The sequence below is a fragment of the Glaciecola sp. XM2 genome (assembly GCF_018595715.1).
Classification (GTDB): Bacteria; Pseudomonadota; Gammaproteobacteria; order Enterobacterales; family Alteromonadaceae; genus Glaciecola.
The window spans coordinates 807,401-865,071 of sequence record NZ_JAHEOJ010000020.1 but is presented as its reverse complement, the minus strand read 5'-3'; the positions used below and the strand labels follow the sequence as shown (position 1 = coordinate 865,071).

Sequence of the window (57,671 nt, the reverse complement as noted above, 5' to 3'; positions counted from 1 at the left end):
TCGCTTATAGTCTTCCCATGTCATGGTCTTTGCCTGAGCATACCCATAGGCACTGCTCACGCGTCCCCATGGGATCATGCCAAAAAATATATAGTCGCGTGGTGGCAAAGCATCGTGGCGAAATGAGCTTTCTTGATACATCATTGCCATGGGCACATGCAAAGGCACACCCCAAGTATCACGCATATCAGACGCAGCATCGAACCAATCTCTCTTTTCTTCAAATATGTGGCATATATTTTCGCGGCTCGAAGGTGGGGTAGTACTGCACGCGCTTAAAAGCGCCAATAAAGACGCACTTATTGAAAGCATGATTGTATTTTTAATGATTTGTTTGAACTTATTCACGCTCGACTACTCATACCTTTGCAATATGTGTTTTTTCCTAAAATGTGTGTTAGCCCAAGGAATCCCCTTGGGCTTTTTTATGCTAGCTTTTCGCCGCTTTAAAATACCCTTCAATGAATTTATCAAATGATAAAACATCGGCCGCTTCTATCTCTGCTTGAGCTTCAAGAGAACTAACAGCCTGGGCTTCAAAATCACTTTTTTGCACATTCCTATAATCCAAACCCGCAATAAACTGTTTGTATTCTTTCGCCAATTCCATGCCTAATATACTGTTATCTATCTGATTATCTAACAAGGTATCTAACCATTTACCAGACGGCGTTGTCTCGCTTTGGTGCACTTTTGCTAATTCGTTCACAATAGCCGTGGAGTATCGTTTAGTCTCTTGCGCAGCATCTAACACGTCGGCGACCATGGCAAGGTCTTTGAACATGTTACTGGCCCAATCTTGAAGCGCAACCGGCGCTCCCTCATTGAGCAAATGTAAACCTGGCTCACGCCCTTTGAGTACAACATCCACAAAGTTCTGTTGACTCTCTTGGTGAAGTTCATCGCTGTAATCAGCCGATGGCATCAGCAAGCAGTACAACAAAAAGACATCCAAAAAGTCCATTTGTTCAGCTTGAATGCCTACTGGAGAAAAGGGGTTAACATCAAGTGAACGAATTTCTAAATAGCTCACGCCACGATCTTCTAGTGCATCGGTTGGCTTCTCAAGTGAGCGGGCTACCTGCTTAGGACGAATTGGCGAGTAAAGTTCGTTTTCTATTTGTAATACATTTTTATTCAGCTGTTGCCACTGACCACCCTCACCGGCGGGAATACTCTCATACTGCTTAGTAGGAAGATTAATCGCTCGGCGCAAGGTACTAACGTAACTGCTTAAATCGTTATAGCAAATACGCAAGTCAGACTGCGCAGAACTGGTGTACCCTAAGTCACTCATCCGCAAAGACGTACCGTATGGTAAATAAAGTGTGCCTTTACCGACTTTCTGAAAAGGGTGTTTTACTTCTCTATGGCTAATAAAGGAACTGCACAAGGCAGGCGACGCACCAAATAAATATGGGATAACCCACGCAAGTCGCTTAAAGTTTCTGACCAAAGAAAAATATTGGCTCGAAATAGTATGCTTATCTGCTTGCTGGCCTTGATGCTCACACCACAATTGCCAGAACCTGTCTGGTAACGAGAAATTAAAATGCACACCACTGATAACTTGCATCATGCTGCCATAGCGATTATGCAGACCTCTGCGATACACCTCTTTCATCTTTGCCACGTTAGAACTTCCGTAACGGGCAATGGGTATTTCGGTGCTAGCATCAATAAAGCACGGCATACTCATGGGCCACAAGTACTCTTCACCTATGTTTTCATAGGTAAATTTGTGGATGTCGATGAGCTGTTCAATCGTTGTACTCGCACGCTGTTCTGGCGGCGTGATAAACTCAAGTAACGACTCGGAAAAATCCGTGGTTATCCAGTCATGTGTGAGCGATGAGCCCAAGGCCTTAGGATGTGCTCCCATAGCCAAAGAACCATTGCCATTTACGCGCAGAGTCTCACGCTCTACGCCCCTGCGAATATCCATCAACGTGGCTTTTACTGCAGCGGTGTCAACAAATGATAAGCGCTTCTCAAATTGTGTGTTAAATATGCTCAAAAGAAGTATCCATGAGTCCGTTTATTAAGTCTAAATACGACGCTTTATTAACGTGGGACATCAAACAGTACAATGTCACGATTTAATTCTGCCAATTGGGTTTGCAGCGATTTTGCATCACCCACCACCACGATATGCATGGTGCTTGTGTCTAACCATTTGCTTGCTAACTGGTTGAGTTCATCGGTAGTGATGTTTTGTATAATCTCTTGCTGTTTTTTACCGTAGTCTTTTTCCAAGTCTAATGATAGTAATCTGATCAAAAAACCCGCTTTTTGTCTTGGCGTTTCGTAATTTAGCGCGTCTGACTGTGAATACGCATTTTGCAAAAATGCCAATTCATCGGCGCTCATACCGTTAGCTTTGTATGATTCAATTTCGCTTAAAAACTCGTCAATACTCGCTTTAGTATGCTCAGCGGTAACATCGGCGCCAGCGACAAAATATCCGAGATTCTTGCCGCCAACAAAGCGACTGCTCGCGCCATATGTATACCCTTTATCTTCTCTAAGGTTCAAATTGATTCTGCTGTTAAACATGCCGCCTAGCGGAAAGTTTGCCAAATTGAGCTTAAAGTGCTCATCAAATGCGTCAAAGGTAGGTGCCGGTTTGAAGATAGAGACCACTGACTGAACGCTACCTGGGTTATCTACCAAGAATATTTTACCTTTTTCGATTGCCTCTCCAGATGAAAACTCAGGTATATCATAAGGGCTCGCGTGCCACTCACTCATGAACCCAGCGTTTTGCATCGTTTGGGCCTGCGTAGCATCGCCAACCATCACCAAGGTTGCATGGTCTGGACGATAATACTGCTCATAAAATGCTTTCACGTCTTGTAAGGTTATCGACTCAATACTTGCCAAGGTGCCAGCGTCGGGCAGTCCCACGCGTGAGTCAGTGCCATACAATACCGCATCTCTGGCTCTAGCGGCCAAAACCGATGGATTTTTCAACTGCTGCTGCATCGACTGCAATAGCTGCTGCTTTACGCGGTTGAAGTCGGCCTCATTAAATGCGGGACGAAACAATCGTTCCTGCAATAATGCCATGGTGCTTTCTACGTTTTTGACTAAGGTGCTGACGCTTACATTCGTATAACGCCCAGAGGCAGACACACTAATCGAACTGCCGATAACCCCTAGTGCATTTGCGAAATCTTCTGCTGAGTAATTTTCAGTACTTTCATTCATCATAAGTGCAGTGAATGCAGCAAGCCCCGGCTGTTGCAGAGAATCAAGCAGTACGCCCCCCTCCATGCTTAGCACAAATGACAAGGTGGGTGTTTCACTAGTTTGTATGCCTACCACCTGCAAACCATTTTCTAACTCACTTTCCCAGAAGTCGGGCAGTATTACTGGCTTATTTACACCTGCCAGTGGCGCTTTGCTTCGGTCAAAGGTATCAGTAATCTTAGGACTGTCGATGCTGGTTTCTACCGTCTTCAAATCTGTAATATTGCGCTGTGGAAGCGTAAAGTTTTGTTCAGCCACGGCCAAATTCGTTGCCCCTTGCGGTACAACACTCAATACCACTGCGGGTTTATCTTTTATGTATTGCTCGTACACACGCATAACGTCTTGTTTAGTTACGCTGTTGTATCTAGCAACCTCAGCGGAAACACGATCGGGCGTTTGCTCAAAGGTTTCACCACTTGCTAGTGTTCTGACCTTGCCTGATACACTCTGTAAGGCAAATATTGTAGACGTTTCAATACTACTTTTAACTCGCTGTAAGTCATCGTCTTGCACGCCGCGAGTTTCAAACTCCAAAAGCGACTCTGCAATAATGTCACTTAATTGCTTTAGGTCTGATACGTTTTGCGGGTTAGCCAAAGAGAGCATTTGAAACTCACACGCTAATTCTCGACACGGGTGCCCAACGCCAGCCTGCACCGCAAGACCATTTTTCACCATGTTTTTATAAAGCAATGACGTTCGCCCACCGCCAAGAATATTTGCCAAGACATCTAAAGCAGGCTCATCTTCATGCCCGGCGTAAACCGTCGGGAGCGTAATCTGCAGAAGAGGTAAATGCACTTTATCTTCTAGTGTGATGTAACGTGTTTGTTCTAACACGGCGGGTTGTTTCTTAGCGTCTACAACTTCAGGTCCTCGCGGGATAGGGCCAAAGTACTTCTCAATCCATTTTTTAGTCTGCGCAATGTCAATATCACCGCCAATGGTCAATACTGCATTGTTTGGGCCATACCAACGGGTAAAGAATGCTTTTAGGTCATCAAGTCCAACGCGTTCTAGATCCTCAACGTATCCAATGGTAGACCATGAGTAGGGGTGTCCTTTTGGATACAAGGCCTCACCTGTGCGCTCAAAACGCAATCCATAGGGCTGGTTGTCGACACGCTGGGCACGCTCGTTTTTCACCGTATCACGTTGATTCTCAAATTTAGCTTGGGTAACAGCAGGCAGTAAAAATCCCATTCTGTCAGCTTCTAACCATAGCACTTTTTCTAATTGATTCGCGGGCACGGTTTGAAAGTAATTCGTGATATCAGAGTTTGTGCTACCGTTGAGATTGCCGCCCGCTTCAGTGATAATTTTAAAGTGCTCTTCGTCAGCAACATGCTGCGAGCCTTGAAACATCATATGCTCAAAGAAATGCGCAAAACCTGATTTCCCATACTCTTCTCGTGCTGAGCCAACATGATACGTCACGTTAAGGTTAACCAGTGGGTCTGAGTTGTCTGGATGCAGCACCACCGTCAGACCGTTATCTAAGGTATATTTGTAATGCTCAATGCTATCGCCTTGAAGATGAAAGGATGACTCTGTATTTACGGGGGTTGAGCTCGGTGTGCACGCAATAGTCACAGCACCCGCAAGCGCAAGCACAGCAACTTGTAACAACTTTGACATGTAAAACAACTCGTAGTAGTAAAGAAACGTTATAAGCAATAATAATAGCAGATTTCTAAAAGGCTAATTCTTTCTTTGTTGTAACTAGATATTTGTATTAGTATTTATTGGGGATTATCGCACTAAGAGCCTTGCCTATGCCTGATAAAGCACCGTTAATTGATATCGAATTTGCGCTCAAACAATTGAGTGGCAATGTTCAACTTTTGCACAGAATGCTAAATAAATTTGCCGCTGAATATGAGCCGGCTCCCAAGCAGGTTGAGCAAATGCTGGAGCAAAGCGATTATAAATCGGCAAAAAGACTCATTCATACGGCGAAAGGCATTACAGGCAACCTCGGATTGTTAGCCCTTTATGAGTGCTGCAGGAGCTTTGACTTAGAGATTAAAAACCTGTCGATTCAAGCTGACACCGTGCATAAATTTACACAGTTGGTACGCCAAACCTGCGATGAGATTTACGCACTTTCTTTTGATGATCCTCAGCTCAATGCTGATGGTAACGTAAAACAAAACAATAACGCGCAACAGCAGCTGGTGGGCATGATTGAACGTGAAGAGTTTATTGATGACAACATATTGCGATCACTTACCGCTCAGTTACCATTAACCGAATCGCAAAAAGCGACACTCATTACGATGGTTGAAGAAATGCGCTTTCAAGACGCCCTTGAACTTATTGCTATAAAAGCCAACTAAAGGCAATAAATGACCAACCTCGTTATTACAACGCTATATGAACACGAGGATTTTGTTGTCATCAATAAGCCCATCGATGTTGCGATGCACGATGCACAAAATGGCATTATCAGCGTATATTCAAAACAACGCCCTCAGTGCAAATGGTTTTTAGTTCATCGTCTTGACACCCAAACCAGCGGTTGCTTGATTCTAGCAAAATCGTCTGATAGCGCAGCGACCATCGCCAGATTGTTTGCCAAACGCAGTATTGAAAAATATTACCTCGCACTCTCAAACAAAACCCCAAAAAAGAAACAAGGATTGATCAGGGGCGATATGAAAAAAGCGCGCTCCGGAAGCTACATGCTAACGAAGACTTCACAAAACCCGGCCATCACGCAGTTTTTTTCAAAATCAGTCGGAAATGGCATTCGTGGGTTTATATGCAAACCGCACTCGGGCAAAACCCATCAGATAAGAGTGGCCTTAAAGTCGATAGGAGCCTCTATTTTAGGTGATATGCGCTATGGTGCTAGCCCTAGCGACCGCATGTATTTGCACAGCTACGGCTTATGCTTTTCATACAAAGGTGAAAGCCTTAACATATTTTGCCTACCCGATATTGGGGAGTATTTTAGCGAAGCGATTTGGCCTGAACAATGGCTCAAACCCAATGCATTGTCATGGCCAAAATTAAAGCTTCAAACGGTGCAGGAGTGACGAGACGATGAGCACTTTTGGTATTATCGGCAATGGCGCGATTGGTACAGGCTTGGCTAAATTAATCGCCGATGCTAGCACCGAAAACGCTCATGATATTACACAATTCGTAAGACGGCCATGCAACCTGCCAGTGACGATTGTAGAGAGTGAAACTGATAATGCAGCGCGCAAAACTACTTGGATGTTTAAGCAGGCTGCGTTAGACCACCAGCAAAGCTTAGATTCGCTCGATTTACTGATCTTGCCTTTAAAGTATTACCAACTGCGTGAGGTACTGAAAAGTCTCGACGGTCGACTCTGTGAGTCATTGCCCATCTTGTTATTACAAAATGGCTTAGGCGGCCATCAACAACTGCTTGAGCACTTTACACACAATCCACTTTTCGTTGGTGCGACTACCGATGCGGTGCAAAAAGTTGCTGAGCGCCATTTTCATATTCACGCTCGAGGCGATTTGGTGATCGGCGGTATATCGGGTCAATCTATTTTGCCTGCGATTCAAAGCCTTTTAGATGCCCACCCTAACAGCCGTTGGGATAGCAATATTATGCAGTACTTGTATCAAAAATTAGCCGTCAATGCCGTGATTAATCCACTGACCGCAATTTATAGATGCGCTAATGGAGACATCCTTGACTACCCTCAAGAAATTGCAGCATTGAAACAAGAGATTCGAGCCGTGTATCAGGCTAATGAAATCGAGGTTGATATGCACATGGTAGACCGCTATATAGACCACGTAATTGACCTAACCAAACACAACTACTCATCAATGTATCAAGATGTATTGCACGAACGTCCAACTGAAGTGGACGGCATTTTAGGTACGCTGCAAACAAAAGCGGCACACAAAGGTATTTGTGTGCCGACAATCACGCGTCTATACGAGGCGATTAAAGCTATCGAGAAGGACTACTCCTGAACGATAGGACGCATATGCGGAAACAAAATCACGTCTTTGATGGTTGGGCTATCTGAAAACAGCATTACTAACCGGTCAATACCAATGCCCTCGCCTGCCGTAGGCGCCAAGCCATATTCAAGGGCGGTAATGTAGTCTTCGTCAAAATGCATCGCTTCGTCATCTCCCGCGTCTTTTTCTTGTACTTGCTTTTGGAAACGCGCGGCTTGGTCTTCAGAATCGTTTAGCTCTGAGAAGCCATTGGCAAGTTCACGTCCACCCACAAAAAACTCAAAGCGGTCTGTGACAAATGGGTTTTTATCGTTGCGTCTCGCAAGGGGAGATACTTCCCAAGGATAGGCGGTGATAAAGGTTGGCTGATCGAGTTTCTCTTCGGCCGTTGCCTCAAAAATCTCGCACAAATACTTACCCGCGCCCCAAATACCATCCACCTCTGGCTCTTTGATATGCAGCGCTTTGGCCATAGCTTTAAGTTCATCAAGGTGATTTTCAGGATCGTTGATTGCCTCGGCATTCGCCTCTGGCCAATATTTTAAGATAGCATCCCCCATGGTCAAACGAGCGAATGGCTTACCGAAATCATAAATGGTTTCGCTGATGACTTCGCCATCTGCATTTTTCTGCGTGTTTTTCACGTCGGTCGTGCCTAACACATTCAGCGCGAGCTCTCGCAGCATGTCTTCTGTAAGATTCATCAAGTCGTTGTAATCTGCATAGGCTTGATAAAACTCTAGCATCGTAAACTCAGGGTTATGACGCGTTGATAAACCTTCATTTCTAAAGTTACGGTTAATTTCAAACACGCGCTCTAACCCACCTACCACTAGGCGCTTAAGATAAAGCTCGGGGGCAATTCGCAAATACATATCAATATCAAGTGCGTTATGGTGCGTCACAAACGGTTTGGCTGTAGCGCCACCGGGTATCACCTGCAACATCGGCGTCTCCACTTCAATAAAGCGACGCTCAGTAAGGTATTGACGAATACCGTTAACAATCTGACTGCGGATTTGGAAGGTCTTACGCGTTGCAGGATTGGTAATCAAATCAACATAACGCTGACGATATTTGGTTTCTTGGTCGGCAAGTCCATGGAACTTCTCAGGTAGCGGGCGAAGTGACTTAGTAAGCAACTGGTATTGCTCCATGTTCACATATAAATCACCCTTACCGGATTTATGCAACTGACCACTCACACCAATAATATCGCCGATATCCAGGCTGCCATAAGTCGCCTTGAGGTCTTTTTGTACGCCTTTATCTGCATAAGCCTGAATGCGCCCTGTCATGTCTTGGAGCAATAAAAATGGCCCGCGCTTTGCCATGACTCGACCGGCAATGGTGATACGATTATTCTGCTCGACAAGGCTATCTTTATCAAATTCGCCAAAGGCGTCTTGCACATCTTGCGCATAGTGTTCACGGCGGAATTGATTCGGAAAACCATTTGAATCACATTGCGCTCGAATATCAGCTAATTTGGCGCGTCGCTCTGCAATCAATTTGTTTTCGTCTTGCACTTGCTCTGTCATGAATGTTCCTAAAGTTGGTCGTGTTAGCTATACACGTTTATGTTACAGGCCAGATTTTAAGCTGGCTATGATAAATTTGTTTAAATCACCGTCTAACACAGCCTGTGTGTTACGGGTCTCAACGCCTGTGCGCAAGTCTTTGATGCGCGAGTCATCTAGCACATATGAACGGATTTGACTGCCCCAGCCAATGTCAGACTTGTTTTCTTCCATCACCTGTTTTTCAGCGTTTTGCTTTTGAATTTCTAGCTCATAAAGCTTGGCCTTCAACTGCTTCATCGCTTGGTCTTTGTTCTTATGCTGAGAGCGGTCATTTTGGCACTGCACTACCGTATTGGTGGGCAAATGCGTAATACGTACCGCTGAGTCGGTTCGGTTAACGTGCTGTCCGCCCGCCCCTGACGCGCGATAAGTATCAATACGTAAGTCAGAAGGATTGATATCCACTTCAATGTCGTCGTTAACCTCTGGGTAAGCAAATGCAGAGGCAAAGGATGTATGGCGACGGCTGCCTGAATCAAACGGTGACTTGCGGACCAGTCGATGCACACCGGTTTCAGTGCGTAACCAACCAAAGGCATATTCGCCCGTAAACTTAATCGTGGCGCTTTTAATGCCCGCAACGTCGCCTTCTGATACTTCGAGCAACTCGGTTTTAAAGCCTTGCGCTTCACCCCATCGCAAGTACATACGCAATAGCATATTTGCCCAGTCTTGGGCTTCTGTGCCGCCTGAGCCTGATTGAATATCGATATAGCCATCGTTAATATCGTTAGGACCGCTAAACATGCGTCTAAATTCGAGCTTCTCTAATGAGGCAATCAGTTGTGCGAGCTCTTCTTGGGCTTCATTTAACGTGTCTTCGTCCTCAGCTTCAACTGCCAATTCCACAAGACCTTCAACATCTTCAACGCCCTGCTCTAGCGTTTGGATAGTATCAACGATTTGTTCAAGCCCAACTTTCTCTTTGCCCAGTTGTTGAGCATTTTCAGGGTTGTTCCAGACTTCGGAGCTCTCTAGCTCTCGGCTAACTTCTTCTAGACGCTCGACCTTAAGGTCGTAGTCAAAGATACCCCCGAAGCGATGTGGTTCGCTCACGGATATCAGACAAGGCGGTGTGGATAGGATTTACTTCAAACATAAAACAATACATTCTTATTTTTGTAGTTATCGCAATGACTTTGTTACGCTTAACTAGGGTTGTATTCAATAGTGCGCAGAGTTTACATAATATTGCGCGTTTTTGACAGTATCCAAGCGCTTTACAGACGATAATCGCATAAAAAAGGCTCTTAAAATAAGAGCCTGAGAATGACGTAATACATCGTTATGCTGTCATCGCAACCAATTGTTTTGCAATGCCGTGTAGCTTAGCGATGGTTTTCTCATCTGAAATTTCATGTTGGTCGTTGACTAGATTACCTACATGACTAATGGAAAGCTGATCGCCAAGTACATTAATACCGATATTGCTTAATAATAAACGCACCGGCACAAGCACGCGAATACCGCCTAAACCGCCTGGGGATGCTGCAATCAATGCCGCAGACTTGCCTTTAAAAGCCTCAAGGGGCTTTTCACCATCTTCTTTGCGAGATGCCCAATCAATGACGTTTTTAAATAGCGCGCTATAGCCACTGTTATATTCTGGGCTGGCAATCAAAAACGCGTCGTGACTTTTCAATAACTCTTTAAACGCTTTTGCCTTCTCCGGCATGCCTTGTTCGGCCTCCAAGTCTTCCGTGAAAATAGGAATATCTGCAAACTCAGACATATCGACAATGGTTACCTCAGCGCCGGCGTCAATTGCGCCTTGCGCCGCAGCTTTTAGTGCAGCAAAGTTGTAAGAGTGTTTACGACCTGAACCTGAAAACGCTAGAATTTTACTCATGAATTATCCTTTTTATTGGTATCTGCAATGTGTACGAATGTGCTCGTCTAGATGTTCACTAATTATCAAAGCGACTCACACATCATCGAATCAACCTTAATTGCACCTACATCTTTTCTAAGGTGTCGATTCCCAGCATTTCTAAGCCAAGCTTAAGTGTTTTTGCGCTCATCGCAGCAAGGGTTAAACGGCTTTGCTTCACATCGTCAGATACACCGTCTTTCAATATAGGACTTGCCTCATAAAACTTCATAAACACACTTGCGAGCTCATACAAGTAGGCGCATAACAAATGCGGCGTTGCCTCTTGTGCGACCGCTTGTAGGGTATCTTCAAACTGCAAGAGTTTGACCGCCAAAGCTTGCTCACTTGCATTGTCGATAACCACATTGGCGTGATGTTTATCCATAGCAATGTCGGCTTTGCGGAAAATACTACGGATACGCGTGTAAGCATACTGCAAATAGGGAGAGGTATTGCCTTCAAAGCTAAGCATCGTATCCCAATCAAAAATATAATCAGTAGTACGGTTTTTGCTTAAATCAGCATATTTGACTGCGCCAATACCAATGGTTTTAGCCACATCGGCTTCTACAACTTCATCTGCATTTCGTTGTTTTAATAGTGCTGTTGCGCGCTCAACGGCTTCATCGAGCAAATCGGCTAGTTTAATCGTCTCGCCACTGCGGGTTTTAAACGGTTTGCCGTCTTTACCTAACATCATGCCAAACGGGCAATGCTGATAATGATGAGCCTCATTCATATAACCGGCTTTACGAGCTACTAGCTCGGTTTGCTTAAAATGTAAAGCCTGTCGGGCATCTGTGAAAATCATCGTTCTGTCGGCTGCCAGGGTGTGGCAACGATAGCGTATTGCCGCAAGGTCGGTGGTTGAATACAAAAATCCCCCCCCTGACTTTTGAATAATATACACCGCAGGATTGCCTTCTTTGTCGGCCAGTTCAGGCAAAAACACCAGTGTAGCGCCTTGATCAATGACCGCAATCTTGCGCGCAAGCAAATCCTTCACCAGCACCGGTAAATCAGGGTTGTATTTGCTCTCTCCCATCACATCAGTGCGGCTTAAGCTTACATTCAGCTTCTCATACACCTCTTCACTGTGTGATATGGACACATCAATAAACTGCTCCCAAAGCGCCAGACACTCTGCATCCCCACTTTGTAACTTCACGACGTATTCACGAGCTCTGTCTGCAAAGCCATCTTCGTTGTCAAAACGCACTTTTGCGGCGCGATAAAAATCTTCTAAATCAGATAGTGCGGTACTAGCAACGCTTTTGCCATCGAGTTGGTCGCTTAAATGCGCCAACAACATACCAAACTGCGTTCCCCAATCACCCATGTGATTTTGACGCACCACATCGTGCCCTAAAAACTCAAGGACTTTAGCCATTGCATCACCTATGATGGTGCTGCGTAAGTGTCCAACATGCATTTCTTTGGCAAGGTTAGGTGAAGAGTAATCAATCACCACCTTTTGAGACGGCGCTTTATCAATGCCTAAACGTGCGTCCTGCGCCATCGCATCAACTTGTTTGCCTATCCAGCTTTGTGATAGGTAGATGTTGATAAAGCCAGGTCCTGCAATCTCACAAAGCTTGGCAACATCATCTAGTTGCGCTTGCGCTAAAATGTCTTGGGCAATATCACGCGGTTTTTTCTTTAGTTGTTTGGCTAAGGCCATCGCGCCGTTAAATTGATATTCACCAAACTCAGGGCGTGTGCTTTTGCTAACAGGAACAGGCGCATTCTCAACACCAAGTTTTTGCATGGCCTGACGAAAACGTTCTACTAAAATAGCTTGGATTAACATGCAAAATACTCTTATTGTTCGCGCGTGGCCGCAAAGGTGATATCTGGATAACGCTCTTGTGAAAGCGATAAATTTACGCGCGTTGGCGCAATGTAGGTGAGATTTTCAGAGCCATCTAAGGCGAGGTTCGCTTCTGCTTTACGCCTAAACTCATCCACCTTGCGCTCATCGCCATAAACCCAGCGCGCGGTGGCCACATTGATATGCTCGTATATGGCATCGACGTTATACTCTGCCTTTAATCGAGCGACGACTACGTCAAACTGCAGCACACCTACCGCACCCACAATCAGATCGTTGTTGATAAGCGGTCGAAACACCTGAACCGCACCTTCTTCTGAAAGTTGGATAAGGCCTTTTAATAACTGCTTTTGTTTCAGCGGGTCTCTTAGGCGGATACGCTTAAAGAGTTCTGGCGCAAAGTTAGGAATACCGGTAAATCTATAGTCCTCTCCGCTGGTGAAGGTATCGCCAATGCGCATCGAACCATGATTGTGCAACCCGATAATATCGCCTGCATAGGCCTCTTCTAGCAGCGCTCTGTCGCCAGCTAAGAACGTTAGCGCATCAGAAATTCGTACATCTTTACCGATGCGAGCATGGCGCATCTTCATGCCCTTCTCGTATTTGCCTGAAACAATGCGGCAAAATGCAATGCGATCTCGATGTTTAGGATCCATATTTGCCTGAATTTTAAATACAAATCCAGAAAACTTGGCTTGCTCGGCGTTTACTAGTTCTTCTTTGTCTGTCAAGCGACCTTGTGGCTTAGGTGCCCACTGCACCAACCCGTCCAACATATGATCAACGCCAAAGTTGCCTAACGCGGTGCCAAAATATACAGGCGTTAGCTCGCCTTTAAGAAATGCTTCTAAATCAAACTCGTGAGATGCACCCTTTACCAACTCGAGCATTTCGCGCAGCTCTTCGGCATAACTACCTATCGCTGCATCAAGCTCTGGGTTATCAATGCCTTGAATAACACGTTTTTCTTGGATGGTGTGCCCTTGACCACTTTTATATAAAATGGTTTGGTCTAGCAGCAAGTGATAAACGCCTTTAAACTCTTTGCCCATACCAATCGGCCATGTGATCGGCGCGCATTTAATATTTAGTACGTCTTCCACTTCGTCTAGTAAGTCGATAGGGTCGCGCGTATCGCGGTCTAACTTGTTCATAAAGGTGATGATTGGCGTATCTCGCAGGCGCGTCACTTCCATCAGCTTGATGGTGCGATCTTCTACCCCTTTCGCTGCGTCTATGACCATCAAACATGAATCTACGGCGGTTAGCGTGCGATACGTGTCTTCGGAAAAGTCTTCGTGCCCTGGCGTATCAAGTAGGTTCACCAAATGGTCATGATATGGAAACTGCATCACTGAGGTAGTTACCGAGATCCCACGCTCTTTCTCCATTTCCATCCAGTCAGACTTAGCGTGTTGACCCGATTTTTTGCCTTTAACCGTACCGGCAACCTGTAGCGCATTACCAAACAACAATACTTTTTCAGTAATGGTGGTCTTTCCCGCATCGGGGTGAGAAATAATCGCAAACGTTCTACGCTTATTAATTTCATCTACTAGTTTGGCATTGGCCATGCTAAGTCACTTCCTACAACGACCTAAACGTCGTTTATTGTTCAATTTTATAGAGCCAATACAAGCACGCATTGGCAAAGGTATATGCTGGGGGCGCGATTGTAGCAAAAAGCGTCCCCGTGGTTAAATTCTTTTGTCAGTCTCCACAATTTTATAGAAATAAGGTAAATTGCAAATATCAGACAATTCTCGGATCCCCCTTATGATGATCAATATGGATTTTACCAAGCCACTGGTGATAAACACGCATCAGCAAGATTGGCAACAAAGTCCAGCGCAAGGCGTTTGGAGAAAACCGCTCGAGCGCGAGGCAAAAGAGTCAGGCCACACAACGAGCATTGTAAAATATGCCGCAGGTGCGTCTTTTTCAACCCATCACCATCCCTACGGAGAAGAGATACTGGTTCTTGACGGCGTATTTTCCGATGAGCACGGCGACTATCCCGCTGGCAGCTACATTCGCAACCCGCCTGGGAGCTCTCATGCACCCTTTAGCAAACCGGGGTGCGTGCTACTCGTTAAGCTAAACCAGTTTGATCCCCACGATTTGGTCAGCCTACGCGTAAATACCAACACCACGCCTTGGTCACAAGGACAAGGAAACCTGATGGTGATGCCGCTACATCAGCATGCCCATGAACATGTGGCGTTGGTTAAATGGCCTGCAAATGAGGTATTCAAGCCCCATCAACACTTTGGTGGCGAGGAGATTTTTGTTATTTCAGGAACATTTGAAGATGAAAAAGGCAAATACCCAGCGGGGACTTGGATGCGCTCACCACACCTTTCATCACATCATCCGCGCGTCTCGGAGCCTACCGTCATTTGGGTAAAAACGGGTCACCTGCCGCCGAGCCACTGATACAGCATGGCGGATTCGTGGCTCCCATCGGAGTTTTTATAGTACTTTTTACGTTCACCGGTAAAACTAAAGCCAAAATTGCGGTAAAGGCGCTGAGCGCTCAGATTGCTCTGACGTACTTCTAAATAAACGGTATCGATATTGGCACGAGTCAGGCGTGCTAACACTTCTTTGAGCATCATCGAGCCAATCCCTTGCTCGCGAAAGGCCTCGCTCACGCAAATATCCTCAATCTCTGCCTCACCAGGGCGTTGACTAACAATGACGTAACCCACTACCTGCCCATCTATAACTGCGGCAAGTGAAAAAGGAGTGATGATGGACTGCGTAAAAAGCTCAAAAGACCATGGCACAGTTCTATGCGAACAGAAAAGTTGGTACGCTTCCTCTAGATATTCTGGTTTAGGGTCGGCAATTTGAATGTCGTCAAGACTGGTCTGTTGCATTAACTTGTATATTTCGCCAAATTTCTCGTTTGAGAGAGGCATCATCCTGGTTGATAGTTAAAGGCAGTATTAGCTTTTTGCTAATTGCATCATACTGAATCGGTTGCGAGTCAGAAAACTCGACATCGCTACGTTGTAACGCTAAAAATGATAATAGGCTATCAAACCATGGCTTTTGTGCAAGAGCCGGTAGTTCGTCTTGCGCGTGATATACATGGTAAACATCGATTCCCATGGCCTGCAACAAGGCCTGCTGCTGCCTAGCGATGCTCATATGAATTACCTTTTGAAAAAGTGGCAGGGGTGGAGGGATTCGAACCCCCAACCATCGGTTTTGGAGACCGCTGTTCTACCAATTGGAACTACACCCCTAAAATCTCGTGCATTATAGCGAGCAAAGCGAATAAATAAAGTATTTATTTTTCCTTTAGCTTGGATTTTTCAAGTTGAGCCTTACAGGCTTGCCACCATAATTGATGCATAAAGATCACAATGGGTTGCAGGGCCTTTACACGCTGCAACACCTCTTCGCGATGAATATCACCGAGTTCGATATACCGGCGAATGAGCCCTTGAGCGGTATCATGAGGTAACTGATTGCTTAAAATACAGGCAATTAAGTCAAAGAAACGACACCCTTTAGCAGCATACTCCCAATCCAAATATAGATGCTGTTTAGGAACAATGTGCTGCAAGTGTAAATCGTTGTGGCATAGCACAAAATCCAGTTGATAGCGCTCAACATACTTTTGCCAGTTCTCTATGTGTTGCTGCGCCTGTTTTTTCCATGAACGCTGCGGGTCGGCAATAGACTTTAAATACTTATTAAAATGTTTGGGTATATCGAGTATGTCAAGGTCAATGTCGCGGCTGTGAATATGATGCAAACTATTGGCAAGCAGTTCAATTGACGGCTCGGTATCGTTCGCATTGAACGCTAATGGCTGATACTCAATCCATTGTTCAATATATGTTTTTTTAGTTTGGGACAAGTGTAGAGGTTTAGGAGCCAAGTTCATGGCAGCTAATTGCATCTGCAAATCAAATAGTGCTTCTCTTTTTGTAGGTAACCATTTGTTCCCTATAAACTGTTTTACCAAATAACGACGGTCATCAATTTTCAGACAATAATTATGGTTGAGCGCCCCTTCGTGAATTTGCTCCAAGCGCACTTGAGCGCCAGCGCCCATTTGCTTCACACAATAATCTAAAAGGCGGTGAAACTGCATTATTTTAAACCCACTGTCTGCGCTGAATTGTCGATTACCTCAGATGTTTGCATCGAGATAGACCAATTTAGATACCCTCTAACGGCAATCACGATATACAGGGCCATTAGCACAACGGTTAGATAGAGCTGAGTTTCAAGCAAAAGATAAATCGTAAGCGCGTTGATCACGCTCCAATAAACCCATGATTGCAAATATTTTTTAACAGTTAAATACGTTGCCAACAGCGAAAACAAGGTGGTTCCTGCATCCAAATACAAAAGCTCATATGCTAGCCATTGCTGGGCAATAAGCACTGTGAGCAATAGCATAAACGCGCCGCCAATGACGATCAATAGATGCAGCTTTAGTGGCATATTCAAAGCACTAAAACCCGATGCATTAGTCTTTTTCCAATGCATAAAGCCGACCACGGCCATCACCACATAATAGGCGTTTAGCAGCATCTGAAAAACCAGTGAGACGTCCCAATATACATAGACAAATAAGGTGGTTGAAATAAGTGCAGCCGGCCAACACCAAATCGACTCTTCTGCCGCCAGCCACACATAAGCAATGGAAAATAAAACAGCGAACACTTCAGCCATGCTTTGCTGCTGCCACTGTTGCGCCAGTATCTCTACAACACCTTCCATTGATTGTCCTTCTTAGATTTGAAAACGTATCACATGAATACCCACTGCTTTAGGTGCAAAGCTTATCACGCAATTTCCATGTTGGTGCCATTTAAAAACTTACATACAAATATAGCTTGGCCTACCTGCTGATGAGTGCGCTGCATTTCCTGATGCAACACCCCCATCACCTGAGCATAATCCCCAGCAACAATCGTACTTGTTTCACAGGTTTTTACCCTAAGACCCGCATGAGTATTAAGACGGTCAATAAAATCCTGGATGGGCGCGATGTATTTATCAGCCAATGGGTATAACGATATTTCTACTACAAGCTGCATAGTGCTTCCTCAACTAGAATTGATACTCATAGGTAACGCCAAGTTGACGTTCCTGCCCAAATTGAAAGTAAGGTTCAGCGAAGGCGTAGCCGTCTCTAGGATCATTACTAAAGTCACCAAAGCCGCGTGTAAAAACGTCTCGGTCGGCTAAATTTTTCACCCATAAACGAACTAGGTGCTCAGACTGTTGCCAAGTCACGCTTGTGTTGAGCACAAGGGTAAATGGTGCACGTTCATTGTGACCATCTGAAAAACGATAGCCGTCTTTTGCGTCAGCATCGATACTCCACAGCCAGTTATCGCTAATATTGTATTGCGATGCTAAATAAACAGTGAAGCTAGGGGCTTGCGCTTGGTCCTGTTCTGGTACAAAGCTACCGTCTAGGCGAGTATAGTTACCAAAGGTAGCATCTAAGTACCCAAGGTTTGCATCAATCTGCCATTGCTTGCTCATCGTCCAGTTTGTTGTTAGCTCAATCCCCTGATTGGTGCCGGTATCGGTATTGCGAATAGCGTCGGCAAAAGAGGTGACTATCGTGCCGTTATCCAACTCATTTTCAAATATTGCAAAATCGCTTACTTGGGCATCTTCTCTGCGCATATAAAAAACAGTAAATTGATAACGTCCGAATTGCTCCCCGACTTCGCCTTTAATGCCGGCTTCAAGATTCCAATTATATTCAGGCGCAAAGATTCTATCTTCGCCACCCAATCTTTGGTCAAAATTGAATCCGCCAGCCTTATAACCGCGTGACACGCTTGCATACCATAAAGCATCGCGCCATTGATAATCGATGCTTATGGAGCCGGCAACCAGTGTATCGCTGAGGTTTTCAACAAAAGCCTCTGAGTCTGTGTAATCGGCCTCGAACTTCTCAATCCTAGAGGCAAAGGTAAGGTTTGTTTTGGGGGATAGTGCTAGTAAGTATTGGCCGTAAAGCGCAAGGGAACTCGGGCTGTATTGGCTGGTAAAATCTTGTTCAAGAAACGTATATTGGCGCGTCAAGGCCTCATCACCGTCCAAGTAGGTAGCACCGAGCAACCACTGTCCACTGGCTGTATTTGCACTGCTAATTCTGGCGGTAAGAGATTGGCGCTCTACGTCTCTTTTGTAGCGATCGAATGACGAATAAGTGAGCGGGTCGAATTCAGGAAATGTCCAATCCTCGTCATAACCGTAATCTAGCTTAGTATCCAAGTGCGTAACAATAAACTCTGCGTTGGCACTATCTAGTTGATGCTCATACTTTATGCTAGCAGCGAGTGCTTCTGTTCTGTCAAAGCCTGGCTCATCAGACTGGGTCACGTTATCGTTATCGAGTGAAAACGCGTCATACCCATTGTCGATATCAAAATAGTATAAGTTCAACCCTAGACGTTGGCGGTCATTGAAGTCGTTTTGCACAGAGAGGGTAGCGGTGGTTTCGTCAATGTTATTGACATCATCTGCATCGAGAAACGCATTATAAACAAAGCCATCCTCGCGGTTCGTTTGAATGCTTGCCCTAGCGCTGAGTGATTCTGTTAAGGCTTGTGAATAAGCGCCACCGAGCTGTAACGCGCCATATTGACCAACACTGGCCGTAAAGCGTCCCTGCGTATCATTTGATGGAGATTGGCTCACTAGCCTAATAACACCGCCTAAGCTATTGGTGCCCGCTGCTACCGATTGCGGCCCAGATAACACTTCTACCTGACGCAAGTCGTAGAGCGTGGCTAAACTACCAATGCCGGAGATATCAATGTCGTCAACAAATAGTCCTATAGAGGGGTTAATCGGTTCGGAAAATTGGCTACGCTCCCCTATTCCACGGATTTGTAGAAACTTTCCACGACTTGAACCTGCGGTAAAGTTGACGTTTGGCATGAGCCCCGCGATATCTTGCAAATGTCTTGCTTCTCTAAACTCATAATCGGTCGCAGAGAGCACTAAATTACTTCCAGGTAGCTCGTACAGATCTCGCTGTGACAAATCCGCCGTTACTTCTATTCGTTCAATGCTCTGTAAATCTTCGGTTTCTTGAGCGTTTGCAACAACAGGCATACTCAAGCAGAAACTAACCGCTAAGGATAGACTGTAATAGGGTTTTGATGATGTGATATTAGGTTTCATATTTGGATCTTCTCAGTTTGAAAAGATCCGGTATTACGGCAGGTAAAAGGTAGAGTTCGTCAACCATTCCTACGCCGGTACTAACCGGATCAGGTAAATAAGGGTTTTCACTAGAATCTCAGCAAGGCTAACGCTTGCACCCCTTGGCGATATGTGTGGCAGGGCCAACACCCTGCGCATGATAGCAAGGCGATTGGGATTGTCAATCAATCTGACAAGCAGATTTACAGGTTTAGGTTTTTTAACTCATCTTCGGTTTGCTGAGCTAGGATTTCAGGCGTTTTACCGTGTGGAACCGGTTGCCTCGTTGCAGGATCTAACGCCACAAAAACAATGTCATCCGCAAAGCAAATGGTTTTCTTCGATGCTTTATTGCGCACCAAACAACTTACTGTGATTGACGTTCTACCAACATTCTTGGTGGCGAGGCCAAATTCTACAATATCACCCATGGTGGCAGGTGACTCAAAGCTTATTTCGCCTATATGTTTGGTTACTAGGCAGTTTGTCTCTAGTTGGCAAATGGCGTAAATGGCAGCTTCTTCATCAATCCATTCTAAGGCTCTGCCACCAAATAATGAGTTTGCATAGTTGAGATCTTGTGGCATCACTAAACGGCGAGATAAAAATCGCATGTTAATTCCTTTATCGTAGTAAACTTATTGCATCAAATTAAACGGTAGCATAGTCAACACATGACCGACGTTTTGTCCCTTACAGCACTTCAACGATGGCTGAAAGACCGCATGCAGCGCCTCGGTCATAGACATGTCTTGATATTGACCGAAGCTGACGACTGGCTTGATGCAATTATAGCAACAATACATGAGCAATACTCAAACACCTTATTGATTAGCAATAAAACGTCACACACAAGCCTTTTTAAAACATCACATACCACTTTAAAACCACTATTAAGTCAGCACTTTCAAGTGGTGATGATTGACTGTTCAAAGGGTTTTATTGCCAATGATATTTATGCAGCGGCGGGTCTTATTGAGCGAGGTGGATTGTTAGTTTTAAACACACCCAGCAAAGAAAAGTGGCCTGGATATTATGCGAAACACATGGGCATCAAATATAGTTTTGCAGATAATCACCAGCACAGCTATTTCGCGACCATACTCACGTATGCTTTTGAACAAAGCGACGCCGCTGCTTGGTGGTCACCAAGTTATTTTATCTTACCTCCTGATGCTAAACAGAAAACACCAGTAAATGCTGAACAGCCATACAAAAGCACAACAACCGCTGACACCCCTGCACTAAGTAAAGGACAGCAACGCATTAGAACGCAGATTATAAAGCGCTGGGAGGAGGATGAAAGCCTTCAAGTCATCGGCGCAAAGCGAGGACGCGGCAAAACAACTTTGTTAGCGACACTAGCGGTTGATGCATATCTCGCGGGCTGGAAAAACGTCATGGTTTGTGCACCGAGCAAATCGCAAAGCGCTGCATTTTTTAAATATTACGAAGCTCTTCAAGGTCAGCAAGCCATAGATAAGCTGCCTCAATTTATACCGCCAGATCAATACACCAAAGCCGCTAAAGCAGATATCCTCCTGGTCGATGAAATGGCTTCAATATCTCCTTTATTACTAGACAAAATAAGCGTGCATGCGCGTCATATAGTATTAGCGGGTACCATCGATGGATACGAAGGTAGTGGCCAAGGGCTTGTATTAAAATGGTTACCCAAACAACAACAGGTCTCACAATACTTTACCCTTACCGCGCCGTTTCGCTGGCTAGCTGATGACCCACTAGAAACCTTGGTTGACCAATTTCTTTGCCCTACCCTAACTAAACACAGCATTTCGAGTAGCAGACCGTTTTCATTGATTCGCGTAGATAAGACGGAGTTAGTAAACAATCAACAACTCTACGCCAAGTGTTTTGGCTTACTTATAGACGCTCACTACCAATCTAATGCAAACGATATTCAGCGTATGCTTGATGCCACAGACCATACAATATGGATTTATCGTAACGACCTTGACGAGATAGCCGGTGTGATATGCACCATTAGAGAAGGCGGTAGTCAGACCTTTGAATCGAGTGAGTTACGCCAATCAATTTCAAAAGGTCTTAGGCGAGTACAAGGACATATGAGTAGCCAAGCACTTGCTCAAGGACTCAACGACGCATCCATCTGCTTGTTACGTCTCTGCCGTATTCATCGTATTGCGATCCATGCTGACGCACAACGAACAGGCCTTGGCAGCACGATGTTGCAAGCACTGCACACCCATTTAGCGCCATTAGGCATCGACGGTTTTACCACAAGCTTTGGCATGACGAATGAACTCCACGCGTTTTGGTGCAAAAATGGCTATGTTCTGATCAAGCTTGGCCATCGAGTCGATACCAGTAGCGGGACGATTACAGGTCATTATATTCATCGCGACTCACATCAGTTTAACGCGATACGCGACAGAGGAAATGCCGCGCTTGCCATTGATATAAGGTACTTTTCAGCATACCAACCAGAGGTCTTCGCACTTGTCCCTGAAAGTATCAAACATAATGTGAGCGCAACTGCATCCGCAGCGCAAAAATCCTTCGTCTTACAGAAATGTCAGGACTTTGTCTGTGGGAACAGTTCATTTGCGATGATAAAAAGTAGCGCTTTTGCACTGGCGCGAACAATCAAGTCTGAAGAGCTATTAGAGTTGATAGAGAGACTTCATCGGCCGCATCTATCCAGTGTGCAAAAAAGCGAAAACATCGCACTTATTAAGCAGTTTCTATCTAAAGTCGTAGCGGACTAAGTTGTATTCACAAACAAAAAAGCCTGCATTGAGCAGGCTTTTTAATACAAAGTTATAACCTAGAGGTTAATGCCTCTGTTTTTCGCTTTTTCTTTGATGTAAGGAATCCATGCGTTCGCATTTCTTCTGAGCGTTGGGTCCTTTCTTGCTTCTTCGGCATGCACATTTGCTTGGCGGAAGTCATTGTTATAAAAATGCGCTTCCATCAACGAGAAATGTACTTTCGACTCGTCTTGCGTTCCTAACTCTAATGCTTTGTTAAGAGCAGTAACCGCACCTTTATAATCTTCTGCAGTAAGAAGCAATGCCCCTCGCTTACGGTAGTTTTCAGGGTCGTTATCCATAGCACCCGCTTTACCGTAAAAATCTGCAGCCTCTTTAAACTCTTTCGCCTGATGGAGAGTGTTGGCAAGCGTCGCTAATGCGCCAGCGTCATTTTCAACCATCCCAGCTTCCATATATTTCTGATGAAGTTCTGCAGACTTATGTGGAATTTCATTAGATGCATACAATTGTATAAGCGCTTTGTACTCAGATTTTTTCGTTAAGAAACCCTGTTTGTAAGCCACCGAGAAGGTCGCTAACGCTTTTTCATAGTCTTCTATCAGCATGTAAAAGAAACCAAGCTGTGTCCACCATTGCTTTTCTTCTGGAAACAACTCTACCAGAATCTCAGCAACGCCAACCGCGCCCACATAGTTCTTCTGTTCATGCAACGCGTTAACCTTCAAAGCATAGGGATTTTTATCTGGTTTCTCTTGCAAAGCAATCGCTTTATCAGCAGCCACTAACACGTCATCAAATGCTTTTAATTCAGTGTAAGCCTTAGCTATTTTGGTATACGTACTAGCGTCGCTCTTACAAGTAAATTCCATCCAACGATCATACCAATCAATCGCTGCTTCATAGTCCTCTTCTTGCAGAGACAAATCACCGTTAAGTTTCAACAAATCCGCTTGGTCTCGATCGTTTAACACACCGCTATTTGCTGCACTTGCAAGTAACTTTCCAGCTTCAGCAAAATTATCACCGTCCATAGATACCAATATTTGGCCTAAGAACCGATCAACAGATGCCTTATCAAACGGCTCTCGAGGGTTCATTTCCTTTAAAATCTCTACAGATTCAGGAATACGGTCCTCATTATAAGCTTCTAGCGCAGCTTGCAGACTTCGGCCGGTTCTCTCGCCTAACAGCTTGGTTTTTGGCGCTTCATATCCGTCACAGATAATAGGGGCCGACTGCCTCGCAAAAGCATTTGACGCAGCGGCACAAAGTGCAAGCGTCGAACACACTAAAAGAGAGCCTTTGAGAGTAATTTTTAACGATTTCATAATTAATCTCCTGCTAACGTAAAGTCTAGACGTACTTGAAGACCTGGTTGTTTTTCAGCAACTCCGTCAACAACCTTCGGACGATATTTCCACTTACGTAGTGCACGCTTCGCTTCTCTGTCAAAGATACGACGGGGGTCAGCGTCTAATACTTCAACGTCTTCAACACCACCAACTTCGTTAATTGTAAATGACAAAAGCACCCAACCTTCTTTACCGTCTCTGGCTGCTTCCGGCGGATATTTTGGATCGATACGAACAATTGGGGTCGCATCACCATCGCGCATCATTCCACCAATACCACCAATGCTAACGCCTACACCGCCTGTATCAACACTTGGAATACTAAGACTGAAACCATCTGTATCAGCATCCGCTGCATCAGGCTCAACCATTTCGATTTTTGGTGGCTCTTGCGGCGGTGGCGGAGGAGGTGGTGGTGTGCGAACACGAGTATTTGCTTCTTCATCGGGCTCGTTCATCACAATATCAATAATCGGCGGCGGTGGTGGCTTTTCGCCAGGCTCACCTGTATTTTCAACTAACTTAGCCATCACTACGAACAACGTAAATGCAACCGCTGCGCCTAGTAAAATGGATATTAGAAATCTTACCATGTTATTCGCCTCTCACTGCTACAGCAACACGATCAATACCTGCTGCCTTAACCTGGTCCATCACTTCAACCACAAGTCCGTGCTTCGCTTTAAGGTCTGCTTGGATGAACACCACATCAGTAGGTTGTTCAAGCAACAATTTTTCAAGATTTGCGCGAACGGCATCTGCAGAAATTTCTCTGCGATCCATCCATACGTCACCATCTTCTGTAATCGCTATGAATATATTTGCATTTTTGTACTGCACAGCGGTCGTACCATCAGGCTTATTAACCTCGATACCTGCCTGCTTAACAAATACAGTCGTCACGATAAAGAAAATCAGCATGATAAACACGATGTCTAGCATCGGCGTCATATCAATCGCTGCATCTTCATCTGGTTCTCTTACTTTACGTCCCATAACAACCTCTATTAATGATGTGGCATGCTATCAACAAGTGACTCTTTCAGCATTTTTGCTTTAGCTTCAATACGTGAGCTAAAGAATAAACCTGAAAGCGCCGCTACCATTCCAGCCATAGTTGGAATAGTTGCCATAGATATGCCTGCTGCCATCAAACGTGGGTTACCTGTTCCTTGAGTAGACATGGTTTCAAACACCCCAATCATCCCAGTAACGGTTCCCAATAATCCTATTAGAGGACACATAGCAACTAAAGTTCTAATTATTAACAGTCTTGCTTGTAGTGCATCTGTCGCCTGAGAAATCCATGCATCGCGAATTCTGTGTGCGTACCAAGAGGTAGTGTCAGAGCGAGCTTCCCAATCAGATATAATTTGCTTTCTTACGGTTGGAAAGACCGACGTTAAATACCAATACCGCTCTATCATTAATACCCACATCATGAAGAGCGCGGCAGCGACGAAGTATAAAACGTCGCCACCGGTAGCAATGAATTCCCTGACAGATTCCCATAATCCAATCAGGTATAACATAATTACATACTCCCTGAATTCGCAGAGCCTTTAGAAGATTCTGCATGCTGAGCAATGATACCAGCAGTCTGCTCATCAAGAATGTGTACGATAGACTTACTTCTTCCTGCAACAACGCTGTGCATAAGGATAAGCGGTAATGCCGCGATAATACCTTGAGCTGTCGTTACAAGTGCCATTGAAATAGAACCTGCCATGATGCGTGGGTCACCTGTACCGAACAATGTGATTTGTTGGAAGGTTGCAATCATACCAAGTACCGTACCAAGTAGACCAAGTAATGGAGCTATCGCTGCAAAAATCTTGATGATGTTGATACCAGCTTCAATGCGCGGCAACTCTTTCAAGATTGCTTCGTCGAGCTTAAGCTCTAAGCTTTCTGAGTCAACCGTCTTGTTAGCTTGATAAACCGTAAGGATACGCCCGAGAGGGTTTTTGTTTGAAGGATTGTCGATGTTATTCAACTGACTCTTCATTTTAGAACCAACAGCGGTAAGCGATACGATTTTCCATAGGCCAATAAGTAAGCCGATAATCAGCATTACAGTAATGATGTAACCTACGATACCACCTGCATGATAACGCTCACTTAACGTTGCTTTTTGTTTGAATAGCTCAAGTATTGCGCCACGTGATGGGTCAACGAAAGTAGCGACGATTCCGCTGCTCGCGCCAATCAAATCTTGGGTACTAGATACCTGGAAGCCTTCTGGCTGACGCCCTAAAGGTTGTACACGACCGTCTTGGTCATTGAACGTTAGGTAACCTTGCTCACCCACTAGGTTGAACGTTCCTATACGCACAACTTCTTGAGTAGTCGCACCGCCGTTTAAGTCCACTACTTCGGTAGTAAAACGAGCGATTTTACCAGACTCTGTCATTTCGGTTTGAAGCGCTAACCATAATTCTTCAAGCTCACGAATGTTTGGAAGTCCTTTAGCATCATTTGCCATTTCGGCAAGAAACGCTTCGCGACCTGGGAATTGTGCGCTTACGATTGAGGTAGAAATCACACCGTACGCATCGGCAGATGCCTGACGCACAACACCGAACATTTCACCCAATGTTCCGGTAGCTTGTTCTAGCTCGATTTCTTTGTCACTTAAAGTTTGTTCATTTGCTGCGAACTGCGCTGCAAGACGATCGCCTCGCTGCTCTTCCGCTCTTAATGCCGCTTCAGCAGCACGAAGCAAAGCCTGCTTGTCAGCACGCTCATCCATAAACTCACGCTCGCGCGCTTCGTTTATGCGTTGTTCTGAAATACGATCTCTTTTTACTTGCTCCAGCAGTTGGTCAAGAGTAGCCGGTGTTTGCGCTGACGCTAAACCAGATACCAAAGCTATTGATGCTGTAGCGATAAGTGCTTTTATTGTTGTTTTCATTAACCCTTACTCCGCTGCTCTGATAGGTAGTTTAATAAGATCTTCTGGAACAAGACCTTGTGCCATTCTTACTGCTGTAATAGTAGAATCTAGGTACTCACCACCAAGTTCTTCCCACTGGCGCGCTTCGTTATCCCAAGCATATGCCGTGGATTGGTCCAACGTCAGTGCCAGCAATGCAGTACGACCTAAGTTAAAGAAATCTACAGAGACTTGTGTACCACCAACATCGATAGTGCCATCGTAAGATTGAATAGTACGACCGTATTGGTTTTCAATTGAATAAGCATCAATGACTAAGCGGAACTGCTCAGAAACGGTAACATCAGAGCGCGTCATTAGATCGCGAAGTCTGTCTACTCGAGCAAGACGCTCTTGCAAATTGATTGGAACATCTAAGCGAATAAACTGCTCAAGGCTGTCAATCATGCGGTACATTAACGGCACGATATTTTGCTTAGTTTCGTCGATTGAGTCTATTTGGCGTTGCAATGAATCAATTACACGCTGTTGGTCAGATACAAGACCAGCAAGATAGTCATTGTAAACCTTTAAGTTTTCAGTCTGGTCAACCACCGCACGATATTCAATCAACAACTCTTGCGACTGTTCAAACAAACCGTTAATTTTTTCTTGTGATTTAGCAGCTGCGACTTGAATTTTACGTTCTTCATTCTGTATTTCTTCAAGCGGGCCTGCGAATGCAATACTGGTTGCTGACAGCGCTAACGCACCCATCATACAAGCAGCTATTTGAGTTCTCTTGCTCATTTTGGACATATTCCCAACCGTTTAATATTCATTAAAATGCTACAAATGACATTGAGCCATTGCACTTATTGTTATTCGTTATGTTACCCGTTTAACACAGGGTAATGCGCAAATAGTCACAGGATGTTACATAAAAGTCAAGAACACCGAACGCTATCCGGTAGTTTAATTTGACATTATTTTAACGTGGTTTAGAAATTTTTAAGCCCAATGAAATGAAGCAATTCGTACTTACCGTGTAACAAAAATGACATATGTGCTTGTTATATAACTTTTATCAGTTTCTAAACGGCAAAAAAATATTGGCGAAAATGCCCTATAAAGACGATATTTATGAGATGCTGATAACGCTAAATTAGTAGCTTTGCAGGCAGAGATTCGTTCAAGCATCGGGTGAATTGGTCGATAATCTAAACAACAGTTACATTTCCCAACAAGAGCAGGAGTCACATTTTGAAATTAGACAATGATATTCATAACTATTATGAACAGTTGGTTCTGGAAAAGCTCGATGCGATGGAGATCGAAAAAACAAACAGTGACCCAGACTATTTAGCTGACTTAACCTGCTTAGTACTTAACCAACTTCCGCCGAGATACATTCGTCACGAAGTGGATATGGCATTTTATTTACCTGGCAGTGAACGCCAACAGATGGAAATGAATATAGTCAAAGCAATACAGTCTGCTAGCGAGTATTTGCAAACGCATTTTGTAAAAGACAAGACAAACTAAAAGTGATGGTGGCAAACCCCAGCCACTTCCCGGCACATGAGTCCCTTAGTACGGCTGCTCCCTTCCAGGCCTGACCGGATTCCCAAGTTATCATTGCGGGAGAACCAGGGTTCACCGCAGTAATCGCTTCAAAGGTAATACCCCTTTAAAACGAGGTGCGCATTATGACGATTTAGCCAATCGCTTGCAAGCCTCCAACCTCGTTAAGCGCGAAATTTTTCTTCTGCAATTTGGTTAGCGACTTGACCCGTCGGTAAATCTTCCGCTTGTGCGCGACCCAAAATGAGTTTCACAGTCTGACCAATCTGCTCAAGTTGTGCGCGCATTTTTTCGGCTGTACTGTCATTGCGTTGATGAAAAATATCAATGATACCGCCAGCATTAATCAGATAATCCGGCACATACGTTATGCCTCTTTGCTTAAGCAACACGTCCATCTCTGGTGTGGCCAGCTGATTGTTCGCCGCACCCGCAATAATCTTTGCTTTTATTTGTGACAAGCTGGCGTTATTAATAGCCCCGCCCATTGCACATGGCGCAAAAACATCAGCATCGACTGCATGAATGTCATTGGGATCGACGACCGTCGCGCCTAGCTCATTCTTTGCTATCTCTAAGCCCTCAGCGAATATATCTGCCACAATCAGATTCGCACCGGCATTTTTCAAATGCCGCGCCAATCGCAATCCAACATGCCCAACCCCCTGGATTGCGACCGTTTTACCGTTTAGGTCGCTGCCCGTTGCATGCTCTACAGCTGCTTTAAGACCCATAAATACGCCGTAGGCGGTAGAGGGCGCAGGATTGCCGTCAGCCGGACTACCATCGTAAGCGAACTTTGCGGATGTTCCTGCAACATGATGACTTTGTGTCGCCATAAACTGTAGATCTTGCACGCTGATGCCGGAGTCTTCGGCAATCACGTATTGACCTTTAAAAGTATCTACTGCTTTACCCATCGCATACATCAATTGCTGGGTTTTATCACTGCGTGGATTACCAATAATAACCGCTTTACCGCCCCCTTGCGGAAGACCTGCAAGTGCCGCTTTATATGTCATGCCACTGGACAGTCTCAATACATCGGTTAAGGCCTCTTGGGAGCTAGCATAAGGCCACATTCTGCAGCCCCCTAAACTGGCGCCAAGTTTGGTGTTATGTACTGCGATGATCGCTTTTAGGCCGGACTCTTTATCGTGAAAAAATGAAACTTGTTCGTGTTGGTCAAAATCAGCGTGTTCAAACAAGGACATGGCACTACCTTTTATGCATTAAGATTTTATTATTGTCTCATGTTACTTGAGATGACGGAGGACATGTATTGCAATAAACACAGGTGAGAAGAATTAAATGCTAAAATTATATTTTTATTGTTTCCACTTTATAGGATATCCATCCTATAATATGAGACTAAATAAAAAATTCATGTTTTCATGAACAAGCTTGTTAAACTTTGCATAAAAGCGACACAGCATGGACAACATATATAAGCGTAATATGAAACTAGATAAATTTGACCGTGAAATTTTAAGGGTAATGCAAAAAGATGCGACCGTCTCTATGGCCGAGCTCTCTCAATATGTGGGACTATCGCATACACCTTGTTGGCGGCGTGTTAAAAGAATGGAAGCCGACGGCATCATCAAACAAAAAGTGACGCTGCTAGATGCGAAAAAACTCAATCTGGGTGTATCGGTTTTTATCTACGTCACATTGAAAAACCACGATGGCGATTCTCTAACAAAATTTGAAACCGCAGTTCAGGATATTGAAGAAATTATAGAGTGTCATACTACCAGTGGTGACAAAGACTATTTGCTAAAAGTCATTGTAAGAAGCATCGAAGAATATGAGATGCTACTTAAAACCAAACTCACCAGCCTTCCGCTTGTTGACCATCTCAGCTCTACATTTGCGCTCAAACAGGTAAAAATAACCACGGCTTTACCGCTATAACATTTACTGCGCCTAGCACTGGTATATCCACCAGAGCTTATGGCGCAGCATCTATTTGCACTTCAGGGGCCGCCTGAGCGAAAGCTTCGAGCGCTAAACAATTTTTGTAGATCTTATCGATAAGTGGGAATTCTTGCATATCGACACCGAAACGAATGGCGCTATACACTTGTGGCACTAAGCACAAATCAATCAGCGTTACCTGATATCCATATGAGAACTTTCCTGCTCTGGTTTCAAGCTTTTTAGACAGTGCCGCAAAGGTGCGGTTTGCCCAATGCTGTACCCATTTTCTAACTTGCTCCTCAGACGCCCCATATTCAGACTTGAGTTGCTGCAAGACGCGCAGGTTGACCAACGGCTGCGTATCGCAAGCGATATCTTGTGACAGCGATCTCACTCGCGCACGATCTTGTGCATGTTTTGGCATTAATGGTGATATGTCTGGGAATTTTTCATCAAGATATTCAATAATCGCCATCGATTGATTTAGGGTAATATCAGCGTCATCATCCACTAAGGTCGGCACCAGCTTGCTCGGGTTTAAACGTTGATAATCATCACTGTTTTGCTCGCCACCGCCGTTTACCAGATGCACTGGAATATAGGTGTATTCTAACTGCTTAAGATTAAGCGCAATACGCACACGATAACTGGCAGATGAGCGCCAATATCCATAAAGTTTAAGGCTCATAATCGCCCTCGTATTTGACTGTTAATATTTAACAGTGCTCTTATTTATGCCATATTCGCGCAGTTTATTCGCAATAGCAGTATGGCTCAAGCCTAATTTTTTAGCGAGCTGACGTGTACTTGGATAAGATGGATACAAGCGTTTAAGCATGTCTCGTTCAAACTTCTTCACCTCTTGCTCGAGGGTTCCATCAAAGTTTTCATCAATGTAAGTCACGGTTGCACTGCATGACGGTACTTGTATAGCGTCTTTCGTGATCTCGTTGCCGTCCATCAAAGATATGGCTCTGTACAGCGCGTTTTTGAGCTGCCTGATATTCCCCGGCCATGGATAGCCCTGTAAATATTCCACACATGACTTGCTCAGCTTAGGAATTTGGATCCCAAGCTTTTTACTGTGTTGCAACAAGATTCTGTTGGTCAACGGCAGTATATCGGCCTTCCGCTCTCTTAATGAGGGAACCACAAGAGAAAGCACATTCAATCTATAATATAAGTCTTCTCTAAACGTGCCATCATCAACACAATCAGCCAAATCGCGGCATGTGGTGCATATAATGCGACAATCGATGGACTTCACGCGACTGTCACCCACCTGATGGTAGGTGCCATACTCTAAAACACGCAGCAGTTTTGCTTGTAGCTGTGGCGACATTTCACTGACTTCGTCAAATAAAATGGTTCCACCGGCCGCTTGCTCAAACAGGCCTGCCTTTCCTTCGGCGTTTGTGAACGCGCCTGGGGCATAACCAAAGAGTTCGGTCTCTGCAACATCATCAGGAATAGATGCGCAATTTAAACTCACAAACTCGCCCTCACTGCGCCTGCTATTATCATGGCAGGCCTTAGCGATCTGCTCTTTGCCGGTGCCTGTCTCGCCTGTGATCAAAATGTTGCCATCCAACTCAGACATACGCTTTGCTTCACGTATTACCTTTTTCATAGCGCTGGAATTGGCATCAAACGAACTAAAACTATTGCTAGAAGCCCTGTGAAATACTGAAATTTGCTGGCCTAACCTAACTTCTGATTTTAGCATTACCACGGCACCAGCTAAGATGGTTTTGTCAGAGTCAGGCACATCAACGGGTAATAAGTCGGCGATGTAGTCTTGCTCCAAGAACTTAACACGCTGAGTTTGTGGGTATATTTCCCTTCCCTCAAGCCATTTGGTAAAATTAAACCCAGTTATCACGTCATCAATGTGCGTCTGCAATACTTCTTCGGCGCTAAGCTCTAAGCCTCTGATAACCGCATCGTTAAACAGTATGATTTTACCTTGCGTGTCTATCGATACAACAGGGTCTGGGAGTGTTTGTAGAAGCGCTCGAAGCTGATTACGCTCTCGTTGGATGGGCATGAACGGGGTTGTTTTGACATCAGTGATACCATTCACTCTACGCAACTTTTGCATGAGCACCTGAAAATCGGTAAATTCGATGGTTGGAAAATCCAAGAAAATTTTACCCATGGCATTAATCTCAATGCCGCGCAGATCTATATGATAATCACTGAGAATTTCTATGACATCTTGCGTAATGCCAAGCCGGTCTTCGCAGTTTATTTCTAAACGCATAATTTCCAATACCCTCGCGAGGCTTTACGCCTTTGCTGTAAATGAAAGTGTACTTGTATAGGTATGAATACGGGTAGTAGTAGAGCTAGATCACCCTAGAAACCGGCTCTAGGGTGACATTTTTGTAATGTTTGTGAACGTTTTATTAACTGGCTTGTTTTAGCTTCGGCGGGAACTTAGGTTCGAATAGTCCTTGCGCTTTTGCTTCCTCTACCAGCGCCATGATGTCCATCTCCGCCAATTCAAATAACTGATTGAAATTCTCAAGCACATAATAGATTGGCTGCATTATGTCGATACGATATGGTGTTCTCAAAACGTCAATTGGCACCAGAGGGTTACGCTCAGGCTTTTCATTTTCGAGCGAAAAGAGCGTTTCACCTGGGGATGATAAAATACCACCGCCATATATTCTCAAACCTTCTTCTGTTTGCACCAATCCAAACTCTACGGTAAACCAATACAGTCGAGCTAAAAATGCTCTATCTTCTTTATTTGCCGCAAGGCCTAATTTTCCATAGGTATGGGTAAAGTGTGCAAATGCTGGGTTTGTCAGCAACGGACAATGCCCAAATATTTCATGAAACACATCGGGCTCTTGTAAATAGTCAAACTCTTCTTCACTGCGCATAAACGTTGCCACTGGAAAACGCTTATTGGCCAACAACGTAAAAAATTCCGTAAAGTTAATCAGTGCTGGCACCGCTGCGGTCGTCCACCCGGTGGTTTCGTTGAGAACTTTATCAATATCAGGTAGTTGTGGAATGCGATCAGCAGGCATTTTAAGAAGCTCAATACCCTGCATATATTCGTCGCATGCACGGCCATTTAACAACTTCATTTGGCGATCATATAACCTCGCCCAGCGGTCGTTTTCTTCGCTACTCCATGCAATCATTCCGTCTTTGCTGATTTCTCTAGAAACGTACTTCGTGCTTTTTGACATACTCATCTTTATGGCTGACTCGAAAGGCCGACATAGTAATAAAAATGTTGTTTTTTTGTGAGCAAATAGAATCTCATCAAACTGGTATGAACAGATGTTTTTGTATTCTTTGGTTTACGTAATAGATGGTGTGATTTTAAAATATTTATGTAAATCATATAGTAAGCGATATACAAAAAACCCCTGCGTTGTTATTCGACACAGGGGTTATAGCCTTTGTATGCTCTGCTAGAGACGATTTAATTCTCGGTTAAGCTGAAACTCTTTAGAGGTGACATAACTTTCTATTTTACGTAGACGGTTTTCACTACGAATAAAGCGCTGCTGTATGTTTAAAAATGCTTGCTTAGGTGGCATGCCCGCTTGCCAAACCTTCGCTTTTACACATACTTTCTCATCACCGTTGTTTGCATTTTTATAGCCCTTACCCGTAAATGTATGAGCGTTGCTTTTCGTGCTGTTAAGCGTACTTTCTTCATCATATAAATGCTCTGGCTTCTTGTCTAAAATCAACCAACCTGCAATGTACAAGACAAATATAAATGGACCAGCTGCAAGTAAGAATGCGGATAATACAATGATGCGAACAAGCCAAACTTCGATATTAAAGTAGGTAGCTAACCCAGCGCATACACCTGCAATTTTGCCTTGTTTAGGGTCTCGATACAGAGAACGTTTGGTGTTCATGCTCTCTCCCTCCAATTTGGTGCCTCAGAATCTAAAATCGCTTCTAGCGTTTTAATTCTCTCTGACATTTGCTCTTCTTTCTCAGCAAGGCTTTGTAATGTATGAACTTCTGATTCGCTTAGTCCTTGACTCACTTGCTTCTTGCTGCGGTAGTGTAAAATCAGCCAAATGGGCGCAACAAACATAGTAAATACGATTAATGATGTACCGGTTAGGATGACAAAGATCTCAGCCATTAGTGTTCTCCTGAATAACGTAAACGTTGGGCGAATGCATTACCATACATCTAGTATGCGATTTCGCCCGCCTTTAATCAAAGTTAGGCTTTTTTCGTTTTCTTTGTGCCAACCGCGGTAACCGAAGGTGCTGATTTATTCCCGGCCATCTTTTGCTTCAATGCCGCTAATTCATCATCAATTTTGCCATCAGTTTCTAACTCAGCAAATTCATCTTTAAGAGAGCGTTTACCCACATCGTAGGATTCTACTTGCGACTCTAAATCGTCGATTTTACGCTCAAACTGCTCGAAACGTCCCATAGCGTTGTCTACGGTCGAAGAATCTAAGCGCTTTTTTACCTGCAAACGCGAGCTCACAGTGTTTTGGCGCATGATAATTGTCTTTTGACGACTCTTGGCATCTGCTAATTTTTCTTGAAGCTGCGAAGTTTCGCTTTGTAGCTTAGCTAACTCGGTTTCAATCAACTCTAACTCATGCTCTAACGATGCCGCAGCTTCGCCAGATTTAGCCTTCTCTTGTAACGCCGCTCTTGCTAGGTCGTCTCTGTCTTTGCTAAGCGCTAATTCGGCCTTAGCCTGCCAATCGTCTGACTCCGCTTTTAACTTGTTAATTTGATGCGAAACGTCTTTTTTCGCAGCAATGGTTTTTGCTGATGCGCTACGCACTTCAACTAACGTGTCTTCCATTTCTTGGATAATAAGACGAACCATTTTCTCTGGATCTTCCGCCTTATCTAAAATTGCGTTAATGTTTGAATTAATAATATCGGTAAAACGTGAAAATATACCCATGGTATGTTACCTCTTCTATTGGAAAGTAAATAAAATTTCGATTCAACTTACTTACACCCATACAATATGCTTGCCAACTTTGTAAACATTTTAACTACATGTTTTTAATGCACTTTTTCTTTTTTTAAAAAAATATGGGTATTTGGTTTTTTTTAAAGTACACTATTATTTAGTGATTTTGACTAACTATTAAGGAACTGCCCGTGAGCATGTTTTCCAAGTCAGACAATCTAATCGGTGAAGCCAACTCGTTTTTAGAAGTATTAGAACAAATCTCTCAAGTAGCCCCGTTGAACAAACCTGTGTTAGTAATAGGCGAACGCGGCACAGGTAAAGAGCTAGTTGCTGCCAGGTTGCACTTTTTATCTAAGCGCTGGGAGCAGAATTACGTAAAACTCAATTGTGCTGCATTAAACGACAATCTATTAGAAAGCGAACTATTCGGCTATGAGGCAGGCGCTTTTACAGGCGCGAGTAAACGCCGCGAAGGACGTTTTGAATACGCTGACCAAGGCACCCTATTTTTAGATGAGCTCGCCAATACCTCTCCCTTGATTCAAGAAAAACTATTGCGCGTTATTGAATATGGTGAATTTGAACGCGTCGGTGGCACCAAAACTGTGAAAGTAGACGTGAGACTTATCGCGGCCACAAATGAAGATTTACCCACACTTGCCGAACAGGGCGAATTCAGAGCTGATTTATTAGACCGCTTAGCCTTCGATGTTGTCACCATTCCTCCTTTGCGTGAGCGTAAAGAAGATATTATGACCCTAGCGGAGCATTTTGCGATCAATATGGCCCGTGAACTTGAAATGGAGCTCTTTAGTGGCTTTAGTAAACGCGCCAGAGAAACGTTAATGGATTATAGTTGGCCCGGCAACATTCGAGAGCTAAAAAATGTGGTGGAGCGCGCGGTATACCGAAACTCTCCTCACTTACCTGTACACGATATTGTGCTCGACCCTTTTGAATCCAATTTTAGGCCAACCTCTCGAACAAAAGCGCCTGCAGCGCAGCCTGCTAACAATGTTGCTGTTACGCAAGGTGAAGCTAATTCACAAATTGATGCCGATGCCTCTCTCAATAGCGCACTGGCGCCGAGTGCTTCCGCGCAAAATTCAGCCGTGACACTCCCTGTAGATTTGAAGCAAGCTTCGCAAGATTTTGAGATAAAAGTGATCAAGCAAGCGTTAAAAGAGAGTCAATTTAATCAGAAAAAGACTGCAGAAAAGCTCTCATTGACATATCATCAATTACGAGGGTATTTGAAAAAATACAATTTGTTAGACAACGGTGACGTAGCATAATGTTTCATGCACCTTTAGTGTTCGCAAGATGGCTTTGCTTAAGCCTAATCAGCTTAACATTATTCGCGTGCGCAAAACCTTCTCTTGATAGCATCAATGCTATGACTTTTTGCTCCGAAAGTAACCCTGGCTCATTCAATCCACAGCTAGATACGTCAAGCACCACAGCCGATGCCTCAGCCCATCAAATTTACGATCGCTTATTAGAGTTTAATCCGAGTAATGGACTTATTGAGCCTGGTCTAGCGAGCAGCTGGTTAGTGAGTGAAGACGGTTTAACTTACACATTTCAGCTTCGCCGCGGTGTGCAGTTTCATACCACGCCTTATTTTACCCCAACACGCACTTTTAACGCTGATGACGTGATATTCAGTATCGACCGGTGGCGCAATTCATTTCACCCTTACCATGATGTAGGCGGCGGCAATTATCCTTATTTCGATAGCCTAAATCTCAGTGAGCGGATAAAAAGTGTAGAACGTATTAACGGTTATCGCGTTGAGATCACCCTGTACATTCCCGATAGTTCGTTTTTGGCTAATTTAGCCACCGACTTTTCGGTGATTTTATCTGAAGAATATGCAATTACACTGATGGCCGACGGTCGCCCTGCGGATTTAGACCGGTTTCCAATAGGCACAGGGCCTTACAAGTTTAGAGAGTTTAGGCAAAACCAACACATTCGCTTTGAACGCCATGCAGATTACTTTTTACCCACTACAGGCCCACAGCAGTTAGTATTTGATATCACCGCCAAAGGCAGTTTGCGCATGGCCAAACTCATTACGGGTGAATGTGATGCCGTTGCTTTTGCCTCACAAAGTGATTTAGCGGTGATTGAAGAGCGAGAAGATCTTACCTTATTAGAAAAACCCGGGCTAAACGTAGGCTTTTGGGCCTTTAATACCAGTAAGCCTCCTTTTGATAACCCCAATGTGCGCAGAGCATTAGCGCTAGCCATTGATAAAACATCCCTGTTAGATGCGGTTTACCTAGGCCAAGCGACTCGAGCAAAAAGCTTAGTGCCTTCAGCATCATGGGCATATCAGGCCAATGCGAAAGAGTTGGGGTACAACCCAGTGCGCGCCAGAGAACTGCTTGACCAAGAGGGCGTTCCGTTTAATTTCACCATGAACGTATGGGCGATGCCGGTTCAGCGGGCATACAATCCCAATGCAATGAAAATGGCACAGCTTATTAAGAGCTACTTGGCAGATGTTGGTATAAATGTGAACATCGTTAGCTATGACTGGAATATATTTCGTGAAAACTTACGTATGGGCCTTCACGACTCAGTACTCATTGGTTGGAACGCCGATAATGGCGACCCAGATAACTTTTATCGTCCGCTACTGACCTGTGATGCTATCCCTTCAGGCACCAATAGAGCCATGTGGTGTAATCCACAATACGATGCATTAGTCGAGCAAGCATTACTTATAGATGACTTTGATGCTCGCACGTTGATATATCATCAAGCGAATACACTATTGTTTGAAGAAATGCCCTTAGTGCCGATTGCTCACGCGTTTCAATATCAAGCCCTTCGCAGCGAAATCAAGAACATGCAAATCAATCCATTTGGCGGTATCCGCTTTGACTCTGTAGAGCGGCAAGCTCAATGAAATTGTTTATACGCTATCTAAATTTAATGGTGGTCACCATTTTCATTTTGATTGTGCTGTCTTTTTTTCTGCCGTTTCTTTTCCCTGGGGATTTACTCACGAATATCTCTGGCATCGTCGCGCAAAGTGCTGATCAAAGAACTGCGTTGGAGCAGGTGTATAAGCTCGATCAGTCTATTTTTCATCAATTTATCTTTTATATTGAAAGTCTGTTAAACAGCAATTGGGGCGTTAGTACAAACGACCAGTCTAATCTCTATCAAGAAGTGTCGTTAGCTTTTCCAGCGACCTTAGAACTGGTTGGCTACGCGCTTTTAGTTTCCATTATTATCGGTATTCCAATTGGCTTTATTAGTGGTTTAAAAAACCACAACCCCTTCGACTTTTCTGTGGTGACTTTTTCGATGGTGGGCTATTCATTTCCAGTGTTTTGGCTGGCGCTGATATTCATCACAATATTTTGTCTTCAGCTCGAATGGCTTCCTATTTCTGGGCGTATTGATTTGTTGTTTGATGTACCCGTAGAAACAGGCTTCATTTTGTTAGACATTGCTCGCTCTGATATTCCTAATAAGCCCGATGCATATCTAGATGCCCTGCACCATTTGATTTTGCCGACCGCATCCGTTGCGATTGTTACAACAGCCTTGTTTATTCGCTTCACGCGTCGCTCAATTATGGATGTGATGGATAAAGGCTATATTATTGCCGCCAAATCACGCGGCTTTACGCAGCGCCAAATTTTCTTTAAACATGGTTTAAAAAACGCGTTGTTGCCAATATTACCTATATTAGCGCTACAGATTTCTACCTTGATCACCAATGTCATGATCATCGAAACCATTTTTTCTTGGCCTGGCATTGGACGCTGGTTGATTCAGGCAATTTATCAACAAGATTATCCCGCTATCCGCATCGGCATGCTGATTGTGTCACTGTTTGTCATGGCCATGACAATTACCATAGAATTTATCACTCGTGCGATGAATCCAGCACGTGAGCGAGCCGAAAGTGCAGCGGTTTAATCTTTATCAAGAAGAATATCATCCCTCGCCTCTGGTCAATATTTGGATAGAGTTCAGGCGCAGCCATATAGCATTAGCTGGCTTCGTTTTGCTCGTATTGTTTGTCGTAATCACTATTCTTGCGCCCATTATTGCACCCTTTGACCCCTACCTACAAAATACCAATGCGATTTTGCTACCCCCTGCTTGGGAGCCTAACGGCTCTGCGATTCATTTATTGGGGACAGATGGCTTAGGACGAGATGTATTTTCTCGTCTTTTATATGCGTGCCGCATTACGTTTGGCAGTAGCTTAGTGATTGTTGCTGTGTCGGTCCTTATTGGCGTAGGGTTAGGTGCGTTAGCAGGCGTGCTAAGTGGCGTGCGCTCATCGGTTATCAATCATTTACTCGACTCGATTATGTCTATCCCAACCTTGTTGATTGCCATTATCATCGTTGCAATCTTAGGAACGGGTTTAACCAACGCGATGCTCGCGATTACGCTGGCGCTGATCCCGCAATTTGTGCATCAAACTCGTACATTCGTTCGCAACGAGTTACAAAAAGACTATGTGCTGCTCGACAGACTCGACGGTGCCTCATCGCCAAGAATATTCATTTACTCCATTTTGCCGGGCATGGTGGAGTTAATCGTGGTGCAGGCGACCATTGCATTATCGGTGGCGATTATAGACATTTCTGCACTGGGCTTTTTAAACTTAGCCGCACAAGACCCCCTGATTGAATTAGGACTAACACTATCGCAAGGTTTAGAAGTCGCCTATGTCGCCCCATGGCTCATTATTTTGCCCGGCCTTTGTATCTTCTTGATGATACTCAGCGTGAACATAGTAGGCGAAGGACTGCGCTCGGCACTTCGCAATAGGTTGCATCACTGATGGCTTTGCTTGATATTAAAAATCTTACGCTGTACATCGATATTGGCGGCGATACCGTAAAAGCCCTCGACAAAGTGAACTTGCAGCTTGATGAAGGCGAGATTCGAGCATTGGTGGGTGAATCTGGGTCAGGTAAAAGCTTGGCGGTGAGGTGTATCATCGGCGCCATACCCGAATATTGGTCAATCAAGGCCGACCGAATCACCTATCAAGGACAAGACCTTCTAAATATGTCGTATGAGCAGAGAAGGCAAATCATGCGTCGGGAAATTGCGGTGGTCTTTCAAGAGCCTACTTCGTCGCTCGACCCCTCGGTCACTATTGGTGAACAACTAGAAGAAAGTATTCCACCAGAGCTTATTAAGCGCGGTTGGTTTTGGCAGCAAAACAAGCAGCGCAAGCGCATTGCCATTAGCTTGATACATCGGGTTGGCATCAAAGACCATGACCAATATCTAAAAGCTTATCCTCATGAGATCCCTATAGATGTGAGCCAAAAAATTATGATTGCGATGGCGCTCGCCTCTGAGCCAAAAATTTTGATTGCAGATGACTCCACTCGCGGCATGGAAAGCACAACAAAAACACAAATACTGCGCTTGCTAGAAAAGCTTAACAAAACGAAAAAACTCGCTATATTGTTTGTGAGTCACGACTTATTAGCCATTACCAGCGTTGCGCACAGCATGACCGTGCTTTATTGCGGGCAAACCGTAGAATCTGGCAAAGTGAAATCACTTTTAAAGCGCCCTTTACATCCATACACCAAAGCATTGTTAGACAGTGCGCCTAGCTTTCAACTATCGCTACCAACAAAATCACCATTGATAGCCCTCGGCGGGACAATACCTACCCTGCAACACTTGCCAGCGGGCTGCAGACTCGGGCCTCGCTGCCCTAATGCGCGCAAAGAATGTGTCATTGTACCTCCGCCTCGCTCGATACAAGATCATACCTATAGCTGCCACTTTCCGCTTCACGTGCCCGAAAAAATTGCTAAGCGTGCACCCAAACTATCGCGGGGGTTAGGCGCAGATGACTAAAATACTATCGGTAAGAGACATAGAGTATCGGCATTTTATTAAACGCGGGCTGTTTGGTAAGCAGCAAATATTTACGCTAGGTCCTATAAGCTTTGACATGTACAAAGGTGAAACAATTGCCTTAATTGGCAATAATGGCTCTGGTAAAAGTATGCTAGCAAAGGCATTAGTGGGCGCACTGCAGATTGAAAAAGGCGAGATTGAATTAATGCCTGATGCAGATGCACCCGCAGAATATGCCGAAACGCAAGTTGAAAGCCCGGCAAAAGGGGCGAATGACGATAGTCAACGCTTTAGCGTAGCATTGCCTCAAGAGGCACGGATAAACGCTAGAAAGCAAGATATCCGAATGATACTACAACACAGCGCAGACGCGCTAAACCCTGCGTTATCTATTGGCACAGTGCTCAATCAAACACTCAAGCTAAATACAAAATTAGGCGAAACTGCCCGAAGAGAAAAAATCGAAGAAACCTTAGTTAAGGTGGGGTTGCTCAGAGAACACTACTACTTTTATCGCCATATGCTATCAGACGGTCAGCAGCAGCGTATCGCATTAGCAAGAGCCTTGTTGCTTGACCCAAAAATCATCGTTGCCGATGAGCCGTTTGCCGCACTTGACCCATCTGTGCGCTCGCAAACCGTCAATTTGATTCTTCAGTTACAAAAAGAGCTCGGACTGAGTTTCGTCTTTATTTCTCACAACATTGGCATTGTGCGCCACATTAGCGATCGCGTAATTGTATTAGACAAAGGACAGATTATTGAGCAGGGTGTGACATCTGAGGTATTCACTAACCCGCAACAAGCGATTACCCAAAAGTTGATTCAGTCTCATTTTGATTTAGTTGAGAAGCATTTTGCTAAGCTTTAGCAGCAGCCCTTGGCATAAGACGTAAAAAAGCCAGCGGTTAAGCTGGCTTTTGAATGACGTCGTACAAACGCATTTAAACGTTTAAATGCGGATTTTAGTAATCTACAACTACACTGTAGGTCCCTGTATAGGCACCGTCACCAAAGCTAACAGCATCTGCAGTAGGCGTTGTGATTGTTCCACCCATCAAAAAGCCTACAGCGCCTGTGGCGTCAGTAACCAAATTAGAAGTGCCTGATTGGTCATATACATCGCCAGGGTTAGTACCACCAACAATTTCGAAGTTTGTGGCTGTTACCGTCATTGCCAATATTGCGCCAGGCGAAGCTGGGTTTGTCAAGTTAGCAGTAGGTAAACCTGTTACTCGAACTGCCGTAAACGGCGCAGCACCCGTAATAGAATATTCTGCTGGGCTACCCGGCAAAATTTCAGTAAAAGATGCTTCAGATGTACCTGTACCATCCACTCCGAGTACAATAGTCGCTGGGCTACCGTTAGCATTTACAGTAATTGATGCTGCAGGAGACAAAGCGTTTGTACCATCGTAGCTGTAAGCAAGACGTACCGTGCCGAAGTCTAGTGGAGCAACTTCTTGTAAAGTAAATGCATTAGACACTGTAATAGTAGCAGTAGAGCTAACAGTTTCTTGTGCGAGAGCGTGCGACGCGCCTAGTGATAGTGAGGTCGCAACTAACGCGATATAAATATGATTGCGTTTAAACATGGAATTCTCCGATTGTTTTAAATAAACTACGACACAGAAACGCAAGGAGACTCGCGAACTCTCTGTCTCTAGCAGAACGTTAGTCCTACTAAGGTTATAAAATTAACCTACAATGAATTTATCGTCGTGTTCACAAATAACATTAGCGGTATTTTAAAATTTTTTATAAATCAAGCGGAAAGAGCTCTTCAGTAAAGGTTTTACCGTTGAATTCAGCAGCGCCCTCGTAACGAATTTTTAGCTCGCCTTTGCGGCTTTCCGGCAAGCCCATCCAACTAAGCATTGCGTTGTATGAATCAGCCTCACCGAAAATGCTTACACCATTTAATAGTCCCACTTGCTCAAAGCTCTCGCTGTCGCTTGACCTGTAAAACGCTTTAATTGTGCCATAAGTTGAATATTCACCTCGCTTATCCAATGCCACAAGGATGTCTGCAAACTTATTGTCTTGATCAGGTCTCTCTTGCACCTTCACATTTGAAACAGATACCTGTGGAGATTGGTAACCGACGTTTAATAGCACGGGAATAGAATAAGACACTAAAACATTTAGCTTCATACTGATTCCATCAACCTCTTCATCACTTTCTTCAATTGCTGGTGGAAGCGCGCTAAAAAGAAGATGGGAACGGTATTCACCCGGCTCCATATTTGCACTCCTCCTTGCCACAATTTTTACAACTTGGCGCTCTCCTGGACCAAGAGTTACTTGTCGAGGAGAGAATCGCATTAGGTCGCTTGCTTTCTTTCTACCTTCAGCTTCTTCTGTTTTCAGTACTTGGTAACTCCCACCAGAAACTTGACGCTGCTCTACCCATTCTAGGCGGTAGCTTCTTGTATCAGTCGTAGAGTTAACTAATATCACTTGCTGAGTGCGTTCTCTTTGATCAAATACAATACGTTTCGGAGTTACCAACAAATTCCCATATGCCGGCGCAATTGCACTTAAAAAAACTAATAATACGGTCATGCTTGTAATGGTTTTCATTTTTTGCCTCTAAAATAAAAATGTCACTCTATAATTTATGCGGTAATCAGTCTGCGCAAAGTTTAGGTTCCCGCTTCCTGACGTAGATATTGTTCCACCAACAAATAATTCAGCCTCACCGTTGCCATCTGCAACTAAGTAATCCGAATAATCGGTTAATGAAAACGTAAAAAATTCCTGAGATGTCGTAAGGGGTGTCATTGTTGTTGCATTATGTGACATCGTAATTCTAATGCCTGTATTTGGAGCAAGGTTGTCAATTAAGAATCGCCCTGAGCTTGGTGGCTCAACAATTCGCAGTGACGGTGACACTATTGTATTTCCAAACTTGTCTATGGTTAGAGAAGATACTGAGTCATTGCTTATTATTGCAATGGTTCCAAAATCCAATGCCTGAAGTTCGAAAACTTCAGCGCCGCTAGTGCTTGGTAATATTAATAATACAAATACACAACGATGTTTCACGGTAGTCTCTTACCTACAAATTTGGTGCTACGACAATATTGATTCTCGCTAGTAAGTTTCTGACACGCTTCATCTGCGGTGTCCTTCGAAGCAAAGCCACCGGCACGCAGACTATAGAACAGCTTGTTATTAACTGTTACAAGCTCAGTTGCAGCCACTAAACCACATAGCTCATCGGCGTAATCGCTACTTAAATTTTTCCATCCCTCGATAGCGGCCTGCATTGAACTGTATGAAGCTAGATGCAATGCATAACCCTTTCCTATCAGTTCTTGACGCGCTATACGGCATTCTCCGCTAGTGTTAATATTATTGTTGCGATTTACCTGAGACGAGAACTTGCTAACGCCTCCAACAATATCTCTTGGGTCAATATTCTGTTGCTTGAATTTCGCATCCATTATCGAATCAGGTATACCTTCATCACTTGGTGAGGTTTTGAACTTACCATCAATATCATTATCAGTGGCTGTTGACACAATAGTCTCAAAACTTGATTTTCTTTGAGGTACCTGAGTAGAGTTTGGTTGCAGCTCATCAACTCCGACAGCACGCACATCTTGAATAGGCAAAGAGTCTTGCGCTTGTGCGTCCTCTCGAAGGTACTTCGCAACCGGCGCAACGGCTTTTACTTTTGGCGCATTACTTTCAGACACATCAGTATTTTCCAAATCTAGATTTTGCGAGGCTAGGTTTAACTCAATTGCAGGAGTCAAAGGCACTTCTTCCGATGCTAATGGCGGCAAATCTGTTGATTTAGTCGCAACAGAATTTTGGAGCTCCTGCAATAGTGTCTCATCTGCGAATACGGAAGCTTTGCTAAACTTTTCAGCCTCTACCGTCTCTGCGTCAAAGTCACCGGTTATATCTTTAGCGTCAGAAAAGCTCATTGTCTCGTAAGCTAACAACTCTTCTTCTGATTCGATTGCTTTTTGCAGTTCAGCGCTGCTAGGCAGCGTATCGTTGGTTTGATCAATATTGTTAAGCATATATTGTAAATCTGATTCAAGGGAGATCAGATTTATCAATGCGGGCTTCATCGTCGCCCATTCTTCTATAATTGCACTCAACTCTTCGGACTGCCTTAATGAAGCCTGCTCTTCAAAGTTTTTGACACTTTGTGAAGTACCTACTTTTGACAAACTGCTGCACCCACTTATCAGTAGTAGCAGAAAGGTGACAATAATAAACAGTGTGGGCTTTGGCATATTTAACACTCTTGTCAATGTTTTGGCATATTTTGATTTTTTGCTCATAAATCACTCCTGAGCAAAAAGCGGACCATTTCGCCCCAAGTGTTTTGTAACACCCACCTATTTCTGCCGATTATCAGCAATATGAACAGAGGGGATGTGATTTATTTCTACTGAATGGGCTACGACTTCACATTCTTCATATTTACTGCGGATAGATGCGCATACCTTTTGGGCAATATCTAAATCTTCGAAAAGTCCTAATGCAATTTGTGTTTTTTGATCGCGTTCTAATACAAATGCAGTTTCTTTAAATACATTTAAAAACGATTGGCTCTTGGCTTTTTTCCAAAATAAATTTGCCACACGCTTGTTTGTGAAGCCACCAATGATAGGCGCGAAGCCTTGAGCGAACTCTTTCTCCTCGATATATAAATCAAGGCCTGAAAGGAGACCCGTTTCATTTGTTATTCTTATAGTTTGCATAGGTGCTGCTTTAAATCTTGTGCGCTCTAAATAATCAGGATTCAAGCGCAATGAATACGTACCCGACACAACACCATTGAATAAATAATAGCCATCAAACTCAGTTGTCGTCTTATGCCTTACTACGCCATTTTTATCTAATAGCTCTACCGTTGCTCTACTAATAGGAATTTTAACATCTAACTCATTTACAGCCTGAACAAGCCCCTCTATCTCGTTTCCAATGGCAAGTGGGAAATCGAGGTTGTCGATGTGACCAGCTCTCGACTTTATGGCTACTCCTTCAACAAGAGGCACTAAGAATGGGTCATCAAGCGTACTATAGTCTAATGTAATGTCAGTGATGCGGCCGTCTGGCAGGTTGGTAAGCGCGGCAATTCCGTTTTCGTTGGTTAAAGCGTTCATCCTAGACTGAATAGACATCACTTTTACATCGGGAATTAATTGCTCACCCATATCGTAGTAACCATTCACATTTTCATCTATGAACACCCTTACTAGTAGGGATGATTTGGTTGCTACTGTATTGACGCTTCTAAATACACTGTTATATTGGACCGGTGCTCCACCTAAGCTCACCTGTGCATTAATACCAACACTAGCGCCGAGCACATCTGACTGCTTTACGACTCCTGTCAGGCTAAATGAGTCTGTATTCCACGAAGTTTGCAATTGGAAGTCGTTTGTCTTGTTTAGGATATTTCTATTGTATGTAAATCTGCTAGAAATGTTGTCGAAGGGTAACCAACTTACATCTAACCTTACATCATTAAAATCAAAACCATCTTGGAATGTGTATGCCGCGTTGACGCGCGTGAAAACTGGCCCAAAGGCTCGCTGAACCGATATACCTCCAATCCGCTGCTCATCGCCAGATACGGGGTTTATGTACGCAATATTGTTGAAAATATCAATAAACTTGGAAGTAAAGCCAATTGAATTTCTAAATTCGAATCTATCTCCTGAGTCTTGAGTTGTAATCGCAAAATCATTTCTATAAGACAATGAGAGTCCAGCGGCTACCGGAATTTGTCCACTAATATCGAGTCTTGATAAAAGCTGATCGTTTCGTATTTGTGTGATTTCATTTTGAGAGGAGTTGTATGTCACCCCCAAAGATACATTTTGCTGCCAAAAACTCCCGCGTGCATTTGCGCTTACTTGATAATTTTCCTTGTCGTCTGCTTGTAAATTTGTCCCTAAAATAAATCTATTAGCCACCGCCGTGTTCGTTGCAATAGTGGCAACATTAGTCGGATTATCACCCCCTAATTGTGAGCTAAGTCCAGCGTTTAACGCGGTGTTTCCAAAAATAGTTTTTTGAATATTGCCTGACACATTAAACCCCTGGTCTTCATCTCCCAGTATGGTTTGCTCTTCTAAACCAAATAAAGATTTGCCATTTTGATTTATCGACAATTGATACTTCACTTTGTTTGAAGACACTGCCGCGCGATCCAAAATACGTTCTTCTGTCCTCTCTACTACCTGCCCCTGCGGCCCATACATAACAATACGCAGTTTGTTGATACCCGCATCTAGAGGGATATCATTGAACTCAAATCTACCGGTTTCAACTTCAAATTGTTGTCCACGCAGAACGCCGTTAAGGTAAAGCTCAACATCCCAACCACTCTGGATTTCACCTGCTACAGAGGTCGCATCCAAGTTGATATCATTATTACGAGTTAGATTATCAATTAAAACCCCTCGAGATTGGCGTAACGTAGCGCCATTTGATTGTCGAACGGGAGTAATATCTCCGATCTTTATGTTTGCTAGGTTATTTATACCAAACAACCTATTGTTCTCATCACTCTTGCTCACTTGCAGACGTGCAATATTTAACCAATCTCGATTGCTGCCGCTCAAAAAAAACTGAGTGTTAAATAATGCAACATCACGACTACCAAGCAAGCTATAGCTGCTATTAACCTCATTTCGGTCATTGGAGTAAAGGGCATTGAGTTGTAAATCTATCGCTTGGGGTGAAAGCAAGCCAAAGCCACGACGCAAGCGACTATATTTAATATCACTCGCATTACCACTGCGAACCTGTCGCCTTTGACGTTCTATCCTTTGTTGAAAAGGTAATTTGCTTCTTGAGTCAAAATAAAGCATCAAATCTTGAAAGTCAGCTCTTCCGGCCAGACCAAACCAACCATTTATTCTTTCAAGTGAAACATATAAAATACCATCTACAATCGTAAAATCATTATTGGATAATGCCTGAGCGGCTCCTTCAGGATCATAGATGATTGGAGTATTCGGAGTTTCAGAATATCCCAATGTAAACGTGTTTTCCTCATCAATAAACCAGCCAGAAAACCGCTTTAAATCTTGCTCATAATATATGGGGAAGTCTAATGCTATTAATAACCCTTCAAGTTCTACATGAACAGATTCGGTCGTTTTAATTGCAAAGACTTCACCAAAAACATAGTTATCAATCCTTACAGTCATTATTAACTCTTCGCCATCGGCAAATCTGGACTCGACCTGTTGGTCAGCAACGACGCTTATAATTGGCGCGTCTGCTTGTCCATGCGCAATATCCGACATGCAAAGAAAAATAAGAATAAGTATGGCGCGATACAACGCAAGCCCCTCGATTGATTCTAAAAGGAAGAATTAAACGAGTGATAAGCAAAGACTATTCCACTTTATAACCTGCGAGATAAAAAGACTAGGCTGAGTTGCTACAGAGAAAAGAACTAGCCCACCAACGCCAACAAAATCCCCGCTGCCACCGCCGAGCCTAATACACCGGCCACGTTTGGCCCCATAGCATGCATCAGCAAGAAGTTATGAGGGTTGGCCTCAAGCCCCACTTTATTGACCACGCGCGCAGCCATCGGCACGGCTGACACGCCTGCGGCGCCAATCAGTGGGTTGATGTTTTCAGTGCTCAGTTTGTTCATGAGCTTGGCCATTAACACACCTGCGGCAGTACCAATCGAGAAGGCCACTGCGCCAAGTGCCAAAATTCCGAGGGTCTCGACCGTCAAAAATTTATCGGCGCTGAGCTTTGAGCCAACCGCTAGGCCTAAAAAGATAGTCACGATATTAATCAGCTCATTTTGTGCGGTGTTACTAAGACGGTCTACAACGCCACATTCTTTGAGTAGGTTACCAAAACAAAACATACCCACTAGCGGTGTGGCACTGGGCAAAAAGATAAGTGTGAGCACGAGAACCGCGAGCGGGAAAAGGATTTTCTCTTTCTTGCTTACGACTCTTAGTTGCGTCATTGGCAACTTGCGTTCTTCTTTATTGGTTAACGCCTTCATAATGGGCGGCTGAATAATGGGCACCAGTGCCATATATGAATAGGCGGCAACGGCAATCGCACCGAGTAAGTCGGGGGCTAACTTTGAGGCTAAAAAGATAGCAGTTGGGCCGTCTGCTCCGCCAATAATCGCGATGGCAGATGCATCTTTTAAGGTGAACTCAAAGCCTGGGATGCCATTGAGTAAAATAGCGCCAAATAAAGTCGCAAAAATACCAAACTGTGCGGCGGCCCCTAGCAATAACATGCGAGGGTTGGCAATGAGTGCGCCGAAGTCAGTCATCGCACCCACGCCCATAAAAATAAGCAGTGGAAAGATGCCGGTATCAACACCTACATAGTAAATATAGTGCAGTAAGCCGCCCACTTCTGAAAAGCCCACCAAGGGAATGTTGGTTAACAATGCGCCAAAGCCTATTGGCAGCAATAACAAGGGCTCAAACTTCTTAGCAATGGCTAAGTACAATAAACCAAAACCAACTAGCATCATGATAATCTGGCCAAGCTCAAAATGCGGCAGCGCTGTGCTCTGCCAAAGGGTCATCCACTTATCCATGTTTGGCTACCCTATCGTCAACAAAGGCTGACCAGATTGCACAGAGTCGCCCTCTTTCACCATTATGCTATTTATCACGCCGTCATGAGCGCTTCGTACTTCGGTTTCCATTTTCATGGCTTCGAGGATGAAAATAACGTCTCCGTGGGTAACGGTTTGACCTTCCGACACCATCACTTTGACGATATTGCCAGACAGCGGGGCGTTTACCTCATGCGCGGACCCGCTGGCGCTAGGCGCGGGCGCAGACTCTGCAGGCTGAGCATTTGACTTAAGTTGAACGCTCCTTAATTCACCTTCTGACACTTCCACTTTGTACACCTTGCCGTTAACTCTGACCGAATAAGCGCTGGCCTGTTCGTTTACAGGTGCAGCAGCATTAGGTTTAACAGTTTCTTGAGGCGTTTCGCTAGGTGGGGCTTCAAACGCACCTGGATTATTGCGATTCTCTAAGAACTTTAACCCTACCTGCGGAAACAAGGCATAGGTAAGCACATCATCCACTTCATTTTTAGCAAGTGTAATAGACTTTTCAGTGGCAACTTCTTTTAGCGTATTCGTTAACGTTTCTAATTCATCTTCTAATAAGTCAGCCGGCCGACAGGTTATAATCTCAGCGCCATCTAGTACCCGCTCCTGCAGAGCTTTATTCACTTGGCTAGCTGTCGCACCATATTCGCCTTTAAGCACCCCAGCGGTCTCTTTGGAGATAGACTTATAGCGCTCACCAGAGAGCACGTTAATCACCGCTTGTGTACCCACTATTTGTGAAGTGGGTGTCACTAGTGGGATAAAGCCAAGGTCTTCGCGAACGCGAGGGATTTCTAGCAACACTTCGTCAAAGCGGTCAAGCGCACCTTGCTCTTTTAGCTGGCTTTCCATATTGGTTAGCATGCCACCGGGCACTTGTGCCGTGAGAATGCGCGCATCAACCCCTTTTAAGCTACCTTCAAACTGCGCATATTTTTGACGTATCTGTCTAAAGTAAGCGGCTATTTCTGCCATCCCCGACCCATCAAGGCCCGTATCTCGTTGGGTACCTTCAACAATGGCGACTATGGTTTCAGTGGCGGTATGGCCATAGGTCATAGACATAGGCGATATTGCGGTATCGAGCATATCAATGCCCGCGTCTATCGCTTTTAGATAAGTTGCTGTACTAAGCCCTGTGGTTGCATGGCATTGCATCGCGATTGGCACGTTTACCGTTGCTTTGAGCTCAGTTACAAGCTCTTCGCAATCGTAGGGCTTGAGCAAACCCGCCATATCTTTAATGCAGATGGAGTGCACACCTAAATCTTCGAGTTGTTTCGCCATTTCAAGCCAAAACGCAAGGTTGTGGACTGGGCTGACAGTATAAGCGAGAGTACCTTGAGCGTGAGCACCGACCTTTATGGCGCTGGCCACTGCCGTTTGTAAGTTTCGCACATCGTTCATTGCGTCGAAAATGCGAAATACGTCAACGCCATTGGTATGGGCACGCTCAACAAAGGCGGTTACAACATCATCTGCATAATGGCGATAACCTAACAGATTTTGACCACGCAGTAGCATCTGCTGACGGGTTTTGGGCATCGCTTTTTTAAGGGCTCTGATACGCTCCCAAGGATCTTCACCTAAATATCGAATGCAAGCATCAAAAGTTGCACCGCCCCACGACTCTAACGACCAATATCCCATATCATCAAGCTTGGCAGCGATGGGTAACATATCTTCAAGACGTAAACGAGTAGCAAGCAGTGATTGGTGTGCATCACGAAGCACAAGCTCCGTAATCTTCAACGGATGAGGCATAGTATTCCCTATTTGTGTTTATGTTGATGCAGGTGGACTGCAGCGCCAATGGCGGCGACAATATCCGGGTTTACCGTCGTTGTTTTATTATTATTTTGAATGCGCAATGATTGAGGCGTTTGAGGATGAGCCTCATCTTTAGCAGTAACGTTTGCAAACCAAGTGATCGCTTTTATACCACCAATTAGCATGGTCAAAAAACCAAATACAACCACCATGCCCACGGCCAGCAATAATGCGGCTTCGTTTAGTTGTTCGCCCAACTTTATTACTCCCACGTCACCTTAATTCAATCTCAGCAATATTTAATATCACGCACAGTTTTAAAACACAATAAGACCAAAGGCGCTTATTGTTTTAGCGCAATGTTTACGCTTACTAAGAATTAAAAAGGAGTGACTTTTTTGAAGGGCTAAACACAAAAAAACCACCGCAAAGGGTGGTATTTTGAATGTGGCGCGTGCGGAAGGATTCGAACCTCCGACCGCCTGGTTCGTAGCCAGGTACTCTATCCAGCTGAGCTACGCACGCGCTGTAAGCTTCACAATTTTTTTAAAGATGGCGCGTGCGGAAGGATTCGAACCTCCGACCGCCTGGTTCGTAGCCAGGTACTCTATCCAGCTGAGCTACGCACGCGCAGTACTTTAAAAAACACAAATGGCGGAGAGGGAGGGATTCGAACCCTCGGTACGAATTAACGTACGGTTCCTTAGCAGGGAACTGGTTTCAGCCACTCACCCACCTCTCCTAAATGTGGTGCGCAAGTTTACTTAATCAGGTCTTGAAGTCAATGGTTTTTTGGCTTGTTTTCACTGATCGTTAGTTTTTTACACAATCTACTATAATCTATTACCGCATAATGTATTCAAAAGCGGCAAAGCGGCTTAAATTTAGTCTAAGCGCCAATGGACTCTTACTATCACAGAGGTATTATTCGGACTGGTTGCTCTGACCTTTTTCCGCTTGTATTCGCATGTAGATTTCTTCTCGATGTACAGAAACATCTTTAGGGGCATTTACGCCAATACGCACTTGGTTACCTTTTACACCAAGCACAGTAACGGTGACGTTATCGCCAACCATGAGTGTTTCACCTACCCTGCGAGTTAAAATAAGCATTTGTAGCTCCTTGAATTATGGCTGCCTTTAAGCAGTTAATTTGTTCAATACTCTCAACCATCAATGAACGTCTTTCAATGTACATCAATCCCTGAGCTTTAGCCAAGCAAAAACATCTTTTTTAACGCTAAGCACTTATTTTTGCTTAATAAATATACTTTAGTCTCGTAATAGAACCTTTAGTTCAACTTACTGGTCAACCACGCTTGCGCTGAGTTAAGGGCATTGTCCAAGTTTTCAGGTTGCGTCCCACCAGCTTGCGCCATATCAGGTCGTCCGCCGCCTTTACCACCTACTTGTGCAGCTAAGTGATTAACAAACTCGCCCGCTTTTACTTTTTCGGTTAAATCTTTGGTCACCCCAACGATTAAGTTTGCTTTGTCGTTGGCACTTAATCCTAGTACAACAATACCCGAACCGATTTGATTTTTAAGGTCGTCCAGCATGGTTCGCAGCGCCTTTGGCTCTACACCATCAAGCTTCGCGACTAATAGCTTCACACCTTCAACCAACACGATATTTGATAATAGGTCTTTCGACTTTTGACCTGCTAGCTGTTGCTTTAACTGATTCAGTTCTTTTTCACACTGTTTTGCTAGCGCTATGGTTTGCTCTAACTTCGATGAAAGTGAAGCTTTGTCAGATTTAAGTAAGCCCGAGAGTTTCTGCAAGGTTGCTGATTCTGCCTGTTGGTATTCAATCGCCACTTGGCCAGTAATCGCTTCAATACGACGCACTCCGCTTGAAATGCCGCCCTCAGAGGTGATTTTAAACAGGCCGATATCGCCAGTGCGTTCAACGTGGGTGCCACCACAAAGCTCGGTAGAAAACGCGCCCATTGATACCACCCGTACGTCGTCATCGTACTTTTCGCCGAACAAAGCCATAGCGCCGGCGGCTTTAGCCTGCTCAAGCTCCATCATCTTGGTGGTTAACGGATGATTCTTGCGTATCTCTTGATTCACTGCATTTTCAATTTGTGTGAGCTGTTCGGCCGATATCCCCTCAAAATGAGAAAAATCAAAGCGAAGCTTATCGGCGTCTACTAATGAGCCTTTTTGTGTAACATGTGTACCTAAAATATTGCGAAGTGCAGCATGTAGCAAATGCGTGGCACTGTGGTTTAGCTTAATTGCTTGGCGACGCTTACCGTCAACCGTAAGGGTGACTTCATCGCCTATTTGCAAACGCCCTTTTAGCGTAATTTGATGCGCGAATGCTTTGCCCATTTTTTGAGTATCATGTACAACCGCAGAAGCATGCTCTGTGGTTAAGGTGCCCGCATCACCAATTTGACCACCAGACTCGGCGTAAAACGGCGTAGCATCTACAAAGACCAGCACGTCTTTGTCTTGCGCAGTATTCACGACCTGTTGGTCTTCAATAATTTGTAGCACTTTGCCTTTGCCGGTGAGTGCATCATAGCCAGTAAACTCGGTGTCATGCTCCACTTTGACCACGTTGCTGTAATCAGCGCCAAATTTACTCGCAGATTGCGCCATCTCCTTTTGCTTTTGCATGGCCTGTTCAAACCCTTCTTGATCGACCGTGAGACCCTGCTCTCTGGCTACATCGTTAGTCAAATCAACTGGGAAGCCATAGGTGTCGTATAGCTTAAATGCTAAGTCGCCTGGCACTTGCTTACCCTCTAACGAAGATAAGGCTTGATTCAATATGCTCATCCCTCTATCAAGCGTGTTGGCAAACTGCTCTTCTTCTACTTTGAGGACTTTTTCGATCATAGGCTGTTGGTCTTTAAGTTCAGGATAAGCCTCACCCATTTCAGATACGAGCTGTTGCACTAACTTATAAAAGAATACATCTTGGCAGCCAAGCTGATAGCCATGACGTACCGCACGACGGATAATGCGACGAAGCACATAGCCTCTGCCTTCATTAGACGGCATCACCCCATCACAAATCAAAAAGCTGCAAGAACGAATATGGTCGGCGATAACGCGTAGTGATTTATTCGCTAAATCTTCAGTCCCAACAATCTTAGCTGCCGATTCAATAAGGCGAACAAATAGGTCAATTTCATAATTGCTGTGCACATTTTGCAAGATGGCAGAAATACGCTCTAAGCCCATTCCGGTATCGATTGAAGGCTTTGGAAGCTTTTCCATGGTGCCGTCTGCTTGGCGGTTGAACTGCATGAAAACAAGGTTCCAAATTTCAATAAAACGATCACCGTCTTCTTCAGGAGAACCCGGAGGGCCGCCCCAAATATGTTCGCCGTGGTCGTAAAATATTTCAGAACAGGGCCCGCAAGGACCAGTGTCTCCCATAGACCAGAAGTTATCTGATGTTGCAATGCGGATGATTTTTTCAGCAGGGACGCCTATTTTGTTGTGCCAAATATCAAAGGCCTCATCATCTTCATGATAAATAGTAACGAGCAGCTTGTCTTTGGGTAACCCATACTCTTCTGTCAGTAGGTTCCATGCAAAGCTGATAGCTTGCTCTTTAAAGTAGTCACCAAAACTAAAGTTGCCCAGCATTTCGAAGAAAGTATGGTGACGTGCTGTGTATCCCACGTTTTCAAGGTCGTTATGCTTTCCGCCTGCTCGAACGCAGCGTTGTGACGAAACGGCTTTATCATAAGGTCGCTGTTCAGCACCTAAAAACACATCTTTAAATTGATTCATTCCCGCATTGGTAAACAACAAGGTAGGGTCGTCGATTGGCACCAAAGATGAACTGGGCACTGCCTGATGTCCATGCTTAGAAAAATACTCAATAAAAATACGTCGAATATCAGCGGTAGAGCGGGTCATGCAATGTCCTTAAAGTGTTGCGCGTTGAGGCCAAGAGTTTGGCGTAAAACAGCGGGATGTTGATATTATCATTTAGCTCGACACCATATCATGCAGAGCGTTAAAAATTAAGCATCAAATCAGCTGTATACATTCAATATTGGGGATAAAACTTAAGAATGAAAGGCTTCATTTATGTGAGAGGATGAAAACCCACGATATTGCAGAAACCGCTTTTGCTTTTGAGTTTGATGAAAGTCCGTTGGCAATGCGTCACCAAAGCGCTTTTCTCGCACTTTTCTTGCCAATTCATACCAGTCCCACTCGTCTTTATAAATTAACGAGTGAATGTCAGACAACTCAATGTCATGCTGATGCAGCGTCTGAGTGATAAATGTTGGCCCCTTTCCTTTGTTGTATGCGGAGCGAATCAAGCTTTCAGCGTATCGTCTATCTGACTGCAGGTTTGCCTCCTGAAACTCAGCAATGACTTGTGCAATTAGGGCACTTTGAAAGCCCTTTTGGGTGAGCTTACGTTGAAGTTCAAATTGGCTATGCTCTCTGCCCGAAAGAAGACGCGCCGCGCTGTTTCTAATCAAAGGCAGTTCATCAATATCGTTAGGCTGTGCATCATCCAACGTCATGTTAGTCGCTCAAATGGGTGAGTTAATGGTATCGATGCAACTAAAAACGCAGGGCGTTGGTATCTTGCAGTTACACGGCGTAGGAATAATTGTGGCATGCAAGTAATCTTTCATGCAAGCTTGGCGTATATAGCTTTTTTACTCAAAAGATGCCGCAACGCGATGCAAAAAACTTGGAAATGGTATGTTGTTGATGACTTATCGATGCTCAGCGAAGACGACGCGCGAGGTTTAACTCAGGACACCGAGCACTCAACCCCTTTTCTATCCATTGCATTTTTAACTCTATTGAGCACCAGTGGTAGTGTTGATGGTAAGTCAGGTTGGCAAAGCCATCACATTGCGATACGCGATGATAAAAACACGTTAATTGCCCTAGTGCCATGCTATTTGAAAACCCATTCCTATGGCGAGTATGTCTTTGATCACGCATGGGCAAATGCGTATCACCAACATTCACTTTCTTACTACCCCAAACTGGTATGTGCGATTCCGTTCACCCCTGTTACAGGGGCCCGTGCACTGGTTAATCAGAACGTTGAGGTGCAAGAATTTGACGTCCTCTCTTACGTGTCGCAGCATAAAGACGACATTATTAGCGCGTCTAACGCATCCTCGCTGCATATATTGTTCTTGAACGGCCAAAACAGCAACGCGCTGCATAAACTGGGACTGCACCAGCGCTTAAGCGTACAGTTTGTGTGGTTTAATCAAGATTATAAAACCTTTGATGACTTTTTAGATAAGCTAACATCGCGAAAGCGCCGCAGTATCCGTAAGGAGAGAGCGCCTTTCACTAGCACTGCATTACAAATACGCTGTCTTACACAAGACACGCTAAATCAACATGTCATTGACGACTTTTATCTTTGCTATCAGCAGACCTATTTCAAGCGCAGTGGTCATGCCGGTTACCTTACCGCCAATTTTTTTGCGAACTTACTATCTACCATGGCCGAACATATTTGTATTATTGCAGCCTTTAGAGATGAAAAAATGATTGCTGGCTCGCTGTTTTTCTATAATGACAACGCATTGTTTGGTCGTTATTGGGGCGCCCTTGAAGATGTCTCAGGCTTGCATTTTGAATGTTGCTATTATCAAGGTATAGAGTTTGCTATTTCACGTGGGATTGCGCTTTTTAACCCTGGTACGCAGGGCGAACATAAAATACTCAGAGGCTTTCGACCCACCTTTTGTTACTCGAATCACTACATGTACGAAAGTGCATTTGATGATGCCGTAGCTGACTTTCTTTCTCGCGAGCAAAAAGGTATTGAGCAATATCATCAACAGGCATCTCAAGTGTTACCTTACAAACATGAAGATGACGCACAGACAAATTTATAATCATTAGAATGATGGCTCAACTTCCCTCTTGTGCGGGTTCTCCATAGGCAAAAATAAACTTTTCATGTAAAAACTCGCTATTAATTGTTACAAGGTTTGTCGAAGGCTTGAATTAACCTGTAAGAACGCATAACGTTCGCGTCGTAGCAGTTAACTGATGATTAACAAAACAGGATGACAAGAAGTATAATGAAACTCTCTATTTTAGCGCTAGCGGTTGCTAGCACACTAGTACTCGCCGGCTGTAGCCAGGCAGATAAATCAACTAAAACCTCACAAGCACCACAGGTAGTAGAGCCGGCACCTGCCGCGGCACCAGAACTAGGTAGCTTTGGTGTAGAGTTAGACGCTCGTAACACAGACATTAAACCTGGCGACGATTTTTTCATGTATGCAAGTGGCACATGGTATGACAACTATGAAATGCCCGCT

Annotated in this window: 54 protein-coding genes, 4 tRNA genes, 1 other RNA gene and 1 riboswitch (2 of these 60 running past the window's edge); of the genes, 15 read left to right on the top strand and 44 right to left on the bottom strand. The window is 44.3% G+C overall.

Annotated elements, in window-relative coordinates; genetic code table 11:
- From KJ365_RS08430 to KJ365_RS08420, 3 genes are all read right to left on the bottom strand, one after another.
- Positions 1 to 312: the 5' portion of a transglycosylase SLT domain-containing protein gene (locus tag KJ365_RS08430; protein WP_214451333.1), read on the bottom strand. Its footprint begins 294 nt before the window's first position; only the first 312 of its 606 coding nucleotides appear in the window; the start codon lies at positions 310 to 312; its stop codon lies off the left edge, out of view.
- Between the two features lie 118 nt (positions 313 to 430).
- A complete protein-coding gene (gene gshA, locus KJ365_RS08425; protein ID WP_214451164.1) occupies positions 431 to 2,017 on the bottom strand; it encodes a glutamate--cysteine ligase in 1,587 nt (528 codons plus the stop codon).
- Positions 2,018 to 2,064: 47 nt separating this feature from the next.
- Complete coding sequence (locus KJ365_RS08420) at positions 2,065 to 4,893, bottom strand: M16 family metallopeptidase (protein WP_214451163.1); 2,829 nt, start codon at positions 4,891 to 4,893, stop codon at positions 2,065 to 2,067.
- 137 nt (positions 4,894 to 5,030) lie between these two features.
- Between KJ365_RS08420 and KJ365_RS08415 the strand changes: the two genes are divergently transcribed.
- Genes KJ365_RS08415 through KJ365_RS08405 form a run of 3 tightly spaced genes read left to right on the top strand, consistent with a single transcriptional unit; the run spans position 5,031 to position 7,221 of the window.
- Positions 5,031 to 5,594 carry an Hpt domain-containing protein gene (locus tag KJ365_RS08415; RefSeq protein WP_214451162.1) on the top strand — a complete coding sequence of 188 codons (564 nt, stop codon included), beginning with the start codon at positions 5,031 to 5,033 and terminating at the stop codon, positions 5,592 to 5,594.
- Between the two features lie 9 nt (positions 5,595 to 5,603).
- The gene (locus KJ365_RS08410) at positions 5,604 to 6,296 is read left to right on the top strand and encodes a TIGR01621 family pseudouridine synthase (protein WP_214451161.1); all 693 of its coding nucleotides are present in this window, start codon (positions 5,604 to 5,606) and stop codon (positions 6,294 to 6,296) included.
- Between the two features lie 7 nt (positions 6,297 to 6,303).
- Complete coding sequence (locus tag KJ365_RS08405; RefSeq protein WP_214451160.1) at positions 6,304 to 7,221, top strand: ketopantoate reductase family protein; 918 nt, start codon at positions 6,304 to 6,306, stop codon at positions 7,219 to 7,221.
- Here KJ365_RS08405 and lysS read toward each other — a convergent pair.
- The 5 genes from lysS to prfC all read right to left on the bottom strand — a co-directional run bounded on the left by lysS (position 7,212) and on the right by prfC (position 14,076).
- The gene (gene lysS / locus KJ365_RS08400; RefSeq protein WP_214451159.1) at positions 7,212 to 8,753 is read right to left on the bottom strand and encodes a lysine--tRNA ligase; all 1,542 of its coding nucleotides are present in this window, start codon (positions 8,751 to 8,753) and stop codon (positions 7,212 to 7,214) included. The genes KJ365_RS08405 and lysS overlap by 10 nt on opposite strands.
- Positions 8,754 to 8,795: 42 nt before the next feature.
- A protein-coding gene (prfB, locus tag KJ365_RS08395; protein ID WP_214451158.1) for a peptide chain release factor 2 occupies positions 8,796 to 9,894 on the bottom strand; the annotation gives its coding sequence in 2 pieces (ribosomal slippage) (positions 8,796 to 9,818 and positions 9,820 to 9,894; 1,098 coding nt in all).
- Positions 9,895 to 10,080: 186 nt separating this feature from the next.
- Positions 10,081 to 10,644 carry an NADPH-dependent FMN reductase gene (locus KJ365_RS08390; protein ID WP_214451157.1) on the bottom strand — a complete coding sequence of 188 codons (564 nt, stop codon included), beginning with the start codon at positions 10,642 to 10,644 and terminating at the stop codon, positions 10,081 to 10,083.
- A 106-nt stretch (positions 10,645 to 10,750) separates the two neighbouring features.
- Positions 10,751 to 12,478, bottom strand: coding sequence for an arginine--tRNA ligase (gene argS / locus KJ365_RS08385; RefSeq protein ID WP_214451156.1), 1,728 nt, complete (start codon positions 12,476 to 12,478; stop codon positions 10,751 to 10,753).
- 11 nt (positions 12,479 to 12,489) lie between these two features.
- Positions 12,490 to 14,076 (bottom strand): peptide chain release factor 3, encoded by a 1,587-nt coding sequence (gene prfC / locus KJ365_RS08380; RefSeq protein ID WP_214451155.1) that lies wholly within the window; start codon positions 14,074 to 14,076, stop codon positions 12,490 to 12,492.
- Between the two features lie 205 nt (positions 14,077 to 14,281).
- Here prfC and KJ365_RS08375 point away from each other — a divergent pair, with 205 nt between their 5' ends.
- Positions 14,282 to 14,938, top strand: a complete 657-nt coding sequence (locus KJ365_RS08375) for a cupin domain-containing protein (protein WP_214451332.1) — start codon at positions 14,282 to 14,284, stop codon at positions 14,936 to 14,938.
- Here the strand turns inward: KJ365_RS08375 and rimI are convergent.
- The 8 genes from rimI to KJ365_RS08335 form a co-directional block, all read right to left on the bottom strand.
- Positions 14,917 to 15,384 (bottom strand): ribosomal protein S18-alanine N-acetyltransferase, encoded by a 468-nt coding sequence (gene rimI, locus KJ365_RS08370; protein ID WP_214451154.1) that lies wholly within the window; start codon positions 15,382 to 15,384, stop codon positions 14,917 to 14,919. The genes KJ365_RS08375 and rimI overlap by 22 nt on opposite strands.
- On the bottom strand, positions 15,365 to 15,658 hold the full coding sequence (locus KJ365_RS08365) for a hypothetical protein (RefSeq protein WP_214451153.1): 294 nt from the start codon (positions 15,656 to 15,658) through the stop codon (positions 15,365 to 15,367). Before KJ365_RS08365 ends, rimI begins: the two co-directional genes overlap by 20 nt.
- A 21-nt stretch (positions 15,659 to 15,679) precedes the next feature.
- Positions 15,680 to 15,756, bottom strand: a tRNA-Trp gene (locus KJ365_RS08360).
- A 44-nt stretch (positions 15,757 to 15,800) separates the two neighbouring features.
- Positions 15,801 to 16,613, bottom strand: a complete 813-nt coding sequence (locus tag KJ365_RS08355; RefSeq protein ID WP_214451152.1) for a phosphotransferase — start codon at positions 16,611 to 16,613, stop codon at positions 15,801 to 15,803.
- A complete protein-coding gene (gene pnuC, locus KJ365_RS08350) occupies positions 16,613 to 17,248 on the bottom strand; it encodes a nicotinamide riboside transporter PnuC (RefSeq protein WP_214451151.1) in 636 nt (211 codons plus the stop codon). Before pnuC ends, KJ365_RS08355 begins: the two co-directional genes overlap by 1 nt.
- 65 nt (positions 17,249 to 17,313) lie before the next feature.
- A complete protein-coding gene (locus KJ365_RS08345) occupies positions 17,314 to 17,568 on the bottom strand; it encodes a YkoF family thiamine/hydroxymethylpyrimidine-binding protein (protein WP_214451150.1) in 255 nt (84 codons plus the stop codon).
- A gap of 13 nt (positions 17,569 to 17,581) precedes the next feature.
- Entirely contained in the window at positions 17,582 to 19,681 is a 2,100-nt protein-coding gene (locus KJ365_RS08340; protein ID WP_214451149.1) for a TonB-dependent receptor, read from the bottom strand.
- A 49-nt stretch (positions 19,682 to 19,730) separates the two neighbouring features.
- Positions 19,731 to 19,835: riboswitch (TPP riboswitch) on the bottom strand.
- A 70-nt stretch (positions 19,836 to 19,905) separates the two neighbouring features.
- Positions 19,906 to 20,316: an acyl-CoA thioesterase gene (locus KJ365_RS08335; RefSeq protein WP_214451148.1), complete on the bottom strand. Its 411-nt coding sequence runs from the start codon at positions 20,314 to 20,316 to the stop codon at positions 19,906 to 19,908.
- 60 nt (positions 20,317 to 20,376) lie between these two features.
- Here KJ365_RS08335 and KJ365_RS08330 point away from each other — a divergent pair, with 60 nt between their 5' ends.
- On the top strand, positions 20,377 to 22,452 hold the full coding sequence (locus KJ365_RS08330) for a tRNA(Met) cytidine acetyltransferase TmcA domain-containing protein (RefSeq protein WP_214451147.1): 2,076 nt from the start codon (positions 20,377 to 20,379) through the stop codon (positions 22,450 to 22,452).
- A 59-nt stretch (positions 22,453 to 22,511) separates the two neighbouring features.
- Here the strand turns inward: KJ365_RS08330 and KJ365_RS08325 are convergent, their stop codons facing one another.
- The 6 genes from KJ365_RS08325 to KJ365_RS08300 are packed head-to-tail and all read right to left on the bottom strand — an operon-like array spanning position 22,512 to position 27,495.
- A complete protein-coding gene (locus tag KJ365_RS08325) occupies positions 22,512 to 23,786 on the bottom strand; it encodes a tetratricopeptide repeat protein (RefSeq protein ID WP_214451146.1) in 1,275 nt (424 codons plus the stop codon).
- A gap of 2 nt (positions 23,787 to 23,788) precedes the next feature.
- Positions 23,789 to 24,403, bottom strand: coding sequence for an energy transducer TonB (locus tag KJ365_RS08320; protein WP_214451145.1), 615 nt, complete (start codon positions 24,401 to 24,403; stop codon positions 23,789 to 23,791).
- Position 24,404: 1 nt separating this feature from the next.
- On the bottom strand, positions 24,405 to 24,806 hold the full coding sequence (locus tag KJ365_RS08315; protein ID WP_214451144.1) for an ExbD/TolR family protein: 402 nt from the start codon (positions 24,804 to 24,806) through the stop codon (positions 24,405 to 24,407).
- Between the two features lie 11 nt (positions 24,807 to 24,817).
- The gene (locus KJ365_RS08310) at positions 24,818 to 25,342 is read right to left on the bottom strand and encodes a MotA/TolQ/ExbB proton channel family protein (RefSeq protein ID WP_214451143.1); all 525 of its coding nucleotides are present in this window, start codon (positions 25,340 to 25,342) and stop codon (positions 24,818 to 24,820) included.
- Between the two features lie 2 nt (positions 25,343 to 25,344).
- Entirely contained in the window at positions 25,345 to 26,724 is a 1,380-nt protein-coding gene (locus KJ365_RS08305) for a MotA/TolQ/ExbB proton channel family protein (protein WP_214451142.1), read from the bottom strand.
- Positions 26,725 to 26,730: 6 nt separating this feature from the next.
- On the bottom strand, positions 26,731 to 27,495 hold the full coding sequence (locus tag KJ365_RS08300; RefSeq protein WP_214451141.1) for a DUF3450 domain-containing protein: 765 nt from the start codon (positions 27,493 to 27,495) through the stop codon (positions 26,731 to 26,733).
- A gap of 453 nt (positions 27,496 to 27,948) precedes the next feature.
- Between KJ365_RS08300 and KJ365_RS08295 the strand changes: the two genes are divergently transcribed.
- Positions 27,949 to 28,230: a late competence development ComFB family protein gene (locus tag KJ365_RS08295; protein WP_214451140.1), complete on the top strand. Its 282-nt coding sequence runs from the start codon at positions 27,949 to 27,951 to the stop codon at positions 28,228 to 28,230.
- 13 nt (positions 28,231 to 28,243) lie between these two features.
- Here KJ365_RS08295 and ffs read toward each other — a convergent pair.
- An RNA gene (ffs, locus tag KJ365_RS08290) (signal recognition particle sRNA small type) lies at positions 28,244 to 28,340 on the bottom strand.
- 93 nt (positions 28,341 to 28,433) lie between these two features.
- Positions 28,434 to 29,483 (bottom strand): Glu/Leu/Phe/Val dehydrogenase dimerization domain-containing protein, encoded by a 1,050-nt coding sequence (locus tag KJ365_RS08285; protein ID WP_214451139.1) that lies wholly within the window; start codon positions 29,481 to 29,483, stop codon positions 28,434 to 28,436.
- Positions 29,484 to 29,727: 244 nt separating this feature from the next.
- Here KJ365_RS08285 and KJ365_RS08280 point away from each other — a divergent pair, with 244 nt between their 5' ends.
- Positions 29,728 to 30,186: an Lrp/AsnC family transcriptional regulator gene (locus tag KJ365_RS08280; RefSeq protein ID WP_214451138.1), complete on the top strand. Its 459-nt coding sequence runs from the start codon at positions 29,728 to 29,730 to the stop codon at positions 30,184 to 30,186.
- Between the two features lie 37 nt (positions 30,187 to 30,223).
- Here KJ365_RS08280 and maiA read toward each other — a convergent pair whose 3' ends face one another.
- The 6 genes from maiA to pspA form a co-directional block, all read right to left on the bottom strand.
- On the bottom strand, positions 30,224 to 30,880 hold the full coding sequence (maiA, locus tag KJ365_RS08275; RefSeq protein WP_214451137.1) for a maleylacetoacetate isomerase: 657 nt from the start codon (positions 30,878 to 30,880) through the stop codon (positions 30,224 to 30,226).
- Positions 30,881 to 30,901: 21 nt separating this feature from the next.
- Complete coding sequence (gene tyrR, locus KJ365_RS08270; RefSeq protein ID WP_214451136.1) at positions 30,902 to 32,455, bottom strand: transcriptional regulator TyrR; 1,554 nt, start codon at positions 32,453 to 32,455, stop codon at positions 30,902 to 30,904.
- Positions 32,456 to 32,600: 145 nt separating this feature from the next.
- Positions 32,601 to 33,401 (bottom strand): phenylalanine 4-monooxygenase, encoded by an 801-nt coding sequence (phhA, locus tag KJ365_RS08265; protein WP_214451135.1) that lies wholly within the window; start codon positions 33,399 to 33,401, stop codon positions 32,601 to 32,603.
- A 228-nt stretch (positions 33,402 to 33,629) separates the two neighbouring features.
- Positions 33,630 to 34,088, bottom strand: coding sequence for an envelope stress response membrane protein PspC (gene pspC, locus KJ365_RS08260; protein ID WP_214451134.1), 459 nt, complete (start codon positions 34,086 to 34,088; stop codon positions 33,630 to 33,632).
- The gene (pspB, locus tag KJ365_RS08255) at positions 34,085 to 34,324 is read right to left on the bottom strand and encodes an envelope stress response membrane protein PspB (RefSeq protein ID WP_214451133.1); all 240 of its coding nucleotides are present in this window, start codon (positions 34,322 to 34,324) and stop codon (positions 34,085 to 34,087) included. The genes pspC and pspB overlap by 4 nt, the downstream gene beginning before the upstream one ends.
- A gap of 83 nt (positions 34,325 to 34,407) precedes the next feature.
- On the bottom strand, positions 34,408 to 35,118 hold the full coding sequence (gene pspA / locus KJ365_RS08250; protein WP_214451132.1) for a phage shock protein PspA: 711 nt from the start codon (positions 35,116 to 35,118) through the stop codon (positions 34,408 to 34,410).
- 209 nt (positions 35,119 to 35,327) lie between these two features.
- On the opposite strand from pspA, the gene pspF reads away from it, so the two are divergent.
- The 6 genes from pspF to KJ365_RS08220 are packed head-to-tail and all read left to right on the top strand — an operon-like array spanning position 35,328 to position 41,875.
- Positions 35,328 to 36,428: a phage shock protein operon transcriptional activator gene (gene pspF, locus KJ365_RS08245; protein ID WP_250884126.1), complete on the top strand. Its 1,101-nt coding sequence runs from the start codon at positions 35,328 to 35,330 to the stop codon at positions 36,426 to 36,428.
- Positions 36,428 to 38,053, top strand: coding sequence for an ABC transporter substrate-binding protein (locus KJ365_RS08240; RefSeq protein ID WP_214451130.1), 1,626 nt, complete (start codon positions 36,428 to 36,430; stop codon positions 38,051 to 38,053). The genes pspF and KJ365_RS08240 overlap by 1 nt, the downstream gene beginning before the upstream one ends.
- Positions 38,050 to 39,078 (top strand): ABC transporter permease, encoded by a 1,029-nt coding sequence (locus tag KJ365_RS08235; protein WP_250884076.1) that lies wholly within the window; start codon positions 38,050 to 38,052, stop codon positions 39,076 to 39,078. Before KJ365_RS08240 ends, KJ365_RS08235 begins: the two co-directional genes overlap by 4 nt.
- Positions 39,065 to 39,958 (top strand): ABC transporter permease subunit, encoded by an 894-nt coding sequence (locus tag KJ365_RS08230; RefSeq protein ID WP_214451330.1) that lies wholly within the window; start codon positions 39,065 to 39,067, stop codon positions 39,956 to 39,958. Before KJ365_RS08235 ends, KJ365_RS08230 begins: the two co-directional genes overlap by 14 nt.
- Positions 39,958 to 41,001: an oligopeptide/dipeptide ABC transporter ATP-binding protein gene (locus tag KJ365_RS08225; RefSeq protein WP_214451129.1), complete on the top strand. Its 1,044-nt coding sequence runs from the start codon at positions 39,958 to 39,960 to the stop codon at positions 40,999 to 41,001. Before KJ365_RS08230 ends, KJ365_RS08225 begins: the two co-directional genes overlap by 1 nt.
- Positions 40,994 to 41,875: an ATP-binding cassette domain-containing protein gene (locus KJ365_RS08220; RefSeq protein WP_214451128.1), complete on the top strand. Its 882-nt coding sequence runs from the start codon at positions 40,994 to 40,996 to the stop codon at positions 41,873 to 41,875. The genes KJ365_RS08225 and KJ365_RS08220 overlap by 8 nt, the downstream gene beginning before the upstream one ends.
- Positions 41,876 to 41,969: 94 nt before the next feature.
- On the opposite strand, the gene KJ365_RS08215 is transcribed toward KJ365_RS08220, so the two are convergent.
- From KJ365_RS08215 to KJ365_RS08150, 14 genes are all read right to left on the bottom strand, one after another.
- On the bottom strand, positions 41,970 to 42,599 hold the full coding sequence (locus KJ365_RS08215) for a hypothetical protein (protein ID WP_214451127.1): 630 nt from the start codon (positions 42,597 to 42,599) through the stop codon (positions 41,970 to 41,972).
- A 163-nt stretch (positions 42,600 to 42,762) separates the two neighbouring features.
- Positions 42,763 to 43,587 carry a fimbrial biogenesis chaperone gene (locus tag KJ365_RS08210; protein WP_214451126.1) on the bottom strand — a complete coding sequence of 275 codons (825 nt, stop codon included), beginning with the start codon at positions 43,585 to 43,587 and terminating at the stop codon, positions 42,763 to 42,765.
- A 9-nt stretch (positions 43,588 to 43,596) separates the two neighbouring features.
- Positions 43,597 to 44,052 (bottom strand): DUF4402 domain-containing protein, encoded by a 456-nt coding sequence (locus tag KJ365_RS08205; protein WP_214451125.1) that lies wholly within the window; start codon positions 44,050 to 44,052, stop codon positions 43,597 to 43,599.
- Complete coding sequence (locus KJ365_RS08200) at positions 44,049 to 45,308, bottom strand: SPOR domain-containing protein (protein WP_214451124.1); 1,260 nt, start codon at positions 45,306 to 45,308, stop codon at positions 44,049 to 44,051. The genes KJ365_RS08205 and KJ365_RS08200 overlap by 4 nt, the downstream gene beginning before the upstream one ends.
- Positions 45,309 to 45,365: 57 nt before the next feature.
- Positions 45,366 to 48,329 (bottom strand): hypothetical protein, encoded by a 2,964-nt coding sequence (locus KJ365_RS08195; RefSeq protein WP_214451123.1) that lies wholly within the window; start codon positions 48,327 to 48,329, stop codon positions 45,366 to 45,368.
- A 116-nt stretch (positions 48,330 to 48,445) separates the two neighbouring features.
- The gene (locus KJ365_RS08190) at positions 48,446 to 49,576 is read right to left on the bottom strand and encodes a sodium ion-translocating decarboxylase subunit beta (protein WP_214451122.1); all 1,131 of its coding nucleotides are present in this window, start codon (positions 49,574 to 49,576) and stop codon (positions 48,446 to 48,448) included.
- Positions 49,577 to 49,582: 6 nt separating this feature from the next.
- Positions 49,583 to 51,370: a sodium-extruding oxaloacetate decarboxylase subunit alpha gene (oadA, locus tag KJ365_RS08185; RefSeq protein ID WP_214451121.1), complete on the bottom strand. Its 1,788-nt coding sequence runs from the start codon at positions 51,368 to 51,370 to the stop codon at positions 49,583 to 49,585.
- An 8-nt stretch (positions 51,371 to 51,378) separates the two neighbouring features.
- Positions 51,379 to 51,633 (bottom strand): OadG family protein, encoded by a 255-nt coding sequence (locus KJ365_RS08180; protein WP_250884075.1) that lies wholly within the window; start codon positions 51,631 to 51,633, stop codon positions 51,379 to 51,381.
- Between the two features lie 191 nt (positions 51,634 to 51,824).
- A tRNA-Arg gene (locus tag KJ365_RS08175) sits at positions 51,825 to 51,901 on the bottom strand.
- 28 nt (positions 51,902 to 51,929) lie between these two features.
- Positions 51,930 to 52,006: transfer RNA gene (locus KJ365_RS08170), tRNA-Arg, on the bottom strand.
- Between the two features lie 22 nt (positions 52,007 to 52,028).
- Positions 52,029 to 52,118: transfer RNA gene (locus tag KJ365_RS08165), tRNA-Ser, on the bottom strand.
- Between the two features lie 182 nt (positions 52,119 to 52,300).
- Entirely contained in the window at positions 52,301 to 52,489 is a 189-nt protein-coding gene (gene csrA / locus KJ365_RS08160; RefSeq protein WP_214451120.1) for a carbon storage regulator CsrA, read from the bottom strand.
- A 179-nt stretch (positions 52,490 to 52,668) separates the two neighbouring features.
- A complete protein-coding gene (gene alaS, locus KJ365_RS08155) occupies positions 52,669 to 55,266 on the bottom strand; it encodes an alanine--tRNA ligase (RefSeq protein WP_214451119.1) in 2,598 nt (865 codons plus the stop codon).
- A 152-nt stretch (positions 55,267 to 55,418) separates the two neighbouring features.
- Entirely contained in the window at positions 55,419 to 55,889 is a 471-nt protein-coding gene (locus KJ365_RS08150) for a regulatory protein RecX (RefSeq protein ID WP_214451118.1), read from the bottom strand.
- 162 nt (positions 55,890 to 56,051) lie between these two features.
- On the opposite strand from KJ365_RS08150, the gene KJ365_RS08145 reads away from it, so the two are divergent.
- Together KJ365_RS08145 and KJ365_RS08140 are read left to right on the top strand one after the other, a co-directional pair.
- Positions 56,052 to 57,239, top strand: coding sequence for a GNAT family N-acetyltransferase (locus KJ365_RS08145; protein ID WP_214451117.1), 1,188 nt, complete (start codon positions 56,052 to 56,054; stop codon positions 57,237 to 57,239).
- Between the two features lie 189 nt (positions 57,240 to 57,428).
- Positions 57,429 to 57,671, top strand: the start of a protein-coding gene (locus KJ365_RS08140; protein ID WP_214451116.1) for a M13 family metallopeptidase. Its footprint extends 1,839 nt past the window's final position; the window shows 243 of its 2,082 coding nt (coding positions 1–243); it begins with the start codon at positions 57,429 to 57,431; its stop codon lies off the right edge, out of view.

Excerpts from the sequence above, each read along its gene's own strand:
- KJ365_RS08150 (WP_214451118.1), bottom strand. The coding sequence starts at position 55,889 with ATGACGTTGGATGATGCACAGCCTAACGATATTGATGAACTGCCTTTG.
- KJ365_RS08215 (WP_214451127.1), bottom strand. The coding sequence starts at position 42,599 with ATGTTTAAACGCAATCATATTTATATCGCGTTAGTTGCGACCTCACTA.
- KJ365_RS08305 (WP_214451142.1), bottom strand. The coding sequence starts at position 26,724 with ATGAAAACAACAATAAAAGCACTTATCGCTACAGCATCAATAGCTTTG.
- csrA (WP_214451120.1), bottom strand. The coding sequence starts at position 52,489 with ATGCTTATTTTAACTCGCAGGGTAGGTGAAACACTCATGGTTGGCGAT.
- pnuC (WP_214451151.1), bottom strand. The coding sequence starts at position 17,248 with ATGGAAGGTGTTGTAGAGATACTGGCGCAACAGTGGCAGCAGCAAAGC.
- lysS (WP_214451159.1), bottom strand. The coding sequence starts at position 8,753 with ATGACAGAGCAAGTGCAAGACGAAAACAAATTGATTGCAGAGCGACGC.
- KJ365_RS08335 (WP_214451148.1), bottom strand. The coding sequence starts at position 20,316 with ATGCGATTTTTATCTCGCCGTTTAGTGATGCCACAAGATCTCAACTAT.
- KJ365_RS08190 (WP_214451122.1), bottom strand. The coding sequence starts at position 49,576 with ATGGATAAGTGGATGACCCTTTGGCAGAGCACAGCGCTGCCGCATTTT.
- tyrR (WP_214451136.1), bottom strand. The coding sequence starts at position 32,455 with ATGCGTTTAGAAATAAACTGCGAAGACCGGCTTGGCATTACGCAAGAT.
- KJ365_RS08340 (WP_214451149.1), bottom strand. The coding sequence starts at position 19,681 with ATGAAACCTAATATCACATCATCAAAACCCTATTACAGTCTATCCTTA.
- KJ365_RS08220 (WP_214451128.1), top strand. The coding sequence starts at position 40,994 with ATGACTAAAATACTATCGGTAAGAGACATAGAGTATCGGCATTTTATT.
- pspC (WP_214451134.1), bottom strand. The coding sequence starts at position 34,088 with ATGAACACCAAACGTTCTCTGTATCGAGACCCTAAACAAGGCAAAATT.
- argS (WP_214451156.1), bottom strand. The coding sequence starts at position 12,478 with ATGTTAATCCAAGCTATTTTAGTAGAACGTTTTCGTCAGGCCATGCAA.
- KJ365_RS08310 (WP_214451143.1), bottom strand. The coding sequence starts at position 25,342 with ATGTTATACCTGATTGGATTATGGGAATCTGTCAGGGAATTCATTGCT.
- KJ365_RS08345 (WP_214451150.1), bottom strand. The coding sequence starts at position 17,568 with ATGCAGCTTGTAGTAGAAATATCGTTATACCCATTGGCTGATAAATAC.
- KJ365_RS08420 (WP_214451163.1), bottom strand. The coding sequence starts at position 4,893 with ATGTCAAAGTTGTTACAAGTTGCTGTGCTTGCGCTTGCGGGTGCTGTG.
- alaS (WP_214451119.1), bottom strand. The coding sequence starts at position 55,266 with ATGACCCGCTCTACCGCTGATATTCGACGTATTTTTATTGAGTATTTT.
- KJ365_RS08410 (WP_214451161.1), top strand. The coding sequence starts at position 5,604 with ATGACCAACCTCGTTATTACAACGCTATATGAACACGAGGATTTTGTT.
- pspF (WP_250884126.1), top strand. The coding sequence starts at position 35,328 with ATGTTTTCCAAGTCAGACAATCTAATCGGTGAAGCCAACTCGTTTTTA.
- rimI (WP_214451154.1), bottom strand. The coding sequence starts at position 15,384 with ATGCAACAGACCAGTCTTGACGACATTCAAATTGCCGACCCTAAACCA.
- KJ365_RS08280 (WP_214451138.1), top strand. The coding sequence starts at position 29,728 with ATGAAACTAGATAAATTTGACCGTGAAATTTTAAGGGTAATGCAAAAA.
- oadA (WP_214451121.1), bottom strand. The coding sequence starts at position 51,370 with ATGCCTCATCCGTTGAAGATTACGGAGCTTGTGCTTCGTGATGCACAC.
- KJ365_RS08225 (WP_214451129.1), top strand. The coding sequence starts at position 39,958 with ATGGCTTTGCTTGATATTAAAAATCTTACGCTGTACATCGATATTGGC.
- KJ365_RS08405 (WP_214451160.1), top strand. The coding sequence starts at position 6,304 with ATGAGCACTTTTGGTATTATCGGCAATGGCGCGATTGGTACAGGCTTG.
- maiA (WP_214451137.1), bottom strand. The coding sequence starts at position 30,880 with ATGAGCCTTAAACTTTATGGATATTGGCGCTCATCTGCCAGTTATCGT.
- pspB (WP_214451133.1), bottom strand. The coding sequence starts at position 34,324 with ATGGCTGAGATCTTTGTCATCCTAACCGGTACATCATTAATCGTATTT.
- KJ365_RS08200 (WP_214451124.1), bottom strand. The coding sequence starts at position 45,308 with ATGAGCAAAAAATCAAAATATGCCAAAACATTGACAAGAGTGTTAAAT.
- KJ365_RS08365 (WP_214451153.1), bottom strand. The coding sequence starts at position 15,658 with ATGAGCATCGCTAGGCAGCAGCAGGCCTTGTTGCAGGCCATGGGAATC.
- KJ365_RS08320 (WP_214451145.1), bottom strand. The coding sequence starts at position 24,403 with ATGGTAAGATTTCTAATATCCATTTTACTAGGCGCAGCGGTTGCATTT.
- KJ365_RS08325 (WP_214451146.1), bottom strand. The coding sequence starts at position 23,786 with ATGAAATCGTTAAAAATTACTCTCAAAGGCTCTCTTTTAGTGTGTTCG.
- pspA (WP_214451132.1), bottom strand. The coding sequence starts at position 35,118 with ATGGGTATATTTTCACGTTTTACCGATATTATTAATTCAAACATTAAC.
- KJ365_RS08210 (WP_214451126.1), bottom strand. The coding sequence starts at position 43,587 with ATGAAAACCATTACAAGCATGACCGTATTATTAGTTTTTTTAAGTGCA.
- KJ365_RS08145 (WP_214451117.1), top strand. The coding sequence starts at position 56,052 with ATGCAAAAAACTTGGAAATGGTATGTTGTTGATGACTTATCGATGCTC.
- KJ365_RS08390 (WP_214451157.1), bottom strand. The coding sequence starts at position 10,644 with ATGAGTAAAATTCTAGCGTTTTCAGGTTCAGGTCGTAAACACTCTTAC.
- KJ365_RS08355 (WP_214451152.1), bottom strand. The coding sequence starts at position 16,613 with ATGCAGTTTCACCGCCTTTTAGATTATTGTGTGAAGCAAATGGGCGCT.
- KJ365_RS08315 (WP_214451144.1), bottom strand. The coding sequence starts at position 24,806 with ATGGGACGTAAAGTAAGAGAACCAGATGAAGATGCAGCGATTGATATG.
- KJ365_RS08240 (WP_214451130.1), top strand. The coding sequence starts at position 36,428 with ATGTTTCATGCACCTTTAGTGTTCGCAAGATGGCTTTGCTTAAGCCTA.
- KJ365_RS08300 (WP_214451141.1), bottom strand. The coding sequence starts at position 27,495 with ATGAGCAAGAGAACTCAAATAGCTGCTTGTATGATGGGTGCGTTAGCG.
- KJ365_RS08330 (WP_214451147.1), top strand. The coding sequence starts at position 20,377 with ATGACCGACGTTTTGTCCCTTACAGCACTTCAACGATGGCTGAAAGAC.
- KJ365_RS08375 (WP_214451332.1), top strand. The coding sequence starts at position 14,282 with ATGATCAATATGGATTTTACCAAGCCACTGGTGATAAACACGCATCAG.
- phhA (WP_214451135.1), bottom strand. The coding sequence starts at position 33,401 with ATGTCAAAAAGCACGAAGTACGTTTCTAGAGAAATCAGCAAAGACGGA.
- KJ365_RS08235 (WP_250884076.1), top strand. The coding sequence starts at position 38,050 with ATGAAATTGTTTATACGCTATCTAAATTTAATGGTGGTCACCATTTTC.
- prfC (WP_214451155.1), bottom strand. The coding sequence starts at position 14,076 with ATGGCCAATGCCAAACTAGTAGATGAAATTAATAAGCGTAGAACGTTT.
- KJ365_RS08285 (WP_214451139.1), bottom strand. The coding sequence starts at position 29,483 with ATGTCCTTGTTTGAACACGCTGATTTTGACCAACACGAACAAGTTTCA.
- KJ365_RS08415 (WP_214451162.1), top strand. The coding sequence starts at position 5,031 with ATGCCTGATAAAGCACCGTTAATTGATATCGAATTTGCGCTCAAACAA.